This window comes from Roseinatronobacter thiooxidans, from assembly GCF_001870675.1.
In the GTDB taxonomy this organism is placed as follows: domain Bacteria; phylum Pseudomonadota; class Alphaproteobacteria; order Rhodobacterales; family Rhodobacteraceae; genus Roseinatronobacter; species Roseinatronobacter thiooxidans.
Genome location: NZ_MEHT01000017.1, coordinates 113150 through 170820, shown reverse-complemented (window position 1 = coordinate 170820; position 57671 = coordinate 113150). Strand labels below are relative to the sequence as shown.

Annotated in this window: 53 protein-coding genes, 1 tRNA gene and 1 CRISPR repeat array (2 of these 55 running past the window's edge); of the genes, 19 read left to right on the top strand and 35 right to left on the bottom strand. The window is 60.1% G+C overall.

Annotated features, from left to right (window positions below; all coding sequences use genetic code 11):
• Positions 1 to 307, bottom strand: the 5' end (the start) of a protein-coding gene (locus BG455_RS09465) for a hypothetical protein (protein ID WP_071469738.1). Its footprint begins 311 nt before the window's first position; 307 of the gene's 618 nt are visible here — the first part of the coding sequence; it begins with the start codon at positions 305 to 307; its stop codon lies off the left edge, out of view.
• Positions 308 to 386: 79 nt separating this feature from the next.
• Positions 387 to 2690, bottom strand: coding sequence for a DNA topoisomerase IV subunit A (gene parC / locus BG455_RS09460; protein WP_071469737.1), 2304 nt, complete (start codon positions 2688 to 2690; stop codon positions 387 to 389).
• A 145-nt stretch (positions 2691 to 2835) separates the two neighbouring features.
• Between parC and BG455_RS09455 the strand changes: the two genes are divergently transcribed.
• Positions 2836 to 4704, top strand: coding sequence for a hypothetical protein (locus BG455_RS09455; RefSeq protein ID WP_071469736.1), 1869 nt, complete (start codon positions 2836 to 2838; stop codon positions 4702 to 4704).
• A 270-nt stretch (positions 4705 to 4974) separates the two neighbouring features.
• Here the strand turns inward: BG455_RS09455 and BG455_RS09450 are convergent, their stop codons facing one another.
• Positions 4975 to 5229, bottom strand: a complete 255-nt coding sequence (locus tag BG455_RS09450; protein ID WP_071469735.1) for an accessory factor UbiK family protein — start codon at positions 5227 to 5229, stop codon at positions 4975 to 4977.
• A 119-nt stretch (positions 5230 to 5348) separates the two neighbouring features.
• Between BG455_RS09450 and lgt the strand changes: the two genes are divergently transcribed.
• From lgt to BG455_RS17320, 4 genes are all read left to right on the top strand, one after another.
• Positions 5349 to 6239 carry a prolipoprotein diacylglyceryl transferase gene (lgt, locus tag BG455_RS09445; RefSeq protein ID WP_071469734.1) on the top strand — a complete coding sequence of 297 codons (891 nt, stop codon included), beginning with the start codon at positions 5349 to 5351 and terminating at the stop codon, positions 6237 to 6239.
• A complete protein-coding gene (locus BG455_RS09440) occupies positions 6236 to 7300 on the top strand; it encodes a class I SAM-dependent methyltransferase (protein WP_071469733.1) in 1065 nt (354 codons plus the stop codon). Before lgt ends, BG455_RS09440 begins: the two co-directional genes overlap by 4 nt.
• The gene (gene pgeF, locus BG455_RS09435; protein ID WP_071469732.1) at positions 7297 to 8061 is read left to right on the top strand and encodes a peptidoglycan editing factor PgeF; all 765 of its coding nucleotides are present in this window, start codon (positions 7297 to 7299) and stop codon (positions 8059 to 8061) included. The genes BG455_RS09440 and pgeF overlap by 4 nt, the downstream gene beginning before the upstream one ends.
• 119 nt (positions 8062 to 8180) lie before the next feature.
• Entirely contained in the window at positions 8181 to 8327 is a 147-nt protein-coding gene (locus tag BG455_RS17320) for a hypothetical protein (protein WP_170124746.1), read from the top strand.
• Positions 8328 to 8437: 110 nt separating this feature from the next.
• Here the strand turns inward: BG455_RS17320 and BG455_RS09430 are convergent, their stop codons facing one another.
• The 25 genes from BG455_RS09430 to BG455_RS09315 form a co-directional block, all read right to left on the bottom strand.
• Positions 8438 to 8911, bottom strand: a complete 474-nt coding sequence (locus BG455_RS09430; RefSeq protein ID WP_071469731.1) for an Hsp20 family protein — start codon at positions 8909 to 8911, stop codon at positions 8438 to 8440.
• 193 nt (positions 8912 to 9104) lie between these two features.
• A complete protein-coding gene (locus tag BG455_RS09425; RefSeq protein ID WP_071469730.1) occupies positions 9105 to 9935 on the bottom strand; it encodes a trypsin-like serine peptidase in 831 nt (276 codons plus the stop codon).
• A 72-nt stretch (positions 9936 to 10007) separates the two neighbouring features.
• Positions 10008 to 11324: a glycolate oxidase subunit GlcF gene (gene glcF, locus BG455_RS09420; RefSeq protein ID WP_071469729.1), complete on the bottom strand. Its 1317-nt coding sequence runs from the start codon at positions 11322 to 11324 to the stop codon at positions 10008 to 10010.
• 6 nt (positions 11325 to 11330) lie between these two features.
• Positions 11331 to 12422, bottom strand: a complete 1092-nt coding sequence (locus BG455_RS09415) for an FAD-binding protein (RefSeq protein WP_071469759.1) — start codon at positions 12420 to 12422, stop codon at positions 11331 to 11333.
• Positions 12423 to 12523: 101 nt separating this feature from the next.
• Entirely contained in the window at positions 12524 to 13957 is a 1434-nt protein-coding gene (locus BG455_RS09410; RefSeq protein ID WP_071469728.1) for an FAD-linked oxidase C-terminal domain-containing protein, read from the bottom strand.
• Between the two features lie 65 nt (positions 13958 to 14022).
• Positions 14023 to 14637, bottom strand: a complete 615-nt coding sequence (locus tag BG455_RS09405; RefSeq protein WP_071469727.1) for a LysE/ArgO family amino acid transporter — start codon at positions 14635 to 14637, stop codon at positions 14023 to 14025.
• A 163-nt stretch (positions 14638 to 14800) separates the two neighbouring features.
• Positions 14801 to 16774, bottom strand: coding sequence for a protein meaA (locus BG455_RS09400; protein ID WP_071469758.1), 1974 nt, complete (start codon positions 16772 to 16774; stop codon positions 14801 to 14803).
• Between the two features lie 151 nt (positions 16775 to 16925).
• A complete protein-coding gene (locus BG455_RS09395; protein WP_071469726.1) occupies positions 16926 to 18137 on the bottom strand; it encodes a glycosyltransferase 61 family protein in 1212 nt (403 codons plus the stop codon).
• Between the two features lie 593 nt (positions 18138 to 18730).
• Positions 18731 to 21348: a CRISPR direct-repeat array (repeat unit 32 nt; unit sequence GTTTCAATCCACGCCCCCGTGTGGGGGGCGAC).
• A gap of 208 nt (positions 21349 to 21556) precedes the next feature.
• The gene (gene cas2 / locus BG455_RS09390; protein ID WP_071469725.1) at positions 21557 to 21847 is read right to left on the bottom strand and encodes a CRISPR-associated endonuclease Cas2; all 291 of its coding nucleotides are present in this window, start codon (positions 21845 to 21847) and stop codon (positions 21557 to 21559) included.
• Positions 21848 to 21849: 2 nt separating this feature from the next.
• Positions 21850 to 22863, bottom strand: coding sequence for a type I-C CRISPR-associated endonuclease Cas1c (gene cas1c, locus BG455_RS09385; RefSeq protein WP_071469724.1), 1014 nt, complete (start codon positions 22861 to 22863; stop codon positions 21850 to 21852).
• The gene (gene cas4, locus BG455_RS09380; RefSeq protein WP_245735510.1) at positions 22860 to 23498 is read right to left on the bottom strand and encodes a CRISPR-associated protein Cas4; all 639 of its coding nucleotides are present in this window, start codon (positions 23496 to 23498) and stop codon (positions 22860 to 22862) included. The genes cas1c and cas4 overlap by 4 nt, the downstream gene beginning before the upstream one ends.
• Positions 23476 to 23796 carry a GIY-YIG nuclease family protein gene (locus BG455_RS09375; RefSeq protein WP_071469722.1) on the bottom strand — a complete coding sequence of 107 codons (321 nt, stop codon included), beginning with the start codon at positions 23794 to 23796 and terminating at the stop codon, positions 23476 to 23478. Before BG455_RS09375 ends, cas4 begins: the two co-directional genes overlap by 23 nt.
• A gap of 29 nt (positions 23797 to 23825) precedes the next feature.
• Complete coding sequence (gene cas7c, locus BG455_RS09370) at positions 23826 to 24740, bottom strand: type I-C CRISPR-associated protein Cas7/Csd2 (protein ID WP_071469721.1); 915 nt, start codon at positions 24738 to 24740, stop codon at positions 23826 to 23828.
• On the bottom strand, positions 24737 to 26542 hold the full coding sequence (gene cas8c / locus BG455_RS09365) for a type I-C CRISPR-associated protein Cas8c/Csd1 (RefSeq protein ID WP_071469720.1): 1806 nt from the start codon (positions 26540 to 26542) through the stop codon (positions 24737 to 24739). Before cas8c ends, cas7c begins: the two co-directional genes overlap by 4 nt.
• Positions 26539 to 27195 (bottom strand): type I-C CRISPR-associated protein Cas5c, encoded by a 657-nt coding sequence (gene cas5c / locus BG455_RS09360; protein WP_071469719.1) that lies wholly within the window; start codon positions 27193 to 27195, stop codon positions 26539 to 26541. The genes cas8c and cas5c overlap by 4 nt, the downstream gene beginning before the upstream one ends.
• Before the next feature lie 10 nt (positions 27196 to 27205).
• On the bottom strand, positions 27206 to 29389 hold the full coding sequence (locus BG455_RS09355) for a CRISPR-associated helicase/endonuclease Cas3 (protein ID WP_071469718.1): 2184 nt from the start codon (positions 29387 to 29389) through the stop codon (positions 27206 to 27208).
• Between the two features lie 174 nt (positions 29390 to 29563).
• Positions 29564 to 30610 carry a tyrosine-type recombinase/integrase gene (locus BG455_RS09350; protein ID WP_071469717.1) on the bottom strand — a complete coding sequence of 349 codons (1047 nt, stop codon included), beginning with the start codon at positions 30608 to 30610 and terminating at the stop codon, positions 29564 to 29566.
• A gap of 49 nt (positions 30611 to 30659) precedes the next feature.
• Positions 30660 to 31085, bottom strand: a complete 426-nt coding sequence (locus tag BG455_RS09345) for a helix-turn-helix domain-containing protein (protein ID WP_170124743.1) — start codon at positions 31083 to 31085, stop codon at positions 30660 to 30662.
• Positions 31078 to 31290 (bottom strand): helix-turn-helix transcriptional regulator, encoded by a 213-nt coding sequence (locus BG455_RS16870; RefSeq protein ID WP_084386227.1) that lies wholly within the window; start codon positions 31288 to 31290, stop codon positions 31078 to 31080. Before BG455_RS16870 ends, BG455_RS09345 begins: the two co-directional genes overlap by 8 nt.
• A gap of 114 nt (positions 31291 to 31404) precedes the next feature.
• Entirely contained in the window at positions 31405 to 32355 is a 951-nt protein-coding gene (locus BG455_RS09340) for a hypothetical protein (protein WP_071469715.1), read from the bottom strand.
• Positions 32356 to 32373: 18 nt separating this feature from the next.
• The gene (locus BG455_RS09335; protein ID WP_071469714.1) at positions 32374 to 33570 is read right to left on the bottom strand and encodes a tyrosine-type recombinase/integrase; all 1197 of its coding nucleotides are present in this window, start codon (positions 33568 to 33570) and stop codon (positions 32374 to 32376) included.
• Positions 33571 to 33734: 164 nt separating this feature from the next.
• Positions 33735 to 33810 (bottom strand) — tRNA-Thr (locus BG455_RS09330).
• 47 nt (positions 33811 to 33857) lie between these two features.
• Positions 33858 to 35315, bottom strand: coding sequence for a heme biosynthesis protein HemY (locus BG455_RS09325; RefSeq protein ID WP_071469713.1), 1458 nt, complete (start codon positions 35313 to 35315; stop codon positions 33858 to 33860).
• A 10-nt stretch (positions 35316 to 35325) separates the two neighbouring features.
• Entirely contained in the window at positions 35326 to 36954 is a 1629-nt protein-coding gene (locus tag BG455_RS09320) for a hypothetical protein (RefSeq protein ID WP_071469712.1), read from the bottom strand.
• 71 nt (positions 36955 to 37025) lie between these two features.
• On the bottom strand, positions 37026 to 37754 hold the full coding sequence (locus BG455_RS09315; RefSeq protein WP_071469711.1) for a uroporphyrinogen-III synthase: 729 nt from the start codon (positions 37752 to 37754) through the stop codon (positions 37026 to 37028).
• Between the two features lie 99 nt (positions 37755 to 37853).
• Between BG455_RS09315 and tsaD the strand changes: the two genes are divergently transcribed.
• The 4 genes from tsaD to BG455_RS09295 are packed head-to-tail and all read left to right on the top strand — an operon-like array spanning position 37854 to position 40642.
• Complete coding sequence (gene tsaD / locus BG455_RS09310) at positions 37854 to 38987, top strand: tRNA (adenosine(37)-N6)-threonylcarbamoyltransferase complex transferase subunit TsaD (RefSeq protein ID WP_071469710.1); 1134 nt, start codon at positions 37854 to 37856, stop codon at positions 38985 to 38987.
• Positions 38984 to 39934: an NAD(P)H-dependent glycerol-3-phosphate dehydrogenase gene (locus tag BG455_RS09305; protein ID WP_071469709.1), complete on the top strand. Its 951-nt coding sequence runs from the start codon at positions 38984 to 38986 to the stop codon at positions 39932 to 39934. Before tsaD ends, BG455_RS09305 begins: the two co-directional genes overlap by 4 nt.
• Positions 39935 to 39947: 13 nt before the next feature.
• Positions 39948 to 40223, top strand: coding sequence for a YciI family protein (locus BG455_RS09300; RefSeq protein ID WP_071469708.1), 276 nt, complete (start codon positions 39948 to 39950; stop codon positions 40221 to 40223).
• Entirely contained in the window at positions 40223 to 40642 is a 420-nt protein-coding gene (locus BG455_RS09295; protein ID WP_071469707.1) for an EVE domain-containing protein, read from the top strand. Before BG455_RS09300 ends, BG455_RS09295 begins: the two co-directional genes overlap by 1 nt.
• Positions 40643 to 40758: 116 nt before the next feature.
• Here the strand turns inward: BG455_RS09295 and BG455_RS09290 are convergent, their stop codons facing one another.
• The 7 genes from BG455_RS09290 to ccmI form a co-directional block, all read right to left on the bottom strand.
• Positions 40759 to 42369 carry an ABC transporter ATP-binding protein gene (locus BG455_RS09290; protein ID WP_071469706.1) on the bottom strand — a complete coding sequence of 537 codons (1611 nt, stop codon included), beginning with the start codon at positions 42367 to 42369 and terminating at the stop codon, positions 40759 to 40761.
• 5 nt (positions 42370 to 42374) lie between these two features.
• Positions 42375 to 43289, bottom strand: coding sequence for an ABC transporter permease (locus tag BG455_RS09285; protein WP_084386223.1), 915 nt, complete (start codon positions 43287 to 43289; stop codon positions 42375 to 42377).
• A 2-nt stretch (positions 43290 to 43291) separates the two neighbouring features.
• Positions 43292 to 44245, bottom strand: coding sequence for an ABC transporter permease (locus BG455_RS09280; RefSeq protein ID WP_071469705.1), 954 nt, complete (start codon positions 44243 to 44245; stop codon positions 43292 to 43294).
• Positions 44246 to 44329: 84 nt separating this feature from the next.
• Positions 44330 to 45892, bottom strand: a complete 1563-nt coding sequence (locus BG455_RS09275; protein WP_071469704.1) for an ABC transporter substrate-binding protein — start codon at positions 45890 to 45892, stop codon at positions 44330 to 44332.
• 223 nt (positions 45893 to 46115) lie between these two features.
• Positions 46116 to 46349: a DUF1289 domain-containing protein gene (locus BG455_RS09270; protein ID WP_071469703.1), complete on the bottom strand. Its 234-nt coding sequence runs from the start codon at positions 46347 to 46349 to the stop codon at positions 46116 to 46118.
• A 70-nt stretch (positions 46350 to 46419) separates the two neighbouring features.
• On the bottom strand, positions 46420 to 46902 hold the full coding sequence (ruvX, locus tag BG455_RS09265; RefSeq protein WP_071469702.1) for a Holliday junction resolvase RuvX: 483 nt from the start codon (positions 46900 to 46902) through the stop codon (positions 46420 to 46422).
• Positions 46902 to 48167 (bottom strand): c-type cytochrome biogenesis protein CcmI, encoded by a 1266-nt coding sequence (ccmI, locus tag BG455_RS09260; RefSeq protein WP_071469701.1) that lies wholly within the window; start codon positions 48165 to 48167, stop codon positions 46902 to 46904. The genes ruvX and ccmI overlap by 1 nt, the downstream gene beginning before the upstream one ends.
• A gap of 217 nt (positions 48168 to 48384) precedes the next feature.
• Between ccmI and BG455_RS09255 the strand changes: the two genes are divergently transcribed.
• From BG455_RS09255 to ccrA, 10 genes are all read left to right on the top strand, one after another.
• Positions 48385 to 49632 (top strand): sarcosine oxidase subunit beta family protein, encoded by a 1248-nt coding sequence (locus BG455_RS09255; RefSeq protein WP_071469700.1) that lies wholly within the window; start codon positions 48385 to 48387, stop codon positions 49630 to 49632.
• Between the two features lie 124 nt (positions 49633 to 49756).
• Positions 49757 to 49942: a hypothetical protein gene (locus tag BG455_RS09250; protein WP_071469699.1), complete on the top strand. Its 186-nt coding sequence runs from the start codon at positions 49757 to 49759 to the stop codon at positions 49940 to 49942.
• Positions 49943 to 50104: 162 nt separating this feature from the next.
• On the top strand, positions 50105 to 50533 hold the full coding sequence (locus tag BG455_RS09245; RefSeq protein ID WP_071469698.1) for a hypothetical protein: 429 nt from the start codon (positions 50105 to 50107) through the stop codon (positions 50531 to 50533).
• A 105-nt stretch (positions 50534 to 50638) separates the two neighbouring features.
• Complete coding sequence (locus BG455_RS09240; protein ID WP_071469697.1) at positions 50639 to 50962, top strand: sarcosine oxidase subunit delta; 324 nt, start codon at positions 50639 to 50641, stop codon at positions 50960 to 50962.
• The gene (locus tag BG455_RS09235) at positions 50959 to 53973 is read left to right on the top strand and encodes a sarcosine oxidase subunit alpha family protein (RefSeq protein WP_071469696.1); all 3015 of its coding nucleotides are present in this window, start codon (positions 50959 to 50961) and stop codon (positions 53971 to 53973) included. Before BG455_RS09240 ends, BG455_RS09235 begins: the two co-directional genes overlap by 4 nt.
• Positions 53966 to 54550 (top strand): sarcosine oxidase subunit gamma, encoded by a 585-nt coding sequence (locus BG455_RS09230; RefSeq protein ID WP_071469695.1) that lies wholly within the window; start codon positions 53966 to 53968, stop codon positions 54548 to 54550. The genes BG455_RS09235 and BG455_RS09230 overlap by 8 nt, the downstream gene beginning before the upstream one ends.
• A gap of 81 nt (positions 54551 to 54631) precedes the next feature.
• Complete coding sequence (locus tag BG455_RS09225) at positions 54632 to 55231, top strand: superoxide dismutase (protein ID WP_071469694.1); 600 nt, start codon at positions 54632 to 54634, stop codon at positions 55229 to 55231.
• A 217-nt stretch (positions 55232 to 55448) separates the two neighbouring features.
• Positions 55449 to 55871, top strand: a complete 423-nt coding sequence (gene ndk, locus BG455_RS09220) for a nucleoside-diphosphate kinase (RefSeq protein WP_071469693.1) — start codon at positions 55449 to 55451, stop codon at positions 55869 to 55871.
• An 83-nt stretch (positions 55872 to 55954) separates the two neighbouring features.
• Entirely contained in the window at positions 55955 to 57436 is a 1482-nt protein-coding gene (locus BG455_RS09215; RefSeq protein ID WP_342742043.1) for a 1-acyl-sn-glycerol-3-phosphate acyltransferase, read from the top strand.
• Between the two features lie 143 nt (positions 57437 to 57579).
• Positions 57580 to 57671 carry the 5' end (the start) of a crotonyl-CoA carboxylase/reductase gene (gene ccrA, locus BG455_RS09210; RefSeq protein ID WP_071469755.1) on the top strand. It continues 1201 nt past the right edge of the window, so 92 of the gene's 1293 nt are visible here — the first part of the coding sequence; its start codon is at positions 57580 to 57582; its stop codon lies off the right edge, out of view.

The following is a 57671-nucleotide window of genomic DNA, read 5'->3' as shown; positions in this document are numbered from 1 at the left end:
GTGGAATACCCGGCGGGGCAATCATGTAAGCCTGAACATTGACACCGATATGATACAGCTTGTCGCCATCATATCGGCCCAAGCGGCGGCGCATCTCCGAGACGATAACCTCTTCCCACTCTTCCGCCTCGGCGGGGCGCGAGCCGGGAAGGGCTGTTGCATCTTCTGCTACAACAATCGCGTGGCTGAGGAAGAAATCCCCCAGCTCTGCGCGTTCATCCTTCAATTCGGCCCCGCTTGCGCAGGCCGACACCGCCAATGCCGCCCAAAACGCCAGACACCGGCGCGGAACAGATACAACACCCATCTGCAATCTCCGAGTTGATACGCCCCCTTGCTAGCCGATCATGGCGCGAGAGGCAAATCACACCGGCTGCGCTGGCGGGTTAATTGAACTGGTTGTCGCGTGGAAAGCCGCGCGGGGCCATGCGGCCCGCGCTGGCGCGCTTGCCCTGCCATTCAGTCAGATCGGTTTCAAGCCGCGTGCGCCCTGCCGGGTCTTTCCAAGAAAGCCCCTCGGCCAGCGTGATCGTGCGCAGGTCGGACAGACCACCATCTTTGTAAGATTGCAGCCGCACACCCTTGCCGCGCCCCATTTCGGGCAGTTCTTCCAGCGCAAAAATCAGCAGCTTGCGATTCTCGCCCACCACGGCCAGATGGTCCCCTTCAACGCGGCGGCAGACATGCGCGCGCACACCCTCTTTCAGGTTCAGCACCTGACGGCCAGAGCGGGTCTGGGCGATAATCTCATCCGCAGGCACGATAAACCCATCGCCACTGGAAGACGCGACCACCAGTTTCAGGTCTGGCTTATGGGTGAAAATATCCAGAATTTCAGCCTCATTGGGCAGGTCGATCATCAGGCGCACAGGCTCTCCCATGCCGCGCCCGCCGGGCAGATTGACGCCCATCAGCGTATAGAACCGCCCGTTCGAGCCGAAAATCACGATCTTATCCGTCGTCTCGGCATGGAAGGCAAAGCGCCCCTCATCGCCATCTTTGAACTTGAACGCCTGATCAAGGGCAAGATGCCCTTTCATGGCGCGTATCCAACCCATTTTGGAACAGACGACAGTGATCGGTTCACGCTCTATCATCGCTTCAAGCGGCACATCTTCAACTTCGCCTGCTTCGGCAAAATCGGTGCGGCGGCGGCCAAGGTCGGTGGCTTTGCCGAATTTGGCCTGCACTTCGCGCAATTCGGTGCCGATCTGCTTCCACTGCAACCTGTCAGAGGCCAGAAGATCCTCCAGCCCTGCGCGTTCCATCAGCAAGGCGTCACGCTCGCGTTTCAGCTCCAGCTCTTCCAGACGGCGCAAGCTGCGCAGGCGCATGTTCAGGATGGCTTCGGCCTGCACTTCGGTCAACTCGCCCTCGCTTGGGGCGGGTGAGATATAGTCGGCCTCGGACATGGCGCGGGGGAATTTGCGGCCCCAGATTTCGCGCATTAGTGCAGCGCGCGGCGCTTCGTCATAGCGGATAATGTCGATCACACGGTCAAGGTTCAGGAAGGCGATGATAAACCCTTCCAGCACTTCCAGCCGGTGGTCGATCTTGTCCAGACGGTGCTGGCTGCGCCGCGTCAACACCTCGCGCCGGTGGTCAAGAAAAGCGCGCAACACTTCACGCAGCCCGCACACACGCGGGGTCACGCCATCGACCAGCACATTCATGTTCAGGCTGAAGCGCGTTTCCAGATCGGAATTCTTGAACAACATGCCCATCAGCATTTCAGGGTCAACGCTGCGGCTTTTGGGTTCCAGAACGATGCGCACATCATCGGCAGATTCGTCGCGGATATCGGCCAGAAGCGGCACCTTGCGGGTCTGGATCACCTCGGCCAGCTTTTCGATCAGGCGCGATTTCGGCACCTGAAACGGAATTTCGGTTACGATAACCTGCCACTGGCCACGCCCCAGATCCTCGACCTGCCAGCGGGCGCGCAAGCGGAACGATCCGCGCCCGGTTTTATAGGCGTTCAAAATCTGCTCGCGCGGCTCTACCACCACGCCGCCTGTCGGGAAATCGGGGCCGGGAATCAGCTTGACCAGATCTTCATCCGGCAGATCGGGCGTTGTGATCAGGGCCAGACACCCTTCGATCAACTCATCCAGATTATGCGGCGGAATGTTGGTGGCCATGCCAACCGCGATCCCGCTGGCGCCATTGGCCAGCAGGTTCGGGAAAGCGGCGGGCAAAACAATAGGTTCTTCCAGCGTGCCATCATAGTTGGGCCGGAAATCGACCGCGTTTTCGGCCAGCCCTTCCAGCAGCGCCTCGGCGGCGGCGGTCATGCGGGCCTCGGTGTAGCGCGCGGCGGCAGGGTTGTCGCCATCGATATTGCCGAAATTGCCCTGCCCGTCGACAAGCGGATAGCGCACATTGAAATCCTGCGCCAAGCGCGCCATGGCGTCATAAATCGCGGCATCACCATGGGGGTGGTAATTGCCCATCACATCGCCGGTAATCTTGGCCGATTTGCGAAAGCCGCCATTGGATGCCAGCTTCAATTCGCGCATCGCAAACAAGATGCGCCGGTGCACAGGTTTTAACCCGTCGCGCGCATCGGGCAGCGCGCGGTGCATGATGGTAGACAGCGCATATTGCAGATAGCGCGACCCAAGCGCGCGGCGCAGGGGTTCAGCCACAGGGGCGGTCAGGTCGGGAAGCGCGTCATCATCTTGTGCCATGGCCCTCCAATAGCCCCAAGACGCGCCCCGCGTCCAGCCCCCTCAACACGGCAAATTTACGCATGCCCAAAACTTGGCGCTTGAACGCGTCATCCTGTCGCGCCTAGGCTTGGCGTGTATCTCAACCAGTTCGGAAGGTCTGCCAATGCGTGTTATGTCCATGGGTGTTGTGCTGGGGGCTATCGCCCTGCCCGCGCTTGCAGATCAGACCCCTGAGATCAGAGCCGTCACCCTGTCGCGCGCAGGCGTCGCCATGATCGAGGCGCAAGGCACGCTTGGCGCAGAGCCGTTGCGCCTGTCCATCCGCCGCGCCGATATTGACGATTTCCTGAAATCGGTGCGCCTGTCAGACCCGTCTGGCGCTGTGCCCATGCTGTCGATGACAGGGCCGAGCGGCGTTGCAGATGTGTTCGCCGCCCTGCCCTTCGAGCCGGATGCCTTGGGCGATCTGCGCGCCTTGCTGGAGGCCATGACCGGCGCGCACATCACCGCACAGCGGCGCGGGATCAGCGTCTCGGGCGATGTGATGGGCACGCGAGAGGTGCCTTGTGCCCAAGCCGACCAGCGGGGTTGTATTGCAATTTCAGTCTTGCATGAAGACGGCGCGATCCGCCAAATCCTGCTGGATGACGCCACGGAACTGCAATTCAGCGACACAGCCGACCAAAACGCCGTGGCGCGCGGACTGGCCGCCTTGCGGCAGGCAGGCCGCGCGCTGATGCTCGATGTGACGCTCAGCAGCACCGAAACAGATACGCGCGATATCAGCCTTGGCTGGCTGCAACCCGCACCCGTCTGGAAAACCGCGTGGCGGGCCGAAGATGGCGCAGATGGGCTGGTTCTGACCGGCTGGGCCGTGGTTGAAAACACCACCGGTCAAGATTGGGACAGTGTTGAACTGACACTTGCCACAGGCGCTGTGAATGCCCTTCAGGCGCAGCTTTATGACCGGATGGAGGCTGCGCGCAAACTGGCCGACCCCATGATGGACCAGGCCCTGATGGCCAGCGCGCCCATGGCACGCGGCATGGCCTTTGAGGCAGCCATGGAGGTAGCACCAGTTGCCATGGATGATGGCGAGAGTTTTTCGCGCTACACGCTCGCCACCCCTGTCACAGTGCAAGCGGGCGACATGATCTCGCTGCCCTTTTTGCGCGAGGCGCTGGAGGATGCGCGGCTGACGCTGCACAATGGCGGCACAGGGGCGGTGCACCCTTCTATCGCCATCGCGTTCGAGAACCCCCTGCCCTTGCGCCTGCCTGCCGGCATTGTGACGCTCTATGAAGACGGGCGCGGCCATGCCGGCGATGCAATGATCCCCGAACTGGCGCCCGGCGCGCAGGCCGTGATCGAATTTGCCCGCGACACAGCCATGCAGGTCAGTGAAACACTGACCGAGACGCAAAACCTGCAATCGGCGAGAGTGGTCGATGGCGTGCTGGTGGCCGAAGAGCGGCTGGAGCGACGCACCAGCTACCGGATCGAAGGCGCGCCAGATGCCGCGCGCGTCCTGACCATTTCCCACCCGCAGCGGCAAGGTTGGGACATGCAAAGCACAGGCGGCGAGAGCGGCTTTGATGACACGAAATTTCGTGTCGAAGTGCCCGCAGCCGAGATCGTGACCCAAGAGGTGGTCGAGCAGCGCGTCACCAGCACCCGCATCGCCCTGCTGGAACTGGATCAGGACGCGCTTGCCTTCTGGTCGTCGCGCCTGCCCGATGCGCAGTTGCGCGCAGTGCTGGAGCAGTTGCAGGATTTGCGCGCACAACAGGCGCAATTGCGCCGCGAAGCGGCCCGCCAACGCGAGCTGGAAGCGCAATTGATTGCCGATCAAGAGCGGCTGGTCGGACTGATCGTGCAATTGGGCGATGACAGCCCCGCCACGCGCGAGCGGCGCATGCGGGTGGACACGATCGAGGAGGAGATAACGCAATCGCGCGAAGCACGGCGCAACGCTGAAACCCGCCAGTCAGAGATTGAGGCAGAGTTGCGCGAGGTGCTGCGCGCTCAATAAGCTCTGCCAGTTCAGGGGCGCGTCACGCGCGGCCCTGAACTGGGGGTGTGCGGGCTTTGGTGGTCTGCACCTCGCGCAAAACTCCCGATGGCTGCAAGAAGGTCTTTGGCGCGATACCCTGCGCGGAACAAAGGCGCAAAGCGCCGCCGCTCCTCAAAGGGCCGCAGCCCGACGCTACGCGGCTTTACACCAGAAAACTCAGGCTACGCAAAGTCTCGCGTCGCCAACCTTCGTTCCCGATCGGCGGAACCTGATGTCAGACGCAGAAGATCAGCTTGCGCTGTCGCCGCGCGCCTCCAGGGCGGCCAGCCGCGCTTTGAGCGTTTCATTCTCTTCGCGGGCTTTCTGTGCCATTGCGCGCACAGCGTCGAATTCTTCGCGCGTGACGAAGTCGCGGTCGGCAAGCCAGCGGTCCATCAGGCTTTTCATCGCCGTCTCTGCCTCTGTCCGCGCGCCCTGCGCGACGCCCATGGCATTGGTCATCAGTTGCGAAACATCATCTAGCAAGCGGTTGCGGGTCTGCATCGGGCACCTCGGTGTTTGTGTTCACCTCTTATATGTGACCTTGGCGCGCGAAACTCAAGGTTGACTTCCACCAGCCCCTCGCGCCAGACAGTCGCAACCTTTCTCAGCCGCAGGCGCGCATGACCCCCTTTGCCATTCTTTTCCCCGATCTTAGCCCAGAAATCTTCTCAATCTCGCTGGGGAATTTCAATTTTGCACTGCGCTGGTATGCGCTGGCCTATATCGTGGGCTTTCTGGCAGGCTGGTGGATTATCCAGCGGCTGATGCAGCGCCCGACACTCTGGCCCGCCAACACAGCCCCGATGGAGGCCGCAAAGGTCGAAGCATTGCTGACCTATGTGATTTTCGGTGTGATTCTGGGCGGGCGGCTTGGGTTTGTGCTGTTTTATCAGCCCGGCTACTATATGGCCAACCCGACAGAGATTTTGCGCGTCTGGGAGGGGGGCATGTCCTTCCATGGCGGGTTTGCAGGAGTGATCGTCGCAGGGTTGGTGTTTTGCCAGCGCCACGCCGTGCCCCCTTTGCAAATTGCCGATGCGATGGCGCTGGTCGCACCAATCGGGATCGGGCTGGGGCGGGTGTCGAATTTCATCAATGCGGAACTGTGGGGGCGGCCCACCTTGCAGCCTTGGGGGGTTATCTTTCCCGGCGCACGGGCGGAAAGCTGCCCTTGGGACTGGCCTGTGGCCTATTGTGCACGCCACCCCACCCAACTTTATGAAGCCGCGCTGGAAGGGCTGGTTCTGTTCGCGCTTCTGGCCTTTGTTGTCTGGCGGCGAGGCTGGCTGAAACGGCCCGGACTGGTGACAGGGGCCTTTGTTGCAGGCTACGGGCTTGCGCGCTTCACGGTCGAGGTCTGGCGGCAGGCGGATGCGCAATTTATCACCCCTGACAACCCGCTGGGCCATGTCCTCAGCCTTGGGCCGCTGGGCGTGTCGATGGGGCAACTGCTATCCCTGCCGATGATCGCCATTGGCCTTGGGCTGCTTATGTGGCGCAGGCGCGCATGACAGCGCTGAAAGACATCCTCTTGCGCCAGATCAGGGCGCAGGGGCCTATCAGCATTGCCGAATACATGACGCTTTGCCTGCTGCACCCCAAGCACGGCTATTACACCACGCGCGACCCATTGGGCACAAAGGGCGATTTCACCACCGCGCCGGAAATCAGCCAGATGTTTGGCGAAATGCTGGGTTTACTGGTGGCGCAGGTCTGGGCGGATCAAGGGCGGCCCGCGCCATTCACCCTTGCCGAACTCGGGCCGGGGCGTGGCACACTGATGACGGATGCCCTGCGCGCAACAGCACGCGTGCCGGGGTTCCACGCAGCCCTGCGCCTGCATCTGGTCGAAGCAAGCCCCGTGCTGCGCGGCATTCAGGCAGACCGGCTGCACCAATATACGCCCCAGTTCCATGACAGCGCAGACAGCTTGCCAGACCAGCCCTTATTCCTGATCGCCAATGAATTTTTCGACGCATTGCCGATTCGGCAGTTTTTGCGCACAGACGCAGGATGGGCAGAGCGTATGGTGGGCTGCAACAAAGAGGGCCTGTCCTTCGGCCTGTCGCCGCCCTCGAATCTGTCGCTATTGGCGCATCGGCAGGATGACACCGTTGAGGGGCAGATGGTCGAGATTTGCCCCGCAATCGCGCCAATCCTGTCGGCTATCAGCGCGCGCATCATGGCCCATGGCGGGGTTGCGCTGATCATCGACTATGGCGATTGGCGCAGCCGTGGCGACACGCTGCAAGCCCTGCACAAGCAAAACTTTGATGATCCGCTTGCCCATCCCGGTGCTTCCGACCTGACCGCGCATGTCGATTTTGAAGCGCTGGCGCAGGCTGCGGCACCCTTGCGCGCCACGCCCATGACCCCGCAAGGTGTGCTGCTAGAGCGGTTGGGGATCACAGCACGCGCGCAAACGCTGGCAGGGTCGCTGGCGGGCGAGGCGCTGCAAACGCATATTGCCGCACATCGGCGCTTGACGCATCCGCAAGAAATGGGTCACCTGTTCAAGACCTTGGCACTGTATCCGCCGACTGCCCCTGCACCACCCGGATTTGACCAATGACACTCGAGATTTTAACAGCAGACAGCCTGACCCCCTTTCGCCACGGGTTTTTCACCCGTCGGGGGGGCGCGTCTTCGGGTATCTTTTCGGGGCTGAATTGCGGCCCCGGATCGTCTGACCAAAGTGACAGCGTGCGCCTGAACCGTGCGCGCGTGGCAGATGCGATGGGGGTCGCAACAGATGCGCTGGTGACAATCCACCAAACCCATTCCGCCGATGTGGTGACACTGGACGCGCCCCTTGCCCAAGACATGCCAAAACCTGCCGCAGATGCAATGGTCACTGCCACACCGGGACTGGCGCTTGGAATACTGACTGCCGATTGCCAGCCGGTTCTGTTCGCTGATACGGTTGCGCGGGTGGTTGGTGCCGCCCATGCAGGCTGGCGCGGTGCATTGTCGGGGGTGTTGGAAAACACGATTGATGCAATGATCGCGCTTGGCGCTGACAGAGCGGGCATTACTGCCGTGATCGGCCCCTGTATCAGCCAGCAAGCCTATGAGGTGGGCGAAGAGTTTTTGGAAAGCTTCCTTGCAGAAGACCCCGAATTTATGCGGTTTTTCGCTAATGGGGCGCAGGGGAAATACCAGTTCGACCTTGTCGGATTCGGCTTGTCGCGGCTACGGCAAGCGGGCGTGAAAGATGCCCGCTGGACCGGGCATTGCACCTATGGCGACCCTGCGCGCTTTTATTCCTACCGGCGGTCGGTGCATGAAGGGCATGCCGATTACGGGCGGCTGATCTCTGTTATCCGTGCATAGCGACGCTAATGCGCGGCCTTGCAATTTCCCTTGTCTGGCCCAATTCCTGCCTGTTTTGCACTGCATTCTGATCTCAGACAGAAAAACACGCAAACCGCATTGGCAAGGATGACACAGACATGACAGCCACAATCAAGCACCGCTGGATTAACGCAGCCCTGAGTGAAAGCGCGCTTCACATGCCTGTGCTGCCATGGGAGCGCGCTGCAAAACGCGCCCGCCGGATTGAAAGCGCGCAGAACATGCCAATGCGCGCCCTAGCTTGAACTTTCAGCCTCACTACACTGTAAACATGGTATATTTATACCAAGGCCGTTGGGTGAGAATGTGACGGGCGCTTGTGACAAGCGCCCGATTTTCACCTATCTGGCCGCGATCATCCGACAGTTTGCGATTGGCCTGACTTGTCCTCGACCAGCCGTTCATCAGCCCTGATGATTTCGATCTGGCGTGGCTTCAGCATTTCCGGCAATTCGCGCAGCAGATCGACATGCAGCATGCCGTCGCGGTGCATAGCCCCTTTGACGCGCACATGATCTGCCAGCTGAAAGCGGCGTTCAAAGGCACGTCGCGCGATTCCGCGATGCAGGTATTCGCGGGTATCGGTCTCTTCGCTGGAACGCCCTGTCACAACCAGCGCGTTTTCCCGCACCTCGACCAGCAAATCATCTGGGGAAAAGCCCGCCACGGCAATCGAAATGCGATAGGCATTTTCGGCGGTTTTCTCGATATTATAGGGTGGGTAACTGGGGGCTTGCAGGTCCGTGGCCATAGCACGGTCTAACATATCGGCCATACGGTCAAACCCGATTGAGGCACGATAAAGCGGAGCAGGATCAAATCGACGCATAAGCATCCTCCATTCAGAAGCGATACAAGATTACACACCCTCCGGTCTGGACAGGTGCACCGAATTGCCAACAGGCCCAAACATGGCACCTTGCGGCTATCGCAGAATTGGGAAGGGGCGCTGCGAATTTCAAGACCACCGATGGTGCAAAACTTGCAAATCAATCCGGTTTTCAGCCGCCCGCCACCGCAGCTTACGGGCGCATGAATCTGGCACCGCCGCCACTGCTCATGACGCGGGGTTGCGGGTTGTCGGCGGACGGGGCTTGAATGAAGCGGCGATCGCGCGATTCGAGTGCGGCACGCAAAATATCCAGCCGCGCACCCAGCGACACCCCAAGCGAGATATCAGAAATCTGGCCTTGCAGATGCGCCGACCCTTTCGCCGATACCACCGATACAATATGCGGCCGCCCATGTGACATGGCAAAAACGGGCGCCCCTGACGACCCGAAATCGACCGAACATGACATCATCAGCACCCCGGTTGTGTCACGGTCCAACACGCGGCATCGTTCTTGCAAGGCGGGTGCTTCCAGTCTTTCCCGCGCATAAGACACAACCCCGACCTGATCGCCCCTGCGAGGCTCGGAAAACACATCGAAGGGGACAACACCCATATTCCGGATCGGATGTATCAGTTCCAGCAATGCCAGATCATGCGATACATTTTCCATGCCCGAACCACCGCGCGGCGCGTAGCGCGGATGCACGACAGAGCGGTACACCCGCCCCTCTGCGGCGGCGCGGCCATTGCGAAACCCTGCGCGAAACAAAAGCTCTTCATCTGGAAACCGCATGCCGCTGTCACGGTCAAACAAGCAATGCGCGGCTGTCAGAACCAGCCGGTCTGAAATCAGCGCCCCGGTACAAAAGCCCGTGCCCCCGATATCGATACGGCCAACCGCTTGCCAGCCCTGCGCCTGCAGGTTTGTTTCCAGCATTTGCAAGGGTTTATCTTGCGCAACGCCGGGAACAGCAGCGCACAAGGCCACACCACATGCCAAAAGAAACTGCCTGATCATGCACCCCTCCGCAGAAAGCCCGATACTTTCATAGTACGCGACTATGGCAGCAACATGGCGCGGCAGGCAAGGCTAGCGCAACAAGGGAACCTGCATTTCGCCGTCCTTGGTTAAAGCGCGCGGCACAGGCCCGCCCGTCGCCCAGTCCAGCAATTCAACTGTATGCACCACCGGCAGTTGCGTGCCGCTGCCAATCTGCATCATACAGCCGATATTGCCTGCGGCGATCACATCAGGGGCTTTCGCTTCCAGTGTCTCGACCTTGCGCGCCTTGAGCTGCTTCGAGATTTCAGGCTGCATCAGATTATACGTCCCAGCAGAGCCGCAACACAGATGGCTGTCTTTCGGCTCGACCACCTCGAACCCCGCGCGGCGCAGCAGGTCTTTCGGATAGGTCTTGATCTGTTGGCCGTGTTGCAGCGAACAGGCGGCATGATAGGCCACTTTCAGCCCCTGTTTCTTGCCTTCGGGCAGGCCAAGCTTGACCAGCACTTCCGACACATCCATGGCAATGCCAGCAACCGCTGCCGCCTCTGCGGCCAAGGGTTCATTGCGGAACATATGGCCATAATCCTTGACCGTTGTGCCGCACCCGCTGGTATTGATCACGATCGCATCCAGCCCCGCGCCCTGCATCTCGCGGTGCCATGCGCGAATGTTCTTGGCAGCCGTGGCATGGCTTTCTTCGGTCTTGCCCATATGATGGGTCAACGCGCCACAACACCCCTGCCCTTCGGCAATCACCACCTCTGCGCCCAAGCGGCGCAGAAGGCGGATTGTCGCATCATTGATGTCGGTGTTCAGCGCGCGCTGCGCGCAGCCCGTCATCAGGGCCACGCGCATTCGTTTGTCACCTTGCGGCGCAAACACTTGCGGGTCGTCATTGCGGCTGACAGGCGGAATGGTTTTCGGTGCCATCTCCAGCATGGCGCGCAGCCGCGCATCAGGCATCAGCCCCGCAAAGGGCCGCCCGATCTTTGCGCCCAGCAGGGCCAGCCGGAACCGTGTCGGATAGGGCAGAATGCGCGCCAGCACCCAGCGCAAGGCGCGGTCGGACAGCGGGCGCTTATAGGTCTGTTCAATATATTCGCGCGCATGATCGACCAGATGCATATAATGCACCCCCGAGGGGCAGGTCGTCATGCAGGCCAGACAGGACAGGCACCGGTCAATATGCTTGACGGTCTTCTCATCGGCGGGCCGCCCCTTCTCCAGCATATCCTTGATCATGTAGATACGCCCGCGCGGGCTGTCCAATTCATCACCAAGAATGGCATAGGTCGGGCATGTGGCGGTGCAAAACCCGCAATGCACACATGTGCGCAACACTTCGTTGGACCGCTGGATGGCGGGGTCTTGCAACTGTTCAGGGGTAAAGGTGGTCTGCATGGTCGTTTATCCCATCAATCCGGGGTTCAACACGCCGCGCGGGTCGAATTTCGCGCGCAACCCTTGTGCAAGCGCGGCAACGGGTGCGGGTTCAGGGTGAAAGACAGGCAGCGCGGCATCGCTGCCGCGGATCAATGTCGCATGGCCTGAAAATGTGCCAAGACGGCTGCGCAAATCACACCCCTCTGGCACAAGGGCCCAGATCAGGCCGCCGCCCCAATCCATTGCCACTGGACAATCGGCGCGCGCAACCACCGCTGCCGCATCTGACGGCTTCACAGATACGCGCCAGACATCGCCCGGCTGGTCGGCAAAGGCCATGACATCGCGCAAGCTTTGCCACTGTGCCACACTCGCGGCATGCTCCAACACCTGCCACGCGCCGCCCAAAGCATCGGTCAAAGCCTGCCTGCGATAGGCCACCTGTTTCGCAAACCCCTCCATGCGCAGATACACGCGGCCATCGGCCCCGCGCGCGGCCCCGTTCACCTCGAACGGGGTGGTCAGCGCGCGCGACATGGTCGCAACAGCCCCCTCGGGTGTCATCTCGTCACTCACCAATGTCGCCTGCGTCTCGGGGATCGGCAACAGCTTGAAGGAACACTCTGTCAGCACACCCAAAGTGCCCCAACTTCCTGCCATCAGCTTGACCAGATCATAGCCGGTGACATTCTTCATCACCCGCCCCCCGTTCTTGATCACCTCGCCTTTGCCATCGACAAAGCGCACCCCGATCAGGCTGTCCCGGCACGCCCCCACCTGCACCCGCCGCGGGCCAGAGGCATTGGCCGCCACCATACCGCCCACAGTCGGCGTGCCCTCGCGGCCCAGAAGGGCGCGCATATCCATCGGCTCGAATGCCAGCCGCTGGCCCTCAGCGGCAAGTGCGGCCTCCACCTCGGCCAGCGGTGTGCCTGCCTGTGCCACCAGCGTTAGCGCCCCCGGCTCGTATAGCGTGATCCCCGTCAGCCCCGTGGTCGACAATACCTCGCCCAGAACAGGCCGGCCAATCGCGCGTGTGCCCCCGCCACAGATGCGCAATGCGCCCGTGGCCGCGCGCACCATCTCAGACAGCTCTCGCTCGCTTTCAGGCTGCATGGGCCTGTCCTCCATCCCTTGTGCCCGTCAGGGGCATTTTCTTGCTGCAAATACTCTGGGGGTGAATGGGCGCTTTCGCGCCCAGAGGGGGCAACGCCCCCTTACGCCGCCCGCCGCCCGGCGCTGGCACCCAACGGAAACACCTTGGCGGGGTTCAACAGCCATTTGGGGTCGAAGACATCCTTGACGCGCATCTGCGCTTCCAGATCCTCGGGCGCGAATTGCACGCTCATCAGATCGCGCTTTTCAATCCCCACCCCATGCTCGCCTGTCAGGCAACCGCCTGCCTCGACGCAGAGTTTCAGGATTTCCGCGCCGAATTCCTCGCACAGTTCCAGATCACCGGGTTTATTGGCATCGAACAGGATCAGCGGGTGCATATTGCCATCGCCCGCATGGAACACATTGGCCACATCAAGGCCGAATTCCTTCGACATCTCGCCAATCCGGCGCAACACAAAGGGCAGGCTGGACACAGGGATCGTGCCATCAAGGCACATATAGTCATTGATCTGCCCCATCGCCCCGAAGGCCGATTTGCGCCCCAGCCAGATTTTCTTGCTCTCCTCCTCGGACTGGCTTTCGCGCAGCTCGACAGGGTTATGGCGGCGCGCAATCTGCTTGATCACGCCAAGCTGCTCGTCAATCTCCGCAGCCGATCCCTCAACCTCGACAATCAGCAGCGCCTCGCAATCGGGGTAGCCTGCATGGGCGAAATCCTCGCAGGCGCGGATGCAGGGGCGGTCCATGAATTCGATCGCCACAGGCAGCACGCCCGCCTTGATGATGTCGGACACGCATTCCCCCGCAACCTCGTTGCTGTCAAAGCCCATCAGGACAGGGCGCGCGCCTTCGGGTTTGGGCAGAATGCGCAAGGTGGCTTCTGTGACCACGCCCAGCTGCCCTTCTGACCCGCAAATCACGCCCAGCAGGTCATAGCCCGCGGCATCCAGATGCGCGCCGCCAATTTCCAGCACAGTGCCATCCATCTGCACAATCGTGACCCCCAGCAGGTTATTGGTTGTCACCCCGTATTTCAGGCAATGCGCCCCGCCCGAATTCATGGCGATATTGCCCGCAATCGCGCAGGCCAACTGGCTGCTTGGGTCGGGCGCGTAAAAGAACCCGTCACTCTCGACCTCGCCGGTGACGGCCAGATTGGTCATGCCGGTCTGCACACGAACATAGCGGTCGGCATAATTCACCTCCAGCATGTCGCGCATGCGCGCCACACCCAGAATAACCGAATCCGCTGTCGGCAATGCACCCCCCGCCAGCGAAGTGCCAGACCCGCGCGGCACCACAGGCACATCTTCTTCATGGCAAATGCGCAATATGTCCGATACTTCTTGCGTGGTTGTTGGCAATGTCACCGCAAGAGGGATGCAGCGATAGGCCGTCAGCGCGTCGCATTCATAGGCGCGCCGCTCGGCCTCGTCAGTGATCAGCGCCTCGCTGGGCACCACCTGCGCCAGCCGCGCAAGCACCCTGTCGCGCTTTGACATGACAGCGGCATTCGGTATCGGCATTTCCATGATCAGACCCTCCCGTCGTGATTGGTAAAATAATATTACCAATTTCACAAAACGCAAGAAAAACTTCAGCCCCCAAGTGCGCGCAGCGCAAGCCCGGCGGCGATCGCCCACATGATTACCCCGATCGCACCCTCCAGCACCACCCAGGCCCTTGGGCGCGCAAGCACAGGGGCCAGCATCCGTGCCCCATATCCCAATGCGGTGAAGAAGGCGAAAGACGACAGGATCGCCCCTGCCCCAAAGCCCCAATGATACGGCGCATATTGCATCGACAACGCGCCCAACAGCGCGACTGTGTCCAGATAGACATGCGGATTAAGCCATGTGAAGGCCAGTGCTGTCGCCACAACCCTTCCCAAAGGCGCGCGCGCCGCCGCCATCGAGACCAGCGCGGCCCCGCCTTGCCAAGCCGCGCGAAAGCGCAAGGCACCATAGACCAGCAGAAATCCGACGCCGCCCCATAGCATGAACACCTGAAAACCCGGGAGTGTGGCTGTCAACACTTGCGCACCGGCCACGCCAAGCGCCACCAGAATCGCATCGGACAGCGCACAGATCAGCACCACAACGCCCACATGCTCGCGCCGCACCCCTTGGCGCAACACAAAGGCATTCTGCGCCCCGATGGCCGCAATCAGCCCCAGACCCGAGAAAAACCCAGCAAAAACACTTGCCACCATAACCGCGCCTGCCCGTCAAAAAGCAGAGTTTTCGGGCGGCACGCGGCCAAAGTCAACCTGCCCTACGGGTCGCAGCGCGGGCATTCTGGCGCAGCGCATCTGGCGCGCCATGGCAATGCCGCCCGCAGGGGGGTCAATCCCCCCAAGGGCGGCCCCCCCTTGCCTATTGTGCAGCAATCGCGTCGCGGTCCACCAATGCGACAATATCCATCATGATGGTGTTCAGCTGGAAATCTTTCGGCGTGTAGACTTGCGCCACGCCCATTGCGCGCAGCTTGGCGGCGTCATCCTCCGGGATAATCCCGCCCACAATCACCGGCACATGGCCCAAGCCCTCGGCCTGCATCAACTGCATCAGCTCTTCCATAAGCGGCATATGGCTGCCCGACAGGATCGACAGGCCCACCACATGCGCATCTTCGTCACGCACCGCCGTGACGATTTCGGCAGGGGTCAGGCGGATGCCTTCATAGTGAATATCCATCCCGCAATCGCGGGCACGCGCGGCAATCTGCTCGGCCCCGTTGGAATGCCCGTCCAGCCCCGGCTTGCCGACGACGAATTTCAGTTTGCGTCCCAGTTTGGCGCTGACAGCATCGACAGCCTCGCGCACAGGCTCCAGCCCCTCTGTCCGGTTTGACGGCGCGCGGCTGACACCTGTGGGCGCGCGGTACTGGCCAAAGGCGGCGCGCACTGTCTCGCCCCACTCGCCTGTCGTGGCCCCTGCCTTTGCCGCCGCGATTGACGCTGGCATGACATTCACGCCCGTGCGCGCGGCGTCGCGTAAATCGGCCAATGCAGCGCGCACCGCCCCTTCGTCACGCGCGGCGCGCCATGCATCCAGACGCGCAATCTGGTCAGCCTCGGCCTTGGGGTCCGCAACCATGATCGCCCCCTCGCCTGTGGTCAGGGGTGAGGGTTCGGTCGTGGTAAATTTGTTCACCCCAACCACCACAGTTGCGCCCGATTCGATGCCGCTGATGCGTTCGGCATTCGCCTCGACCAGCCGTGATTTCATGTATTCGATGGATTTGACCGCGCCGCCCATCTCGTCAATGCGGGCCAGTTCCTCGCGCGCACCCTCCATCAGGGCGGCGACTTTACGTTCAATTGCTGGGTTATTGTCGAACAGGTCATCGAATTCCAGCAAATCGGTTTCATAGGCCAGCACCTGTTGCAGGCGCAGCGACCATTGCTGGTCCCATGGACGCGGCAGGCCAAGCGCTTCATTCCATGCAGGCAGTTGCAGCGCGCGGCAGCGGGCTTTCTTGGACAGCGTCACCGCCAGCGCCTCGATCAGGATACGGTAGACATTGTTCTCCGGCTGCTGCTCGGTCAGGCCAAGCGAGTTGACCTGCACGCCATAGCGAAACCGGCGATATTTCGCGTCCTCGATCCCATAGCGGTCGCGGCAAATCTCGTCCCACAGATCGACAAAGGCGCGCATCTTGCACAGTTCAGTCACAAAGCGGATGCCTGCATTCACAAAGAACGAGATCCGCCCCACCATCTGGGGGAAATGCTGCGCAGGCACCTTGGTTTTCAAGTCATCCAGCACCGCGCAAGCGGTGGCCAGCGCGAATGCCAGTTCCTGCTGCGGCGTGGCGCCCGCTTCCTGCAAATGGTACGAGCAGACATTCATCGGGTTCCACTTGGGCAGGTGTTCGCGGGTATAGGCCGCGACATCGGTGATCATGCGCAAGGACGGCTCTGGCGGGCAGATATAGGTGCCGCGCGACAGATATTCCTTGATCAGGTCGTTCTGCACTGTGCCATTGAGTTGCGAGATATCCGCGCCCTGCTCTTGCGCCACAGCAATATACAGCGCCAGCAACCACGGCGCTGTCGCGTTGATCGTCATTGAGGTGTTCATCTGTTCCAGCGGGATATTGTCGAACAGCATCCGCATATCGCCCAGATGCGCGACGGGAACCCCCACTTTGCCAACCTCGCCACGCGCCAGCTTGTGGTCGCTGTCATAGCCCGTCTGGGTGGGCAGATCGAAGGCCACTGACAGGCCGGTTTGGCCCTTGGACAGGTTGTTGCGATACAACGCGTTTGACGCCTTGGCGGTGGAATGCCCAGCATAGGTGCGGAACAGCCAGGGCTTGTCTTTCAAGGGCGTGGCGTCGGACATGATCGGCTCCTGTATCATCACAACCCGCAGAAGGGTCTGGTAATTTTCTTGCAGTTTTGGATGCGTTACGCGCAAGATAATGTCAAGGCGAAATCGCTGCATCGCGGCGAAGCTTGCGCGCCACAAGCCTGAGACGCCATAGCAAGCGGCCTTAGCGCAACGCCACTTTGCGCGCTTTTATAAGGGCTGCGGCCTGATCCTGAAGATGGCCCAGATGCAGCGCGGGAAACTGGTCCAGCAGATAGTCATCGCTATTGGCAGGCCGCAACCACGGCTCGTTGCGCGGGTCATACATCGCAAAGACCCAGCCAAGCACATCTTGATCGCGGATGTCACGGTATTTGCTTTGCGACCAGACCTGCGCCAGCGGAAGCCCCAAATCTGCAAAGAAGCCATGCAACGCGTCGATATTGTAAAAGCTTTTCATCGCCCAATGCAGGCTGGCCCCGCCCCGATTGGTCAGATGCAATGCGCCACCGAAACAGGGGACATAATTCAGGCTGGAACAGCGCGGCGCCATCTGGCCGCGTGCCATATTGCTGCCCCGCCGCCGCCGAAGAATGGAAATGCTCTGGTCTACCCGCCCGATAAGCTGGCGTCCGTGAATGGCCGACCCTTCGGAAAAGACCAGATGCTTCGCGCGGGCGTAAAGCCGCATCTGTTCACGCAGCAGCAAGGCTTCAGGATAGATGATCCGCACCCCAAGATCGCGCAGGCATGAGACCAGATACCGCTCTGCCGCATGGGCCCCCATCTTGTGGTCCAGCCCTGCACGGGTGACGAATGCCACCCCCTTGGGGGGGCGCACGGGCAATTTCCGCGCGACCCGCTGTTCCAGCAGGTCAAGGTATTCCGAAGGTGTTCTTGGCCCATCCAGATGTTCGCCCTGTGCCGCGATATGCACCTGTCGAAACAGCGTCGGGCGCTCGACAAAGTGGATCTGGCTCTGGGGGATATCCAGCCAGTCCATAACCGCATTGAACATGACAGACCGCCCCGTGGATTGATCTGCTCGCATCCGCGTAAAGACCAACGGCAGATCACCACATTCTGCAAGCGCTTGGGGCAATCGCGGCACAGTTTCCGCTGTCAGATGCCCAAAATGGTTTTCATAGACCGACGCGAAAATCACCGGGTTTTCCTGCGTCTCGGCAGCGGCTGCGTCGATTTTGGGGGCTGTGCACACCACCCGCCCCCGCCGCAGCAATCGCGCATGAAACTGTGTGTCAAAATCAGGCCATGCAGCACCGGGCACCTGCCGGTTCGCGGCCCGGTCTATCAGCACATCGTGAAACTGCATCATGGGGGGCAGGCGGTCGCCTGTGGCTGACGCGTCTTTCGCCCGTTTCAAATCTGTCTTCATGTCAAAATATCATTCATACAAATATCGTCGCTGAACCGACACCAATACACACCCCTGATGTACCATGCAAAAGACCAGCGCATTGCCCCAGTCTACCCCAGACTGCGCCAAAGCCTAGCAAAAATCTATGTCAGAATGACCTAGCAGACGGCATGCCCAAAACCTCAGCCCGATCTTATCAGACAGATCAGGGAAATGCCGTGTCAATCCAGTTTCAGCTTAAACTGGTGCGCTGAAGGGACTCAACTTCAAAAACCAACGTACTGTTAATCATATTAAATTTAAGATATAAAGTTCATCATGCCCCCAATAATGCCCCCACACGCTTTCGCACTCACAACTATCAGGCTTGGCGTTGGTCCGGTTCTGGCAAAGGAAATTGACTTTTTGATGGTACGTTAACAAGCCCACTACAGGATACAAACCCTCTCAGTCACATCTTTTACAGCATTCGTGTTGAAGAAAAGCTCACGCGCGCTTGTCGGGCGGAGGCTGTCAGGGCGATAAAAATTGCCACCGACACGCGTGTTTCAAGCCACGCCCCGCCTGGGGGACGACGGGCAATCCAAGCGACATCATTTATTTGACGGGCAGTTTCAATCCACGCCCCCGTATGGGGGGCGACGGCTTGCTCGATGTGGGCAAGACCGCGCTGCACAGTTTCAATCCACGCCCCCGTATGGGGGGCGACGCGGGAAGGCGATTACGTCAGTTGCCATCAGCGGTTTCAATCCACGCCCCCGTATGGGGGGCGACACACGCTCAAGCACACGGCTATCACATGGGCGATAGTTTCAATCCACGCCCCCGTATGGGGGGCGACCCATTCTGGCAATCCGGCCCCGCGTGACGGAGTTGTTTCAATCCACGCCCCCGTGTGGGGGGCGACGTCTGCGCCAAGATCGTCAGACCAAGCGCGCCAGTTTCAATCCACGCCCCCGTGTGGGGGGCGACCGATCCGCCAAACGCTGCCAAGCATTGCGCCCGCCGTTTCAATCCACGCCCCCGTGTGGGGGGCGACTCGATGAAATTTGCCGCGCCCTGTCGTCTATGCAGGTTTCAATCCACGCCCCCGTGTGGGGGGCGACGTCCAGTGATCTGCATTCGGGATGGGCGGGCATACGTTTCAATCCACGCCCCCGTGTGGGGGGCGACTGGCGCACAACCCTTATTGATTGGAGATTAAAATGTTTCAATCCACGCCCCCGTGTGGGGGGCGACACAGACAGCCTTGCCAAACAACAATGGCTTGCATGTTTCAATCCACGCCCCCGTGTGGGGGGCGACGCCAGCCGTGCCAGCCGGGTTCTATGCAGGTGTTGTTTCAATCCACGCCCCCGTGTGGGGGGCGACCCGCTCTTGCGCGGCGCATGTCCGAAAATGACTTGTTTCAATCCACGCCCCCGTGTGGGGGGCGACGCTGGGGTGAATTGCGCTTGCTTGAGAAGGCTGGGGTTTCAATCCACGCCCCCGTGTGGGGGGCGACAGCCATTGGTTAAATCCTTGTCGCTATCTGGTCATGTTTCAATCCACGCCCCCGTGTGGGGGGCGACCGGTCCTTTCGGGCGCGCCCTGGACAGATAAGCAGTTTCAATCCACGCCCCCGTGTGGGGGGCGACACGCGCGGGGGCATAACCGCGCATCCTCCCTGAGGTTTCAATCCACGCCCCCGTGTGGGGGGCGACAAGTGAACCTCGAAAGATCGATCTCGTCTCATCATGTTTCAATCCACGCCCCCGTGTGGGGGGCGACCACCGTCCGGCGCACGCGCCACAGATTGCGTCATGTTTCAATCCACGCCCCCGTGTGGGGGGCGACGCAGAACATCAACATCCGCCGTCAATGTGCTGTTTGTTTCAATCCACGCCCCCGTGTGGGGGGCGACGCCCGCAGCGGGGAAGCTTTAGGCCAATGGCGCGGTTTCAATCCACGCCCCCGTGTGGGGGGCGACCTGATTGGGGATCGGTAATACCGATAGTCATTCTGTTTCAATCCACGCCCCCGTGTGGGGGGCGACCAACACGCGACCAACACAGCAGCAACACACAAAAGTTTCAATCCACGCCCCCGTGTGGGGGGCGACCTGATCCGGTGGGTGTTGTGGACTGGACAATCACGTTTCAATCCACGCCCCCGTGTGGGGGGCGACAAGGTCGAAATGCGCGGCATTGGCGCACTGCCTATGTTTCAATCCACGCCCCCGTGTGGGGGGCGACCTGGCAGGCGGTCAGCACGATTTTGCGCCGGGCCGAAGTTTCAATCCACGCCCCCGTGTGGGGGGCGACTATGCAGACAGACCCAAGCGCCCGCGTTGATCTGCGTTTCAATCCACGCCCCCGTGTGGGGGGCGACACAGACAGCAACCGGCCCCGCTGATTTCGGCTTTGTTTCAATCCACGCCCCCGTGTGGGGGGCGACGCGAGGCAACCGCAAGGTCTGGCGCGCCTCTTGTTTCAATCCACGCCCCCGTGTGGGGGGCGACAACGGTGTTTTGCCTGCCTTTGGGGATAAGCGCATGTTTCAATCCACGCCCCCGTGTGGGGGGCGACGCGCCAGTGTTGCCCTGATTGCGCAGATAGTCATGTTTCAATCCACGCCCCCGTGTGGGGGGCGACGGCAATATGGCTTCGGTGGTGCTGGTCGAGCGGGCGTTTCAATCCACGCCCCCGTGTGGGGGGCGACTTCTCTTCCACCCAGAGACGGGAGAGATGATATGGTTTCAATCCACGCCCCCGTGTGGGGGGCGACGTCGGTCATGTTTTCGCCGCTGCGGACTTGGCCTAGTTTCAATCCACGCCCCCGTGTGGGGGGCGACCAATGCGCCCCTTGATGATGGCCTAGATGAGGTGTTTCAATCCACGCCCCCGTGTGGGGGGCGACGCCTGCTCCAAATGCGCGCGGGCGCTGGTGCTGGTGTTTCAATCCACGCCCCCGTGTGGGGGGCGACCGGGGAATTCTTCATGCTGCACCAGATTTTGTGGGTTTCAATCCACGCCCCCGTGTGGGGGGCGACGTTTTACGATGGCCGGATATTGCAGGCAGCGCATGTTTCAATCCACGCCCCCGTGTGGGGGGCGACGCCCGCACAGCCGCACAGAAGCGCAGAGACAAGCGTTTCAATCCACGCCCCCGTGTGGGGGGCGACCGGAGCGAAAAAGGCGTGGGGCGAGTTTGCGAAGGTTTCAATCCACGCCCCCGTGTGGGGGGCGACCCTTATGGCTTAACAGAATGCTTTCATTGAGCAAAACCCTGTTTCTTTGCGAACATCTGTCAAAGCCAAGTCATCGCGTGCCCAATGTGGCAAACGGTATGAAAAAATTATGAACAATTTCAAAGAGCAGGGCGAAATGCGAACCTACCGGGGTTTTGGTGTCCGCTTGGGGTGCGCGGGACCCGCTTCCGGCCTGCGTCGAAACCGGTTAGATAATAAGGACACCGTCGAAATCTGTGGCGGGGTTTGCACCGTGATGCTCTACACGTCGCTTCCAGTTTGATCCAAGGTGGTAAAATCTGAGGCTGTCTTCCTTCTCGTTATATTCTGACAGCAGCCGCGCGCGCAATGCTGTAAAGGTTGCGGGGTCGACATCGCATTCGAAGACCGAATACTGCACGCGCTGCCCGAAATCGAGACAGGCTTGGGCTATCCGACGCAACCGGCGACGCCCAGCGGCGGTATCGGTTTTGACATCATAAGTGATCAGAACCAGCATTCCTATCTCCAGATGAATGCGGGGTATCCATCCAGATCGCCGCGCAGGTGCCGTGCCAGAAGTTGCGCCTGAACATAGGGAAACAACCCGAAGGGTAGTTTTTCTTTCAGGAAAACATGCTCGATCGGGCTGCGCTTGCGTTCCTGCCAGGCGGTCAGGACGGTTTTGCGCGCCTCATCAGACAGGACAACGCCGCCGGTTTCCTGATACTCGAAACTGCGCGGGCCAAGCTGACGGCGATTGATCAGCGACAGGCACAAGCGGTCAGCAAGTGGCGCGCGAAATTCTTCCATAAGATCAAGCGCAAGGCTGGCACGACCGGGACGGTCGCGATGCAGAAATCCCATCTGCGGATCAAGGCCCACGGCTTCCAGCGCAGCACGGCAATCCGCGGCCAGCAGCACATACAGGAACGACAACAGCGCATTTGCCGCATCGCGCGGCGGTCGGCGGGAGCGGCCGTTGAACGCCATGTCCTTCGCCCGGATCAGATTGGCAAAAACCGAGAAATAGGCGTTGGCTGCCTCGCCTTCCTGACCGCGCAGGTTGTCACCATCCGGTGCATCCAGCGCACGGCGCGCGACATCTGACAACCGACGTTCTGCAGCGTCCAGACGGCCATCGGGATCACCGTAATCGCGTATCGCCCGACGCAGCACACCGCGTTGATTGGCGGCCTTTGCCGCGACCATCGCGCGGGCCACAGGCAGTGGGTCATTCAGGGTGCGGTCATGCTGTACCCGACGCAACAGGACATTGCCGCTGACCGGCCCTTCGACACGGGCCAGAAACCGGCCCGACCACCCCAGATATGTGATACAGATACCAGCCTCAGCGCAGGCGTGCATCAGTTGCGGCGAAACGCCCACCTGCCCGAAACAGATGATTGCCCCAAGCAGATGCAACGGCGCGCGCCCGCGCTCCTTGCCTTCAAGCTGGACAACGACATTGGCGCCATCCTTATGCGCCCATGCCCCTTCGGACGTGATGTAAAGGGTATTTAGTAGCTTTTTCATTCCGGCACCCCCTGCGTCGCAATCGCGCGTTCCAGCCAGCGTGCGACAGTCTGGCTGCGCGCGGCGATTTGCGGAAGACAATCCTGCAGCAAAGAGCAGCGATCACAGCGCTCTGCCTTGTAGCCGGGCGTGGGCAATGTGCCAGCGTCACGGCAGGCGCGCACTGCATCCGCGACCGAAAGCGTCAATGCGCGCAACTCGGCGTCAAAGGGAACAAGGCTGCGTCGCCGGGTCTGGCCGTAGAAAAGCGCGCCTTCGGGTATGTTGCAGGCAAAGATTTCTTCAAGGCAAAGGGCTTGCGCGCAAAGCTGCACTTCATCGGCACGATGTGTTTTCGGTTTCCCGCGCTTGTATTCTACAGGATAGGGGCGCCCGCCGCGCAATTCCACGACATCGGCAACTCCATGCAGCCCAAATCGGTCTGACCGGATTTCGACCCCGCGCAGCATGCGGATGCCGGGGCGGCTTTCGGGACGGCCTAAATCGGCGCGTTCATGCAGCAGCCGCCCTTCTGCGGTAAAGGTGTTTTCGGCCCAGATCCGTTCGATATGGATCAGTGCATACTGGCGCGGGCAATAGAGCCAGTGCTGCAAGGCCGAAAGCGGGATGTCGTCAGATGCCGATGTCATCTTCATTCTTTCTGCAGACAGAACTGTGCAGATATCGCGGCCACCGATTATACCCGACAGAAGGGTTGTTCGCCCCAAGAATCAAGATAAGCTCTTGTTCCTTTTGTGTGATTTCCTTTCTGCTTGTTTCTTTCCGATACCAGAGAATTTGTTTTCTGATGGTAAAGTCAGACTGTTCGTCCAGGTTGAAATCAGCCGCAACCAACTCGGAGTTCACACTACCGAAATAGGTGAGCGTATCGGTCCGGTCCTGACCCACATATATCTTACCGTTCGGATAAGTAATCTTGTAGATCGCAGGCAATTGCAGGTCTCCCCTTGTCAGGTCACACTTCAGAAGGGTTCAATGATCTCTATGCCCTGTGGAAGGTGGTCGCTGTCCAGCGTGATCTGGTAGTCTGTGAACGCGCGTGCAGGGGGCAGATTATGGGTGCGCGGGTCACCGACCGGGATTGTGTCATCGCCAGAGCGGCGATGGACAGTAACGCGCTCGAACAACCTATGCGCCTGTGCATTGCCAAGCGCACTGTCATGACGAAATGCGATCAGGCGGCGCGCGGCCATTTCACCGCGCGCGGCGGAACGGTCAAGGTCAAGCATGTCGCGCAATGCGGTCCACAGGGTTTGCAGGTCATCCTCAGAGAAGCCGGTTTTCTCTGCCAATTTGGCATTGATGAACCCATGCGCACGATACAGGCCATAGGGCACGATGTGCTTGCGGCCCATGGTCCGTTCCTTGTCGCGGTCCTTTTCATTGGTAACCGATGATCGCGTGATCGAAATCTCCAGCGGCAGGATGGGTTCTTCCGATCGCGCGAAGGTAATCTGCACAGGGCCGCGCACCTGCCCGCAATTCACGCCTGTTGTCATCACGGCCCCGAAACTGCGGATGTCGAAGAAATTGGCGCACATCCAATCAGTCAAGGATCTCGCTTCAGCCTGATCCTTTGGCAAGTTGGAATAATCATTGCCCTTTGCCGGGGCGACACCTGTGGCGGTCCATGCTTCTTGATGGGCCTCGTTCAGGACGGCGCGTTCGCTCATGTAGATGCGATGCCCCGCATCGCCGCCATGCGAAGCCTCGACATAATTTCTGATCTTGCGCTTGATCGCTACATCCGACACCAGCCCCTGATTGGTTTCAGGGTCCATGCGCGGCAGGTTGCCTGCATCAGGGTCGCCATTCGGGTTGCCATTGGCCACATCGAAGAACAGCACAAAGTCATAACGGTTTTGTAGAGAAGTCATTCAAAATTCTCCAAGATTGGGTCGGCAGCGGCATCGGCGGCCTCTTCTGGTTTTTGAAAAAAGGCATTCCATTGGTGATAGAAGCCGACAAAGAATTTTCCTTGGTCATCCATGTTCAGGGACGTGGGCAAATCCTGCGCGCCATCAAGTAATTCAAGAATTGCCGAGACCGCGCGATCCGCCTTAACTCCGCTTCCGCGCCTCTGATCCGTAACCTTCATCAAGCCCGATCTGTTGTGCTCATAGCCACGCATCAACAAGGGGAAAACGCGCGCCGGATTGGCAGAAGCGCCAGCCAGATATTTGTCGCGGATCGTTGCGTTACGTTTTGCATAGCTTTGCTCGGCATAAGCATAGGCGGCGAACAATCGCCCAAGGCAATAGGCCGGGTTGGTATTGTCTGGATCGAGGCTCACGGGGATTCCCTCCTGTTTGGATGCTCGGTTGATGACGGCTTTGCAGATGGCGGCGCGGCGGCCATTGATGTCTCCATCCGCGCGGATGCGCCCGATCACGGCGGACAGAAGCATGCGCGGCAGAGGCTGTCCGGTCAGGACTGCACGCATCACCTGCCCGCCCAGAAGCGGAGAGATCGTCTCTGGCTTGGGCCTGCCGCCTACCCTGAGTGCGGTTTCATACAGCAGCGACCATACGGCAGGCGGGCCTTTCCATGGCGCGGGCAGAATGCTCAGGTCGTCCCAGAACTGCGTCACATTGCGCGCGAAATCCCCGAAGGTGCCGGGATACCAGAAGCGTACCGACAACCGCGCCGCATTGGGGGCAAGCCCCAGCATATAGACGCGCGCCTGCGGGTCCAGCCGTGGGTCGCCCCCTGCCCGCCCTTCGGCCACATTCTGCAGCGCCGCGCGCAATTCATTCCGGGCATCCATCTCGTCACGCGGATTAAGGGCATCACCCATCATGATGTCGCACATATTCGCAACTTCCGGGTCGGGCGCTTCGGCCCAGAACGCGACAGTCGTATCTGCAATGCGGATGTTGCGCGTGGACCCGCGCGCCAAAAGCGCGTTCAGCGCCGTGCCATAGGCGAAGGCCGCGGCTTCGGATACCGGCGCATTGTCGCCCTGAGTCTTTCCGTAACTGCTCGCCGCGCCTCTTTCATCCTTAGAACCGATATTGAATGAAACGATAGCGGCTTGCTTGTCCGATATGCTGCCAAACATTGGGTGCAACCGTGTAATCGGCGCAATTTCTCCATAAACCAAGCAAGTGGCAGTATGGGCATCCGACACGGCGATGGGAAGTTTCCTGATCGCGGCTCGTTCGTGTGCAAATCCTCTCTCACCGCCTGCATCTATCTCAAAAACGATATTTGTTTTCAGAAGTTCGGGCGAGAAGCCTGGCAGGCGTTCGATCTCTGCTGGTTTCCAATTTTCAAGGAACTTCGCTACTGATAGAAGCACCAAGTCATCTGTATCCTTCAAAAGATCGAGGTGCTTCTCCCTGAAGGCAGAAAACTTTTCGTGGGCATTGTCGGAAGTCAGAGAGAGCTTCTTCTCTGAATTAGCAGAAACCCCCAATGAATATGGGCTGGGATCCCAAAGAAATCCGGGAACGATCTTTAAACCTCGACGGTCTTTTGGTGGCTCAGGCACCGCCATGGGCACCGGCGCGGGTTTCTTGCCTGCAAGGCTGCGCTTGTCAGCCAACCGTAGCGGTGTGCCATCCGTATCCAGCACCACAGCGAAGGAAATATTCTCGGTCGAGAAACCGGGGCGCGGGGCTTCGCCCTTCTCTGCCATGCGGTCATACAACCGCGCGAGGGATGCCAGAATAGTCATCGCACCATTCCCCCGTCGCGCGCGGCGGCCACATCAATCACCCCGTCCACCAGTTCGGCGCGGAAAAACTGCGGCGTCCGGTCATTTGCGAAATCTATGTCATAAAGCATCCAGCCCAGATCCTGCTGACCCCTGAGCGCAGATTGCGGCGCATCCTCCACCCAGTCGAAACTGGCCGCAAATTCGCGCAGGCCAAGCGCGGGTCGGTGAAAACACTGCCCCTTCTGCGCGCGACGGCGAAAAATGTCGAAATGCTTGGCCGGGGTGTCATCACCGGCCTTGTCCGTCATCTCGAAATGCGCCTCGATCACATAGGCCACATTACGCAATGCAAGCGTAGCACGTTGCTGACGATGGTCATCCACCGCCATATGCAGCCCTGACAGATCGCCCGAGACCATCGCGGATTTTGCATTGCGCGCCGAGATTTTCGCGCCGACCTCGTTCTTACGGATATTTTCAAACCGGATGGGGTTGAGGACATGAATGCGGTCAACCACCCATGAAATTGCCGGTTTCCAATGCACCGCTTCCAGAATGCCGCGCGCAGCTGATGGGGTGATCACATCGTAAGAGACGCGCTCGACCTTCATTTCCGGGCGGGTGAAACAGGCATACTCGCCCCAGATATGCAGTTTGATGCCGTAGCTCACGCAGCCCTCCCTAAATAATTACATTCCCCAGATCTTCTGGATCTTCCGGCGAAAACCCCGCCTCCTCATCATACAGACGAATATTATCCAGAACGACAAACTGATCCCCGAACTCATCCGGCCGCACCATATGGGCCGCGCCGAGGCGCACCAGTTCATTGCGGATGCGGGGTGCCACCGAAACAGTGAAGCGCTGCATAGCCCGCGCAATGGCGCCGGGATATTTACCATGCTCCAGCAAATTTACGCCCGCACGGTCCAGACCATAAGGACCGACCCCGATGATCAACGGGCGGGTCACTTCCTCGATCAAGCGGAAATCGGCGGCAATATCGGCAAAGGGAAATTCGAATTTTGCCTCGGCAATCCGTCGCATGATCTGCCGACTGTCCAGATCGGCACTGCGGTCCCAGTACAGCCGCTTGAAATATGCGCATACGGCATCGGGGTGCAGCGGGTCGGGATAGTCGCGCATAACATCGCGGGCAATAGTGGCATTCAGTGCAAGTTCGGGCGGCGGCGGAAACCCGTCTTCGGGTTCAAAGACAAACACCTGCCCCTTGTCCAGAAGCCCGTTGCGATTGCAGCGCCCTGCGGCCTGAACAATGGAATCCAGCCCCGCGACAGCACGCCAGACTTCAGGGAAATCCAGATCCACGCCAGCCTCTACCAGAGCTGTCGAAATTACGGGGCCATCATAGCCATCCTTGATCCGGGCCAAAACCTGCTGGCGGTGCCGTGCGGTCATATTGGTGCTCAGATGAAGGGCAGTTCCCTTTCCGAGCAGGCCGAACAAAGCGCGTGCTTGGCGCTTGTTGTTGACAATCACCAGCGCCTTGCGCCCGGCGACACGCTGCGCAAGCGCGTCATTGCTCAATGTGCCCACTTTCTGCACATTCACCCGAGTCAGCTGGGCATACAGGCGGTCCGGGTCGGGGGCGATTTCGCGGGTTTCGGCTTTTACAATCGCCTCTGGCACGTTCAGCCCGTCATCATCACTGATCGCTGGTTGCGTCGCGGTGCATAGCACCACCGAACAGCCATAGCCACGTGTCAACTCCTTCAACGCGGCCAGACAGGGGCGCAAAAAATTCACCGGTAGCGATTGAGCTTCGTCAAGGATAATCACTGAACGCGCCATATTGTGCAGCTTGCGGCATTTTTGCGTGCGGTTGGCGAACAGGCTCTCGTAAAGTTGCACCGCTGTCGTTACGATGATTGGGCGGTCCCAGTTCTGCGCAGCCAGTTTCATGCGTTCGGCAGCATCTTCATCGTCTTTATTGTCGATGTCCTGCAGATCAAAGGCGGAATGATGCTCCAGCACGGCATCCTTGTCGCCAAGGGCTTTGCGAAACACATCTGCTGTCTGTTCGATGATCGCCGTAAACGGCGCTACATAGATCACGCGGCGCAACCCATGCGCCACGGCATGATCCAGCGCAAACCGCAGCGAAGCGTAGGTCTTGCCCCCGCCCGTCGGCACTGTCAGCGAAAAGAACCCCGGTTCCAGTGCCGCGCTATTTGCGGCTGCCGCAAGAACCTCTGCGCGAAGCCGGTTCAACAGCGTCTTGGGCGGTGGGAACGCGCCAAGCGTCAGTGACAGTGCATCGCGCAACCCCCGCAAGTCCGCCTGTGTGCCGCGTGGTGCGCCGGGGGTATAGAAGCGTTCGGTTTCAATGAAATCCGCGTCTACAAGGGTTGAAAACAGCATCCGGGTGAAGAACTGCACTTCAAAATACGGATCCTTGGGAAGGCCAGTCAAAGGTGTGGATAGTGTCTGCTCCGGCAGGCACACCCCATCCGGCAGCGCGACATCCTCGCTTTGCTCCAACCGCTCGCGCAGGGCAGTCGACGGCTTCCCATACGAGCGCGCCAGACCATTGGGCAAGCCCGAATGGTGGCCCGCAATACAAAACGCAACCAGCTTGCCATTCACACCCCTTATATGCGCATCCGCATATCGCGCACCTTCGCCGCTATGCGAGGTGTTGTTAGGGTGGCCATGCAATTTGTCCTGAAATCTCGGCTTTACCTTGCCAAGATCATGTAACCAACCTGCGGCCTCTGCCAAAGGTTGTGCGCCGATTACAGCTGCGTTCTCACCAGCCGTGCGTGCCACGGCTGCAAGATGATCTTCCAGCGTTTCCCAACAATCTTTTGGCTGACCACTTACAGAGTGAGCATAATTAATCAAAGTCTATCCTAGGCGGTACTACTGAAAGTATTGCAAGTTGATTGTGTTGTCGACGACTAACAGCAACTTGCCCCATTGCGCTGGAATGAAGCAAGTCATTTATTCCCCCCTCAATTCTTTTGAACAGCTCGGTCCGGCATCGTCAAATCATGTTCAATTTCAATTTTTTAGCACTTAGTCATCGCGGGTGGCGCATATGGCAATACTTAACCCTCGAATCAATTCTGCTTGGCGTTCGTTGGACACTGGACAATAGGCGCTAATCGTTGTGACAACAGAGTCGTGTCCGAGATTCTGCGACCACGCCTTGAACTGCTCTCGCGTAGCGCACTTTTGATCACCGTATTTCACCAGCATCTTACGGAAGCTGTGCGGCCCAAACGGCGGAAGGCCAGCGTTGATGAAGGCATCCTTGATTACTTCGCGGATCTTTCCAGCGTTTCCATAAATGGTACGCGAGAGGCCAATCGTGGCGAAACAGCCGTCAATCAGGCCCTGTTCAGGTTTGGGGAACAAGGCATCTTCATGCCCGAACAAACGATCCTGACGCAAGTGGGTAATCCAGTCGATGAGGCTTTCGAGATAGACAGCATCGACAGGGAAAAACCAGGTTGTGAAGGTCTTGGCGAACTTGGTCTTCACATCGCGCGCATCCTGATAGAAACAGCCTTCGTCCAGATTAATGTGCTTGAGGCGAACCGAAGCAATGGCACCGTCACGCGCGCCCGTGAGCATCAGAAAGGCAAAGATCGCCCGATTGCGTTTCTCTACCGCGGTCCCACTTGGCATCAGCGAGAACGCGTGACGGCACTGCTCCATCGTCGGATAAGGTGTGTCGCGGTCGGTATGGGCGATGCGGGCATCCTTACGGTTCAGATTGAAGTATTCCGCATCGGCATAGCTGATGCGAGACTTGTAGCCCGGCTGACCCGAGAGCCACTGGAAGAAAACCTTTACCAGACGCAGGGTTCCGTCAATCGTTGCCTTAGACAACGGCTTGCCTGTGCGGCTATTGGCATCGCCTTCAAGCTGACGTTTGAAACTGGTCGCCTGATCGATATGAAACCGCTTGAACGGCTTGCAGCCAGTGCTCCGTTCGAACTTGAGGATCGCGTCTGCCGCCTTGTCAACGGTCGCATGATCGGCCCGCTTCGCCTCGCGCAGGAAGGTGAGGTAACGGCGCTTAATACGCTCGTTTTCTTCGTGAATTTTGCGTGTCATTGGATGCTCCTGTTCAAGTGACAACTGCAGTTAGGTTTCGATGTATCCTTTAGGCTGTGAGTGTCTGCTTGCTGGCGATGTCAAAGATGCGCGCGAACTCAGGCAGCGCGCGGGCGCTGATCATCCGGTTGCAGGTGCCACCGCAGACCTCGCAAAGGCCGACAAGGCGCGAGATTGTAGCAGTCTGACGGATTTCGTCGGCCATCAAACCCAGCGGCTGACGCGGTGCTTTGCAGGACAGGCAATACAGCTCGTTCGGGGCAAGTTTGACCTTCTTGCTGGCGCTCTGATCTGCGAGGAATTTTTTCAGGTCATCGCCAACAATCAGATAGGGGCGATTTCCGGTCAGCACGCGCAGGCCCATCCCTGCCCAGTTGCGCACGGTGCGGGTCGAACATCCCAGCACCTCCGCAACTTCGGGGATCGTGTAGCTGCGTGCGGCTTTGATCTTCTTGGACTTCGGATACTTATACATCCCCAGCATCCTCGGACTCGAACAAGGACCGAATGTCCTCTGCCTTCCAGACAGTGGTGCGAGGACCCAGCTTATGAGGCTTCGGGAAGCGGCCATCCTTCACACCCTGCCACCAAGTCGATTTGGAAACGGGGATCGGCCCTGCGGGAGCAAGGATGGACGACAAGCGGACATAGCCTGTCCGAGGAAAAGGATGGTTGGGCATTTTGGTGCACCTCATAGCGATTGCGTCTGAGGTGATGTTGCCAAGTCCGACTAAGTCGGAGGACGATCAGCGCTCTCGCTAACCAAATAGAGATGTGGTCCGACTTATTCCGCCTTAACGGGGGTTCTTATCCTTCTTAATCCGCCCAGAGGCCCCGGTATCCTCCAGCACCTCAGTATCAAGTAGCACTGAACCGCTTCTGAGGTGCTTTCTGATCGTTTCGAGATTGATCCCTACGCCGAGAAGATTCATGTCTGATTCGATTTCAGAAGGTATTGTGCTGCGTTCTGCCCTGGGATCGTAGCCATACCCATTCACGGCTAGGGCGATGATCAACTTCAGCATAGTAGACCTTTCCCTTGGGTCTAGCGGCTTGTCATCGGCAGCATTGGAACGGCCCAGCTTTGATTTCTTTCCAATGCCGAGAGCATGGTATTTGTCAGCCGCTGCCAAAAGCTGTTCCGGCACGTCCAGTTCAACCTTATCAAACCATCGCACCAAGTCTGGGACGCTGTTCCGGCATGGCGCAGCGACACTGCTCCAATCGAAGTTGTCTTCAATCAAGGCGCGCCTTTTGAAGTAGAAGGCAAGAACATCACTTTGAACCGGCATCCCATCGGTCCCCTCCAGCAAATCGCCACATGGTTCAAATCCAATGGAAAGAGCGGCGGCTTCGTCTAGGGACCATCTTTGCATTCTTGCCCAGTGCTGCACATCTGCTTCACGGCCTTCAACGCCGAAACCGCCCGCAAACCAGACTGGTTCCTGCCTGAACACCGCTCTCAGCTCAGAGAGCGTGAGGCGTTCTGCCATGGTATGCGCTGGGTTGCTGACCTCTCCTCTGAGGTCGAATCGCTCGAAAAACTCCGCGTCCGTCATGTCCTGCAAGGTTTCCTTGCAGACCTTGATTGAAAGAGCCAAATCAAAAGCAAAGCCATCAAAGACGTCCGGATGGTACGGACCCCTGATGTTGTGGATGACAGGTTTTCTCCATTTCAATAGCCTGCCATAGCGACGTTGCAATATCTTCGTCGTGATGTAAGCCCGCGACGGTTCGTTTGACACATGACCACCCTTCTACCGTTAGTTGGGCGATCCTGCCTCCACCTCATCCAAATATCCAGCCCACCAATCGGCAAGTCGTACACGTTCTTCCCAAAACTCGCCACGGGCATAGATCCGGCGGATCTTGTTACCATCAACATGGGCTAAGGCACGCTCTATTGCGTCTGGGTTCCACAGCCCGCTTTCATTGGCCAAGGTCGAGAATGTTGCGCGGAACCCATGCGCTGTCATTTCATCCCCATCATAGCCCAAGCGACGAAGCGCGCCGTTCAGAGTATTCTCACTCATTGGACGCAACATCGACCTCAACGAGGGGAACAGGAAGACGCCATTGCCGGTGATGCGCTTCAAGTCTTTCAGCAAACCTAAAGCCTGCGCAGGCAGCGGCACAGAATGCGGCATGCGCATCTTCATCCTCTCGGCAGGGATCAACCAGATCGCCTTTTCAAGATCAAACTCTGCCCACGTCGCCTGCCGCAACTCACCTGGTCGCTGGGCGAGAATGGCGAGTAACCGCAACGCGATCCGTGTCGTTACCTGCCCCTGAAACCTGTCTATCGAACGCAACAAGCCACCAAATTCTTTTGGATCCGTGATGGCAGAGCGCGATTTGACCTTGGGTCGAATAAGGGCATCCCGCAACGCAAAGGTGGGGTCGTGTTCGACAACACCGGATGCAATGGCATAGCGGAAGACCGCACCGATCTTGGCGCGAAGTCGCTTGGCGGTCTCGTGGTTTCCCTTTGCCTCGACCATGCGGAGGCAGGCTAGAACCATGGGCGACGTCACTTCTGCGATGGGCTTATTTCCGAACGCATCAATTGCCATGCCCAGAAGCCATTCCGTCTTGATCTTGGTGGCGTCCGCGCGCCCTTCCTTTTCGGCCTTGGATTTGTAGGCTTCCGCGAGCTTCGCAAAAATCGACTCCTGCACAAGCAGTTTCTGGCGCTTCTCTTCCTTCTTGACCTCGCCCGGATCTTCACCAGCGGCAAGTCGTGCTCTGGCATCGTCGCGCAACTTGCGTGCCTGTGCGAGAGAGATCGCCGGATAGGCGCCAAAGGACAACCGCTTCTCGCGGCCATCGATCCGGTACTTCATATGCCACAGACGCGAACCAGACGGAGCGATCGTCACGTAGAGCCCTTGGAAGTCCGAAACCTTGTAGGGTTTGTCCTTTGGTTTCAGGTTTCGAATCTGAGTATCGGTCAATGGCATCTGGGGGCATCACTTTTCTGCATCACTCGCGATGCCCCCGCAGATGCCCCCAAACCGGGGGCATCCTATCGGACTAGGCTGAACGCGATCGGACAACAAGCATCACAAAAACCTTTATAAACTAAGGATTTCCGGATGTCATTGGATGATTTTGGATGAGAAAGTGGTGCCGCTGAAGGGACTCGAACCCCCGACCCCATCATTACGAATGACGTGCTCTACCAACTGAGCTACAGCGGCACCTTGAGTTGCGCTTTAGCATCGGTTTTCTGCGGCGACCAGACCCTTTAAGCGGTTTTATTCACCGGGTCCGCGCTTTCGACAACATCGCCCTCGACAACCGCATCAGCCGTTTCGACAGGTTTCGGCAGGCTGCCCACGATCAGCGGCAACAGCTCTGTCTGAGTGGCAGATGGGCCAGTGCTGTCTGGCGCTTCGCGCCATTCCAGCGTATCGAACGCACCGCAATTGTCGCAGATCGCCTGCCAGGTTGCATGCACATGCTGACATTTTGTGCATACCCATTGCGGGCCACGCTTGGCAGTCAAGGCGCGCGCCAGCCAGCCGCGCACAACCGCATCATCCGCGCCTTCTCCCCGCTCGATTGCGGCCATAATGGTCAGGGCGCGCACAGTTGGGGCGCTTTCATACACGGTGCCCAAGGCGCGGCGCGCGCCGGGGAAATCCTCGGTCATGATCAGCAACTCGGCGCGCAGCAGCTTGGTTTCGGCGGCGTCAGGATGCATGCGCAGCAGCTTTTCAAAACGGGCCTTGCGCTGTAGCGGTGTCTCGTCTTTTTCAATGGCGGCAAAGGCTGCGGCCAGTTCGGGGTGCGGCTGCACCTTCCAAGCCCGTTTGATGGCCTTGGCGGCATAATTGCTTTTGCCCTGTGCGCTCAAAGCCTGCGCTGCGGCAACTGCGGCGGGAATCAGATCGGGCGAAAGACGGTTTGCCTCGATCGCGGCTTCGCGCGCACGCGGCAGATCGCCTTGGGCAGCAAGTTTGTCCGCTTCCTGAAGTGCAAGGATCGCATCGCGCCTGCGCCAGACATCACGCGGCAGGCTGCCAGAGGTTTTCTTCAACAAAAGCGTCTTGCGCGCCCCGCCCCAATCTTCAGCCTCTGTCTGCAATTGCAGCAATGTGTTCTGCGTGGCCTCATGGGCGGGCTGCATTTCCAGCGCCTTGGCCGCAAGAGCGCGCGCCTTGTCTTTGTCGCCCTGATCCAATTTCGACCGGATCAACCCCTGCACAGCCACAAACCGGCTGCGATTGTCATCGAGAAGCGCCTTATAGCGTTCTTCTGCCAAGGCACGGTTGCCCTTTGTCTCGGCGGCCTGTGCGACCAGAAGATTGGTCATAACCGGACGGTTCAGCAGCTTATGGGCTTTCTCGGCTTTGGCGATCGCGGTTTTTCCGTCGCCTTCGGCCTGTGCCACCATTGCCAGCAACAGTGCATCCAGCCCGCGCTTTTCGCGGTTGCGCATGAAGAAGCGCCGCACGGCTGTTTCGTCGCCATTCATGAAACGCAACACCGCAAAGGCCAGCCCGATCAGTTTCAGCACCAGCCACAGGCCCACCAGAAACACACCCAGCGCAATCAGCGCCTGAATGGGGCCAAGTACAAACTCCATATCAAAAATACGCAAGCCGACGGTCTGGTTGCTGTCCATCAACTGGCCCGCGCCATAGGCAAGCGCAACAACCAGCACAACAAAGAGCAGGATCTTGAATAATGTCCAGAACATAGAGACTTCCTTACTCTGTCGTGACGGTGTTGATCAGTTCGGGCAAAGCATCGCGTGCGGCAAGGCGCGCGCGCGCGGCGCCCAGCCAGTCGCCCATCGCGGCCTGTGCGGGCGCAGGCAATGCGTCAATCTCGGACAAGGTGGTGTCAAGATCGCCTGCCTCTATCGCGGCCCCTGCGCGCGACAGCACTGCATCGGGGTCATCGCCCGCGCGCGGCGCGGTCGAGCGTGCACCGGTCTGCGCACGCAGGAAATTGCCCAGCCTGTCAGCAGTGCTTTCTGTCGGTGCCCCCTGCAAGGCTTCGCGCAAGGCCGCACGCGCGGCCTGCGGGAAGCTGTCTTGCAGCATCTCGATGGTTGGCACACCTGTTGATGCAGGCGCCGCCAACGCTTCGGGGACACTGACACCCGCCTGTTCCAAGCGCGCAACGGCATCTGCATAGGCAACGCCCGTTTCAAGTGCGGCGCGCAGGCTGTCCAGTCCAGATTGCGCCAATGCGGCGTCGACAGCGGCTTCTGCCGCGATCACACGCCGCTCGCCCAAGTCACGCAAATCGGCCACATCCACCCCAAGGGCGGAAATTCCGCTTTGGGCATCTGCAACTGCTGCGCGCAGGCTGTCGAGTTCCTGTGTCATATTGTCGGCTTGCTGCGACAGGCGCGCATCCAGATCATCCAGCCGTGCCTGAAGCGCGCCCGTATCATTGCCCCCGCCCGCAGCGATCAGCGCGCGCAATTCCGAAACCTCGGCGCTAAGGTCAACGGGTTCGCCCGTCTCCGACATCTGAGGCAGCTCTGCGATCTGGTCACGCAGGGTGGCGATTTCCGCTTCCAATGCGCCCAGTTCCACTGGTGCGCGCGCGGCTTCAAGGTCCGACCGCAGGCTTGCCACGTCGCTGCGCAGCTGCTCAAGCGCGCCGTTGTCGCCCGCTTGTGGCGCGCCGAAATAGGCAGCGCCATAGCCGATACCGCCTGCCAGCACACCCCCAAGCAGTAAGGGAAACAGCCCCCCCTTACGCTCTGGCGCAGCCGCAGGGGGTGCGACATTTTTTCCGCTGTCCGTATCGGTGCTATCCGTGGTGCGCGCTTCTTCTTGCCCTTCAAGTTCGGGTGCCGCAGCGATGGGTGCACCCTCTGGCGCTCTGTCCGTTTCTGAAATTTCGGGGTTGCGCGTTTCTTCAGGGGCGGATTGCAGCGAATTATCGTCTGCTGGGGCAGGAGTATCTGTCATGTCTGCCCGCGCTTCCTCAGGGGTGGTTGCGGACAGGCCCATGGGCGCGTCGCTTTCCTCATCCGGCTTTTCACCCGCAGCCGTCGCCGCAGGCACTGGCGCGTCAGGTTCGGCAGGATCGGCTTCGGGCATGATTGTGGATGGCGAAATATCTTTGGCCAGTTGCGATTCGTCTGCGGTCGCTATCGCGGCTTCCTGCACCACCTCGCGCGCTTGCCGGTCTTCGGTGGGCCTTGGCGTGGTGGTGCCCGCAGCACTGTCAGGGGGGCTGGTTTCCGCATCACTGGACGTGTCTACAGTGTCGGAAACGGCTGTCTCATCTGGGTCAGGGGTGCGTGAGGGGTCGGAACCTGTGGTATCCTGGCCGGTATTTGACGGGCCTTTTTTTCTGGTCGTTCTTCGCGCCAAATTCTTACCCTCGCTCCCCAGTGCTGCGGTGCAGCTGCATATCTATACCGATTACCTTATCGCGGCTTTCGCTAAGGCTCAAGCGTCTGCTGCACCGACATAAGTGCCGCACAGACAGAAGCCGCATCCGGACTGGCTGCGACATGGCGACTGGCGGTTGGCATCTGCCCCACTGCGTCAATCGCTGCCGCACTGATGCCTACCAGATGCAGCCGCGTGGCACCCGCCCCGCAATCCTGAACGGCCTGCGCCAACAAACGGGCAGAGCGTGGCGAGAAAACAGGCACCACAACATCGCCCCCCGCGCGCAGCCACGCGCAAGCGGCCACGCTCGGGCGGCATGACACCTGTTCATAGCCCACCACAGACCTTGCCTCTTGCCCCTGCGCTTGCAACGCCGCGGCGATATCTGCTGCGACATGATGACCCCTGACATGCACAACCGGCGCGGGCGGAGGGGATTGGGCCAGATCGGCCAGCAAGGCCTTTGCATCGCCCCCCGACTGGTGAACATGCAAGAACCCCGCATCGCGCGCCACCTCTGCCGTGCGTGGCCCCACAGCCCAGATCACCCAGTCGCGCCTGTCTGTTGCCTGAACCAGCGCGCTGACAGCATGCTGCGATGTGACAACCAATGTGCGCGCATCGGCAAAATCGCCCTCTTGCAGCGGGTGCAAGACGATTTCCAGCAAAGGCGCGATGATAATTTCGCCCCGCCAGCCTGCCTGCCGCGCTTGGTCAGCGAAGCGGGCCGACTCGGGGCGTGGTCGTGTCAGCACAAGGCATGGGCGCTGGGGCATGTTTGATCCAGAGTTTGCACAGGCTTGGGCCGCACGGGATTGTGCGCCCCCCGCGCCAGTGGTAGCTGGAAACAGTCTGCATTGGCAACCGGAGGCGGCATGACATCTGCACCCCAGTCCCACCTGCCCGCCCCTGCCCCCACGGCCCTGACCGTGCTGGGGATCGAGAGCAGTTGCGACGACACCGCCGCCGCTGTGATCCGTCACGCCCCCCCCGAGTCACCACAGATTTTGTCCAGCATCGTTTGGGGGCAGACCGAATTGCATGCGGGCTTTGGCGGCGTGGTGCCTGAAATCGCCGCACGCGCCCATGCCGAAAAGCTGGATATCGCAGTCGAAGAGGCGCTGGCGAAAGCGGGTGTCACACTGGCAGATCTGGATGCTGTGGCAGTGACCGCAGGGCCGGGCCTGATTGGTGGCGTGTTGTCGGGGGTGGTGCTGGCGCGCGGGATCGCGGCGGCCACGGGCCTGCCGCTGTTTGGTGTGAACCATCTGGCAGGCCATGCGCTGACCCCGCGCCTGACAGATGGCATTTCCTTTCCCTATCTGATGCTGCTTGTCTCGGGCGGGCATTGCCAGTTTTTGCTGGTCGCGGGCGCGGACAGGTTCACGCGCCTTGGCGGCACGATCGACGACGCCCCGGGAGAGGCGTTTGACAAGGTTGCAAAACTCCTTGCCCTGCCCCAACCCGGCGGCCCCAGCGTGGAAGCCGCCGCGCGCGAGGGCAACCCCAAGCGCTTTGCCCTGCCCCGCCCGCTGCTGGACAGGCCGGGGTGCGATATGTCCTTCTCGGGGCTGAAAACAGCCGTGCTGCGCACGCGCGATGCGCTGGTGACCGAACATGGCGGCTTGCGCGCGCATGATCGCGCCGATCTATGCGCCAGTTTTCAGGCCGCTGTGGCGGACCTGCTGGCGGAGAAAGCGCGGCGCGCGCTGGCACTCTATATGGCCGATGCACCTGCCCAGCCTGTCTTTGCAGTGGCGGGCGGGGTTGCGGCCAACCAGAGCTTGCGCGGCGCACTGGAAGCCGTCGCGCAGCAAGCAGGCGCAGCTTTCCTTGCCCCACCGCTGGCGCTGTGTACCGACAATGCCGCCATGATCGCTTGGGCGGGCATCGAGCAGATGCGCGCGGGCACGCCCATACCGCCCGATTTCGCAGCCCGCCCGCGCTGGCCACTGGACACAGATGCAGCGCCCCTGCTTGGGTCCGGCAAGAAAGGAGCGAAAGCATGAGTGTGGCAATTCTGGGCGCGGGTGCCTTTGGCACCGCACTGGCCTGCGCCTTGGGCGATGCAACGCTGTGGTGCCGCGACCCTGCACAGGCGGATGCGCTGAACCAGATGCGCGAGAACAGCGTAAAACTGCCCGGCGTGCCGCTACCAGAGGGCGTGATCGTCACCAGCGATATGGCGCAAGTCACAGCGGCGATAGTGCTGATTGCCATCCCCATGCAGCAGACCCGCCCGTTTCTGGCAGAACATGGCGGAGCGTTGCGCGACACAACCCTTGTCGCCTGCTCGAAAGGGATTGATCTGGAATTGATGATCGGGCCTGTCGGCGTGATCCGATCCGTCCTGCGCGATGCGCGGGTGGCGTTGCTGACTGGCCCCAGCTTCGCAGATGATATTGCACGCGGGCTGCCCACAGCGCTGACCCTTGCCTGCGCGGACAAGGCCCTTGGTATGGCCTTGCAAGAACAGCTTTCGACACCCAACCTGCGCCTTTATCGCAATTCAGATGTGGTGGGCGCGGAACTGGGGGGGGCGTTGAAAAACGTGATTGCGATTGCGGCAGGCGTCACAGTCGGCGCGGGCTTGGGCGAGTCGGCGCGCGCGGCGCTGATGGCGCGCGGCTATGCCGAAATGCAGCGCCTTGCCCTGACCCTTGGTGCGCAGCCCGACACTTTGGCGGGCCTGTCAGGTCTGGGCGACCTGATCCTGACCTGCGGTTCCGAGAAATCGCGCAATTTCCGCTACGGGGTTGCGTTGGGGTCCGGCGCCGCGTTTGACAGCGCCACAACAGTCGAGGGTGCGGCCACCGCGCGCGCTGTCGCAAAGCTGGCAAAGGCACGCGGCCTTGATATGCCCATCACACGCATGGTCGCAGCCCTTGTCGAAGGCCTGATCACCCTGCCCGAAGCGCTGGCGGCATTGCTGGCGCGCCCCCTGACCGATGAATGAAAGGACCACACCGATGCCCCTTTACATGATGCTGTGCACAGACAAACCCGGCGCGCTGGAGTTGCGCAAAGCCACGCGCGAGGCCCATCTTGCCTATGTGGCCGAAACTGGCTGCGTGGTACAGGCAGGCCCGCTGCTGGATGATGCCGGAGAGATGGCAGGCTCGCTGATCGTGCTGGACCTGCCCGATCGTGACGCGGCCACACACTGGGGCGCAAATGACCCTTACGCAAAGGCGGGATTGTTCGAAGCTGTGCGCGTGCAGGAATGGAAAAAGGTTATCGGCTGATGCGCTATTGGCTGATGAAATCCGAACCTGATGCTTTCGGCTGGGATGATCTGGTCGCCAAGGGCGATACAGGCGAGGAATGGGACGGCGTGCGCAACTATCAGGCCCGCAACACCATGCGCGAAATGGCACTTGGGGACCGCGCGTTTTTCTACCACAGCCAGAAGGACAAGGCCGTTGTGGGGGTGTGCGAAGTGATCGCTTTGGCCCATCCCGACAGCACCAGCGACGACCCGCGCTGGGAATGCGTGGATGTGAAAGCCCTGCACCCCTTCGTCCGCCCTGTAACACTGGAGATGTGCAAGACCGACCCGCGCCTGAGCGCTATGGTGCTGCTCAAGTCCCCGCGCCTGTCAGTGCAGCCGGTCACGCAAGAAGAATGGGCGATTATCTGCGAAATGGGCGGTGTCGCTCTGTGAGGGCAGATTGGGGGACTGCCGTCCCCCTCCCCCCCTGCCTCAAGGGGGGCGCGCCCCCCTTGAGAAACCCTGCGGATATTTGACCAAGGATGAAAGTGCAAAGCGGCCACTCATGCCTACACGCTGCGCGCCTTGAGTAGATTGCTTAACCAGTCAGGGTCCATTTCCGGCACGGAAGACAGCAACAGGTCGGTATAGGGTGCATGCGGTGGCGCAAAGACCTGCGCTTTTGTGCCTTGCTCGACGATGCGGCCTTGTTTCATGACCACCACGTCATCTGCAATCGCGCGCACTGTTGCCAGATCATGGGTGATGAACATATAGGCCAGCCCCAATTCCGATTGCAGCTTGTCCAGCAGGCGCAAAATCCCCTCCTGTACGATCTGGTCAAGTGCCGATGTCACCTCGTCACAAATGATCAGGCGGGGATCGGCGGCCAGCGCGCGGGCAATGCCGATGCGTTGCTTCTGGCCGCCGGACAGTTCCGAGGGCAGCCGGTCGATATAGCTGTCAGGTTCCAGCTCGATCATCTCCAGCAACGCACGCACCCTGTCGCGCAAGGCGCGCCCATGCAGGCCCAGATACATTTCGGCAGGCCGTCCGATAATCTCGCGCAGGGTCAGTTTGGGGTTCAGGGCTGTGTCGGCCATCTGATAGATCATCTGGCACTGGCGCAACTGGTCGCGCGTGCGCGCGCGGTAATCGGGGGGCAAGGCCGTGCCATCCAGCAGGATTTCACCCGCCACAGGGGGCAAAAGCCCTGTGATAACCCGCGCGGCGGTCGATTTGCCCGACCCGCTTTCGCCCACCACAGCCACGGTGCGGCCCGCGTGAATGTCGAAACTCACATCCTGCAACACCGTCGTCTTGCCGTAAGCGGCTGTCACCCCCCTGACCGAGATGATGGGATCATCCGTGGCGGCAGGCTGTTCGGCGCGCGCGAAACTGCGCACAGCCCAGAGGCTTTTGGTATAATCCTCGCGCGGGGCGGCCAGCATGGTGCGGGTGTCGGCCTCCTCGACCTGTTCGCCACGCAAGAGAATCTTGATGCGATCCGCCATCTGCGCCACCACGGCCAGATCATGGGTGATATAAATCGCAGCCGTGCCGAACTGGCGCACAATGTCGCGGATGGCTGCCAGAACCTCGATCTGGGTGGTGACATCCAGCGCGGTAGTCGGTTCGTCAAAGATGATCAGATCGGGGCGGCAGGCCATGGCCATGGCCGTCATCGCGCGCTGCAACTGCCCGCCGGACACCTGATGGGGGTAGCGAAAGCCGATCTCTTGCGGGTTGGGCAGGCGCATCTTGTCATATAACTCGATTGCATCATGACGGGCCTGTTCGCGCGCCATCACGCCATGCAGCAGCGGCGCTTCGGCATATTGGTCGATCAGCTTGTGGGCAGGGTTGAAACTGGCCGCTGCCGATTGCGCGACATAGGCAATACGCCGCCCGCGCAATTTGCGCTTCGCGCGCTCGGACGTGGTGCGCAGGTCGATCCCGTCAAAGCGGATTTCCCCGCGAGAGATGCGGCAGCCATCGCGCGCAAACCCCATTGCGGCCAGCCCCAGCGTGGATTTGCCTGCACCGGATTCGCCGATCAGCCCCAACACTTCGCCCCTATGCAGGGTCAGGTCGATGCCCTTGATGATGGGCAACCAATCCTCGCCCGCGCGCCCTTCAACATATAGATCGCGTATGGTCAGAAGCGGGCTGTCGGTCATGGCGCTTACTCCTTCAGGCCGGATGCGCGATGCAACTGCCAATCGACCACGAAATTCACCGCAACAGTCAGCAGCGCAATCGCGCCCGCAGGCAACAGCGGTGTAATATCGCCAAAGGTGATCAGCGTGGCATTGTCGCGCACCATCGAGCCCCAATCGGCCATGGGCGGCTTGATCCCCAGACCCAGAAAGGACAGTGACGAAATGGTCAGGAACACGAAGCAAAACCGCAGCCCGAATTCCGCAACCAGCGGGGCCAGCGCATTGGGCAAAATCTCGCGCCGGATCAGATACCACGTCCCCTCGCCCCGCAGGCGCGCGGCCTCGATATAATCCATCACGACAATGCCCTGCGCGACCGAGCGCGAAATGCGGTAGACGCGCGTTGCATCCACCGCCGCAATCACCAAGATCAGCGTCAGCACAGAGGTGCCGAAGATCGTCAGCAGCAGCAGCGAGAAGATCAGCGAGGGGATTGCCATCAGCGCATCGACAAAGCGCGAGAGCACCTGATCCAGCCAGCCCCCGCGCAAGGCGGCCCAGATGCCCAGAATGGCCCCCACGACAAAGGCCAGCACAGTTGTGGCAAAGGCAATGCCCACAGTGTTGCGCGCGCCGTAAATCAGCCGCGACAACATATCGCGGCCCAAACGGTCAGTGCCCAGCGGATGCGCCCCGCCCCATGGCTGGAACTGCGCGCCCACCACTTCGCGTTCGGCAAACGGGGCCAGAACAGGGGCCATGAGTGCCACGAAGACATAAGCGATAATCACCATGATCCCGAAAGCCGCCGTCAGCGGCATGTCGCGCGCAACAATCGCGTGCCTGTGCGGCAAGATCCGTGACAGCCCCGCCCTAAACACGAAGGCCAGCGCGAAGCTGCCAATCAGGAACAGGATCAGGAATATCGGCAATGACATGCTTAACCCCGCTTCATAAGGCGGGGATTGGTCAGCGTGGACAGCACATCGGCTGTCAGGTTCAGCAGCACATAGGCTGAAGCGAAGATCAGCGCGATGGCCTGCACCACCGCAATGTCGCGCTTGGCCACCGAATCGACCATCAACTGCCCCAGGCCGGGATAGACAAACACCACCTCGACCACCACGACGCCGGTGATCAGATAGGCCAGATTAAGGGCGATGACATTGATGATGGGCGCAAGCGCATTGGGCAGCGCATGGCGCAACACGATCCGCAGGGGAGAGGCACCCTTCAGTCGCGCCATCTCGATATAGGGTTGCGCCATAAGGTTGATGATCGCCGCGCGCGTCATGCGCATCATATGCGCGGTGACCACAAGGGTCAGGGTCAGCGCGGGCAGAAAACTCATATACAGCTTGTCTGGAAAGCTGGTGACAGGTGTAAGCCGCACCATGGACGGGAAATAGCCGGTCTGCGCCAGCCAAAGCACCAGAATATAGGCGATGAAGAATTCCGGAAACGAAATTGCGCTGAGTGCGCCTGCATTGGCGACACGGTCAAAGATCGAGTTGCGCCACAGCGCCGCCAGAATACCCAGCACCAAGGCCAGCGGCACAGCAAGGGCCGCAGCATACAGCGCAAGAAACAGTGTGTTGCCAAGGCGTTGCTCGATCATGTCGGCGATGGGGCGGCGGGTGGCAAGGGACACGCCGAAATCGCCTTGCAAGGCGCCTGTCAGCCATGCCCAATAGCGCACGGGTGCGGGGTCATTCAGGCCAAGCTGCGCGCGCAGGGCCGCCAGTGTTTCCGGCGTGGCCGATTGCCCAAGGATCGCCGAGGCAAGATCGCCCGGCAATAACTCGGTTGCGCTGAAGATGACGATGGACACCACGATCAGTGTCAGCGCCCCCAGCGCCAGACGCTGCGCAATCATAATGAGGACAGCGTGCATTGTCCCCCCCTTTGAATGTTATTCTTGCGCCCCCAAACAGGGCGAAACCCCGGCCCGAGTAACGGGCCGGGGCAAAGGCTTAGATCAGGCGAACCACCACCGTTCGACGCAGCGGAACCCGTCAAGGTTCCAGTTGGCCGAAACGCGCTCTGGTGTGGCGACATTCAATGCGGTGGCCATGACGTAATTGTTGTTCATCGGAATGATGACAGAGCCTTCGAACGACACGATCTGCTGCATTTCCTGATACATCTCGCGGCGCAGGTCTTCGTCAATTTCCGAGCGCGCCTTGACCAGCAATTCGTTAAAGCGCTCATGTTCCCAGAAACTGTCATTCCAGCTAGAGCCAGAAGCATAGCCGGTGGTGAACATCTGGTCTTCGACAGCACGACCGCCCCAATAGCTGGCGACAAAGGGTTTTTGCATCCAGACATTGTCCCAATAGCCATCATTGGGTTCACGCACGAGGTCGATATTGATGCCGCATTGCCGCGCCGTTTCGGCAAACAGCGCGCCCGCATCGACCGCCCCCGAGAAGGCCGCATCCGCGACATGCAGGGTGACATTCAGGCTGTCCATGCCCGCCTCGCGCAGGTGGAAGCGTGCGCGGTCTGGGTCGAATGTCTTGGCCTCCATCTCGGCATGGAAATAGCGGTTGGCAGGGCCAATGGGGTTGTCATTGGACACAGCCCCATGACCACCAAGGATTTTCTCGACCATATCTTCGCGGTCGATCGCGTATTTCAGCGCCAGCCGCACATTGTTGTCGGAAAACGGCGCTTCGCGGCTGTCCATCGGAAAGACGTAATGCGCATTGCCGGGGATCGAGAGAATCTTTGCTGTGCCGCGTGCTTCCAGCATGCCGATGGTGGCAGGGTCTACCTGATCGATCGTATCCACCCCGCCTGTCATCAGCGCGTTCAGGCGTGCTGTGGAATCGACGATAGACAGGATTTCCACGCGGTCAAAATGCGCGCGATCGGATTTCCAGTAATTGGGGTTGCGGTTCAGGCTGGCCTGAACGCCCGGCTCATAGCTTTCCACGACATAGGGGCCACACCCATCGAAAGAAGTGGGATCAATCTTGCCATCTGTGCCGGGCATGATGGCCAGATGATAATCCGACATCAGATAGGGGAAATCGCCATTTGGCGCGTCCAGCGTGACAACAACATTCTGTCCGTCCACGCGAATATCAGTGACCGGCGCGAAGAAGGTCTTGATGGCCGAGGTCGCATCCTCGCCACGGTGGTGGTTGAGCGAGGCCAGAACATCTTCGGGCGTCACCGTCTTGCCAGAATGAAAGCTCACCCCTTCGCGGATTTTAAACACCCATGTCGCGCCATCGCTGCTGTCCCAGCTTTCGGCGATTTCGGGCACAAGCTGGCCCTCGTTATTCACCTCGATCAGCTGGTTATGGCGGGATGCTGCGAAAACCTGCACATACAGGTTATCCCACAGGCCCGGATCAAGCGAGTCGGTGCTGGAGCCGTGCCCGATGCCCACGCGGAATGTGCCGCCGCGCTGCGGTTCTGCATGGGCCTTGCGCATACCGGCGGGCAGAATCAGGCCCGCAGCCCCCAAGGCTGCGGCCCCTTGCATAAGGCCGCGACGCGTCACGCCCTGACGATTGGTCGTGTTTTTCATTGTGTTCTCCCTGTTGTCATACTTGCAGCAGGCCAAGCGGCCTGCCCAAAGCCATGCCCGGCCAACAAGCCGTGGCGGTGCACTCTTCCCCAGATTATCATGAGGGGTTGTAACAGAATTACAACTTAATTGATGCCTATGGATACAGGTTTACCCGCTGACTTGTGGTAGTCAACCCTTTGCCTTGATTGATTGGTCAATCAAGGCGCACCGATGCGCCTGTTCAGTCGCGCGCAAGGCGCGCTGCGCGCCCGCCCCGACGCTTGGCGATCAGCCCCTTGCGCTGGGGCAATTCCGCCATGATGTGCTGGCGCTGCCCCACGCTCATGCGGGACCATTGCGTAATCTCGTCGATCGAGCGTAAACAGCCGGTGCATAACCGCGCCTCGGGGTGAATGACGCAGGTTTTCACACAGGGGCTTTCGATTTCGGTGCGTTTCCAGATATGGTCCGTCATGTGCCCTGCCCGATGTCATTGCGGCACAGATAAACGCCTGCGCTGCGCTGACCAGTGGAAAACGCACCACTCATGAATTTTGCCGCCGCATAAAGGCCAGCCGGTCCAGCGCGCCTTGCAAAATCACGCCTGCGGCCACATGGTCGATGACCGCGGCGCGCTTGCGGCGCGAAGTGTCCGCCTCTAGCAGCGCACGCTCGGCGGCGACAGTGGACAAGCGTTCATCCCAGAAACTTATGGGCAGATCGGTCATATTCGACAGGTTGCGCGCGAAGGCGCGGGTCGACTGGCAGCGCGGCCCTTCAGAGCCATCCATATTGCGCGGCAATCCCAACACCAGCCCGCATATTTCGCGCGCCGCCACCACATCCAGCAGCGCTGTCGCATCGGGCTGGAACTTGCTGCGCCGGATCGTCTGCAACGGAGAGGCCACTGACAGCATGCGGTCAGACACCGCAATCCCGATGGTTTTCTCGCCCAGATCAAGCCCCGCCAGCGCCTGCCCGCGTGGCAAAACAGCGGCAAATTCCTCGAAATTGTCAATCACTGGCATCAGGGTGCGGGCGTGCTTAGGCCTGCCGCTTCGGCAGTGGCGTTGATAAGCGCCAGATCTTCGGCCCGTGCGGCAAAAACCGTGCGCGCTTCTTGCAAGACTGCGACTGCCTGTTCGTCTCGGCCCAGCACACCAAGCGCGCGGATCAGCTGCGCCCATTCCTCTGCGCTGCCCCCCTCATTGGCCAGACGCGCGGACAGGCCACCAACCATATCCTCGATCATCTGCGCGCGGTCTTCGGGCGGCATGTCTTGTACAGCGTCCAGATCCATCTCGCTTGGGCCACGCGCGCCTGCAGGTGCAGGGCGTGGGGGCAACTGATAGCGCGGCTCGCCCGAGATGCGCGCCAGTTCCGGCAAGGCTGCGCGAATTTCAGGCATCCAGGGCGCATCACCAGGGCTTAGGTCATGCAACCTACGCCAGACGCGAAAGGTCATGTCAGGGCGGCCCGTTTGTGCATACATCCGGCCCGAATAATACAGCGCGACCGTGTTTGACGTGTCACGGCGCAAGATTTGCTCGATGATGGTCTCGGCCTCGGGCGATACAAAACCGCCCGTCGCAATGACCATCAAATCCAGCAGATAGGCGTAATCCTCGACGCCGGCCTCATCCTCTTTCAATTCGATCACGCGCACCTGCGCTTCAATCGCGGCGCGGAAATTGCCAAGTCGTGCCTCGTTTTGCGCCAGCAGGCCAAAGCCCGTTACATCCAATGGCCGCGAGTCGAGCGCGGCACGCAGTTGCGCGACCATCGGCTCCAGCTCTGCGCGGCCGGGAAAATCCTCTGGCTCGGGGAAGGCGGCGGCAAACTCTGCCTCCATTTCAGCTTGGCGTGGGCGGTTCTGGCGTGCCTCGGCGGCATCGGCATGGCGCTGTAGCAGCGGCATGTCGGAATAGCCCGGCGCCCCAATCCCAAGATACAGCAAACCGCTGCCTGCAACCGCCACAACAATCAGCGCGAAGGCGACCGCGCGCATGGTCCGTGGTGCAGGCCCGCCGACCGGACGGCCACGATCGCTTTTGTCCAGTTCCAGAATACGCCGCGAAACTTCCAGGCGCAGACGCTCTGCCTCGGTCTCGTTAATGGTGCCGCGGGCAAGATCGCGGTCAATCTCGGTGATCTGGTCACGATAGACGCGCATGGCGCGTTCCGTCCCATCGGCGGCAACAGCTTGCCCCGCCCGTGACATGGCCCGCAACAAGATGGCACCGACCAGCAGCGCGATAATAAAGAAACCAGCGGTCTGCACAGTAAAGCTCATTCTTCCTCCTGACGGCTGAAGGTTCTTTACCCTGTCTTGGCCGCACGCAAAAGCCGAAACGGCACGCGCCCCCCTCACAAACCGGCCAGCCGCGACGGCAGGTCGCAGGGATGCGCGATTTCGGTTTTCGTCGCCCAAGTGACGCTTCTGGAAAACCACCCTGCCCTGCTGTAAGCCACATAGCACACATCCGCCCCGACGCAGGAGTTGCCCGCCCATGACACGCTATTCCGCCTTTGCCATCGCCAGAGAGGCGTTTCGCCAACACAGCGGCTGGAAACAGGCATGGTCCAGCCCAGAGCCGAAGCGCGAATATGATGTCATCATCGTGGGCGCGGGCGGGCATGGGCTGGCGACAGCCTATTATCTGGGGCACCGTTACGGCATCAAGAATGTCGCAGTCATTGAAAAAGGCTGGCTGGGCGGCGGCAATACAGGGCGCAACACCACGATCATCCGGTCCAATTACCTGCAAGACCCCTCTGCCGCGTTATACGAGAAATCGCGCAGCCTGTTCGAGACGCTGTCGCAGCAGTTGAACTATAACATCATGTTCAGCCCGCGCGGTGTGATGATGCTGGCCCAGACCGAACACGAGAAACGCGGCTATCTGCGCACCGAGCGCGCGAATGCCCTGCAAGGGGTTAAAACCCGCTTCATCCAACCCGCCGAGGTGAAGAAACTGGTGCCGATCATCAATCTGGACGGGCCGCGCTACCCTGTATTGGGTGCGCTGTGGCAGGCGCGCGGCGGCACCGCGCGCCATGATGCTGTCGCTTGGGGCTTTGCGCGGGCCTGCTCGGATATGGGGATGCATATTATCGAGCAATGCGCGGTCACAGGGGTGGAGTCTGAAAACGGTGTGGTCAGCGCGGTGAACACCACCAAGGGCCGCATAGGCTGCAAGAAACTGGGCATCGTGGTTGCGGGCCATTCGGGCGCGCTGGCCGATATGGCGGGCTTCCGCCTGCCCGTGGAATCGGTGGCACTTCAGGCGCTGGTGTCAGAGCCGATCAAGCCCTGCATGGATGTGGTGGTGATGGCCAACACTGTGCATGGCTATATGTCGCAATCTGACAAGGGCGAGATGGTCATCGGCGGCGGGGCGGACGGGTTCAACAACTACACCCAGCGCGGATCATGGCACCATATTGAAGAAACCGTGCGCGCGCTGGTCGAGACATTCCCCATGATCTCGCGTCTGAAGATGCTGCGCCAATGGGGCGGCATTGTAGACATGACAGGCGACCGCTCGCCCATCATCTCGACAACGCCGCTGGGCAATTGTTTTATCAATTGCGGCTGGGGCACAGGCGGGTTCAAGGCCACGCCCGGGTCAGGCTATGCCATGGCCGAACTGATCGCCAAGGGCGAACCGGGACCACTGGCCGAAGCCTTTTCCATGACCCGGTTCCGCGAAGGGCGCTTCATTGACGAGAGTGTGGCGGCAGGGGTGGCGCATTGATGCGCGGCGCCCTGACACGCCCCTTGCAGGAAAATGGCGAAATTCCACCAAAAGGACAATATGACCAGATGACATCCGCCGCTCTGCGTCCTAAATCTCTGGGGAATCAACCTGAGGAGATAACATGCTCAAGGCAGTACAACGGGTTATTGACGACACACAGGCCAACCCCCACAAGGCCATCGGCTTTGCTTTGGGCGCGGGCGTCCCGCTTGTTGTTGTTGCGCTTATGTGGGCGCAGACATCGGGCGGATTGGCTGGCCCGTTGGTCGATACGCGGCCACCAGCATTCTCTGTCCAGACCGACTAACGGCGCGCATCGCGCACAAATCGCGCCGCTGGCCCCCACGGCCAGCGGCAACGAACCGTGTGCGCGCGTGGCAAGATCCTGCCTGACCACGGCCCCCTGCAGGAACGGAACAGGGTATAGCTGCGTTTTCCCTCCAAGTAGCCCTTATTTGGAGACGCAGACATGGCCGACTATAACACACCCCGCACGCCACCGCGTGACTACACCAAAGACCCCCAAGCGCCCGGCGGCCCCGGCGCGCCCAGTGCGCGCTCTGACACACATATTCACACCTCGCCCCGCCCGGAAAAGCGCAGCTCCAACAACACGGCCTATATCATTGGCGGCGTTGTCGTGGCGCTTGTGCTGGCATTCTTCCTGTTCGGTGGCTTTAGCCGCGACACGACGGCCCCCACAGGTACAGCGCCAACAGGGCAAACAGGAACGCTTGACAGTGAACCCGGCGCAGCCCCAACCGGCACTGCGCCTGCAAGCGATCCTGTCCTTGACCCAGCGCCCACAGCCCCTGCGGACGCGCCACCAGCAACCGGCGGCGAAGCTGACACAGCCCCTGCACCAGAACCTGCACCGGCCCCCGCACCGGCTGACTGACACAGGCAGACGCCGATACACTATTGAACCCACCCAAGCCGGGCGTCCCCTGACGCCCGGCCTTTCCATGTCCGGACATGCTGCCGGACCAAGAAAGGCTTGCCCATGCTAATGCTCACCTGCCCCTGCTGCGGCATCACCGCCGAAGAAACCGAATTCGCACCGGGCGGCGAGGCGCATCTCAAGCGCTTTGGGCCAGGCTCGTCCGATGGCGATTACGAGTCCTATATGTTCCAGCGCAAGAACCCGCGCGGGGTGCATTTTGAACGCTGGCGGCATGCCTATGGCTGCGGCAAATGGTTTCTGGCCGCACGCGACACCATGACACTGGAAGTCTTTGGCACCTACCCTGCCCAGACAACCCAGCCCCCGCCCGAGATTATCGCCAAGATCAAGCAAAAACGCCCGGAATGGGAGGGCAGCCAATGAGCCATCGTCTTGCCAAAGGGGGCCGGTTGATCAACCGCGCCCATGAGCAGAAATTCACCTTCAACGGCAAGCCCATGCGCGGGCTGAAAGGCGACACACTTGCCGCAAGCCTGCTGGCAAATGGGCAGATGCTTTTGGGCCGGTCGTTCAAGTATCACCGCCCGCGCGGGGTTGTCGCCTCGGGTGCGGAGGAACCCAACGCGCTGGTCGGGCTAGGGCGCGGCGACAGCTATGAGCCGAACCAGCGCACCACCACGACAGACCTGTTTGACGGGCTGGTTGCGGAAAGCCAGAACCATTGGCCAAGCCTGAATTTCGATCTGCTGGCGCTGAACAATCTGGTTCCGCAATTCCTGACAGCAGGGTTTTATTACAAAACCTTTATCCAGCCGCGCGCCTTCTGGAAGCATGTGTATGAACCCATCATCCGCCACTCTGCCGGGCTGGGCAAAGCGCCCAAGCAAGACGCGCGCGACCCTGACCGCTATGAACAGATTTATGCGTTCTGCGATGTGCTGGTCATTGGCGGCGGGATTGCAGGGCTACAGGCCGCACTAACCGCCGCGCAGGCCGGTGCCAAGGTCGCACTTTGGGAACAGACCGCCCATTGGGGCGGGCGCGCGCCGGTGGATATGGTGGAAATCGACGGTCAGCCTGCAGATATCTGGATCAAGACCACCGTCAAAACCCTTGAAAGCATGGACAATGTCCAGCTTCGCCTGCGCTGCATGGGGGCTGGCGTGCATGATCACGGCTATGTGCTGGGCTATGAACGGATCACCGACCACGCCCCCGATCCCGCTTCCCCCCGCCACCGTTTGTGGCGGATGCGCGCGGGCCAGATCATCACTGCCACGGGGGCTATTGAGCGGCCCTTGTCATTCGCAGGCAATGATGTGCCCGGCGTCATGCTGGCCAGTGCAATGCGGGATTATGTGGTGAATTACGCCGTGGCACCTGGGCATGAGGTGGTTGTGGTCACCAATAATGACGACGCTTACCGCACCGCCATCACGCTGCGCAAGGCAGGCGTGGGTGTCGCCGCTGTGGTTGATGCCCGCGCACAGGCAACAGGTGCGCTGCCCGAACAGGCGCGCGCAATGGGTATTCGCGTGCTGACAGGCAAGGGCATTCGCAAGGTCAAGGGGCGCGGCCATGTCAACGGGGTAGAGATTTGCCGGATCGACAGCAAAGGCACGGCTTACACCGAAAAGCTGGATTGCGATGCCATTGCCATGTCGGGGGGCTGGTCGCCGGTTGTGCATCTGTGGTCGCATTGCGGGGGCAAACTGCTTTGGGACGAGGTGGGCAATTTCTTCCGCCCCGACCCCGACCGCCCGCCTTTGGGCGCAGATGGTGCGGGCTTTGTGCATGCCTGCGGGTCTGCGGCGGGTGCGATGGGCGCGGTGCTGGCCGAGGCCCATGCAACTGCCCTGAAGGCCGCGCAAGCGCTGCGCGCAGCCTCAACCCCGCCTGCACCCGCCGATGACCGCGTGGCCGATGCCGCCCCGATGGAAGCGGTCTGGATGATGCCGCGCAACGCTGAATATGACCTGCGCATGAAAATGTGGCTGGATTTCCAGAATGATGTAAAAGTCGCAGATGTGCAGCTTGCCGCGCGCGAGGGTTTCCAATCGGTCGAGCATGCCAAGCGCTACACCACGTTGGGCATGGCAACCGACCAAGGAAAACTAAGTAATATAAATGGCTTGGCGATCCTTTCTGATGCATTGGGTCAACCTATTCCGGCCACTGGTACCACCACATTCCGCCCCCCCTATACGCCAATCTCGCTGGGCGCGATTGCGGGCGAGGCACGTGGCGCGGTGTTCCAACCCCTGCGCCGCACCCCCTTGCATGACTGGCACGAGGGCAATGGCGCCGATTGGGAACCTGTGGGGCATTGGCGCAGGCCCTACACCTACCGGCGCTCAGGCGAAAGCCGCCACGATGCCGTGAACCGCGAAGTCATAAATACCCGCCAGAACATAGGCTTGCTGGACGCATCTACACTTGGAAAAATCCTTGTCAGCGGGCCGGATGCGGGCCGGTTCCTTGACATGCTCTATACGAACATGATGAGCACGCTGAAGCCCGGCAAATGCCGCTACGGGCTGATGTGCAATGAGAACGGCTTTCTGATGGATGACGGGGTCGTGGCGCGGATTGATGAGCAGTCTTTCCTTGTGCACACCACGTCAGGCGGGGCAGATCACATCCATGCATGGATGGAAGACTGGCTGCAATGCGAATGGTGGGACTGGAAGGTTCACACCCTCAACCTGACCGAGCAATTCGCCCAGATCGCAGTTGTCGGGCCAAAAGCGCGCCAGCTTCTGGAGCGTCTTGGCGGCATGGATCTCAGCCGCGAGGGGCTGCCCTTCATGGATTGGCGCGAAGGCACGCTTGGCGGGTTCAGTGCGCGCGTGTTCCGCATCAGCTTCTCGGGGGAATTGAGTTTCGAGGTGGCTGTCCCTGCCAGCCAAGGCCGCGCATTCTGGGACAGGCTTTTGGCCGAGGGGCAGGATTTGGGCATCATGCCCTATGGCACCGAGGCCCTGCATATCCTGCGCGCCGAAAAAGGGTTCATCATGATCGGCGATGAAACTGACGGCACCGTAATCCCGCAAGACCTCTGCCTGAATTGGGCGATCAGCAAGAAGAAAGCCGATTTCCTTGGCAAACGCGGCATGGAACGCGCGGCCATGACCGACCCCAACCGCTGGACGCTTGTGGGGCTCGAAACGCTGGACGGGTCTGTTCTGCCGCATGGTGCGCTGGCGGTGCGTGCGGGCAAGAACGCCAATAAACAGGCCATCACCGAAGGGCGCGTTACCTCGACCTATTTTTCCGCAACATTCGGGCGCGGTATTGCAATGGGGCTGGTGGAACGCGGGCCAGAGCGGATGGGAGAGGTGATTTCCTTCGCAGGCGCAGGCAACACACGCATTGCAGCCCGGATCGTTGATCCGGTCCTGTATGACAAGGAAGGCGAGAAACAGAATGTCTGATCTGGCACAAAGCGCGCTGCAAAGCGCCGAATTTGAAGGCTTTGTCACAATCCGCGAGGCTGGCTTGCAGGGCATGATCACCCTGCGCGGCGATCTTGGCGCAGAAGGGCTGGCAAAGGCGGTAACAAAGGCAACCGGCTGCGCCATGCCCGCGCCGCGCCGCGTCACATCGGCGGGCACCTGCGGCGTGGCATGGATGAGTCCCGACGAGGTGATGATCCTGTGTTCGCATGACAAGGCCCCCGATATTGCCCAAACTCTCTCCAAGGCGCTGGAAGGTCAGTTTGCAACAGTCGCTGTCGTCTCGGATGCCCGCGCGGTGTTCAAGTTGCAGGGCGCGGGCTGGCGCGATGCGCTGGCCAAGATCTGCCCTGTCGATTTCGCCACCCTGACCGAAGGCGACATTCGCCGCACCCGCGCAGCACAGGTTGCCGCCGCGATCTGGGTGTCGGGCAAGGATGAAGCAACACTTGTCTGTTTCCGGTCGGTTGCGGGCTATATGTTCGATCTGCTCTCGACTGTTGCGGCCAAGGGAACCGAACCTTATCTGTATAGCTTACCCACAGAAACTTCATAGTAATTTGCCCCTGCCCCTTGACCTGCGGCAGGCAAAGCCCCTTATTCAGGGCAGAGAAACCACATAACAGACGAGGAAACCATGGCTTTTGAACTTCCTGATCTTCCCTATGCGCATGACGCACTTTCCAATCTGGGCATGAGCGCCGAGACGCTGGAATTCCACCACGACATTCACCACAAAGCGTATGTCGACAACGGCAACAAGCTGATTGCGGGCACAGAATGGGAAGGCAAATCGGTCGAAGACATCATCACCGGAACCTACCAGTCAGGTGCCGTGGCGCAATCGGGCATCTTCAACAATGCAAGCCAGCACTGGAACCACGTCCAGTTCTGGGAAATAATGGGTCCGGGCACAGGCGGCATGCCAGGCGAGTTGGAAAAGGCGCTTGTTGAAAGCTTCGGCTCTGTCGACAAGTTCAAGGAAGAATTTTCCGCCGCAGGGGCTGGTCAGTTCGGCTCTGGCTGGTGCTGGCTGGTCAAGGACCAAGACGGCTCGCTGAAAGTCACCAAGACCGAAAATGGCGTGAACCCGCTATGCTTTGGCCAAACCGCGCTGCTGGGCTGCGATGTGTGGGAACACAGCTATTACATCGACTTCCGCAACAAGCGCCCTGCTTACCTGTCCAATTTCCTGGAAAAATTGGTAGACTGGGAAAATGTCGCATCGCGCATGTGACATTGCCGTACGGACTGAAACACAGGGGCGCAACTGCGCCCCTGTTTGCGTTGAAGCTCATCCGCAAAGACCCTGGCCGCCCCACCCTGTTGCGCTGGTTTTTTCGGACACTCCGCCCCTTTTGCCATGCTCTGAAGGCTTCCCTCTTCCGTCACAGCGTGATACTGCCCACCCCGACTGGGCGTCCTGCCCGGATAGATATTTTCTGGAGAACACCATGGCCATTGAACGTACGTTGTCGATCATCAAACCCGACGCGACAAACCGCAACCTGACTGGCAAAATCAATGCCAAATTCGAAGAAGCGGGCCTTCGCATTGTGGCGCAGAAGCGCATTCACCTGACCAAAGCACAGGCAGGCAAATTCTACGAAGTGCATGCAGAGCGCCCATTCTACGACGAATTGTGCGAATTCATGGCATCGGCCCCTGTTGTTGTGCAGGTTCTTGAAGGCGAAAGCGCCATTGCGAAAAACCGCGAAGTCATGGGCGCCACCAACCCTGCCGATGCGGCTGCCGGTACTGTGCGCGCCGAATTCGCGCAATCGGTTGGCGAAAACTCGGTACACGGGTCCGACGCGCCAGAGACAGCGGCCCAAGAGATTGCCTATTTCTTCGCCGGCCTTGAACTGGTTGGCTAAGGCCCCGATACCAAACGCCAGTTCAGGCGGTTGACACTGCAATAGGCCCCGGAGAGAATCCGGGGCCTTTGCTTATTTTTGGCATGCTGCAGGCCGCAAGTGGCATTTACCAATCTGTGCTTTCCTGCAAGATTGCGGACATGTTCCAGACCGTCACCCTGCCCCTTTGGGCGCTGATTCTGATCCTTGGTTTTGCTGCGGTGACTTTCGCATCGCATTTTCTGTTCCCGTCGGTGCGCTGGTTTTTCCGCCGCCGGATGGAACGCGCCATTGCCAAGCTGAACAACCGTTTGCAGCGCCCGATCGAGCCGTTCAAGATTATGCGCAGGCAAGATCAGGTGACGCGCCTGATTTATGACCCGCAAGTTATGGAAGCCGTGCGCGATTACGCCCGCGACGAAGGCGTGCCCCCCAATGTCGCATTCGAGAAGGCACGCTCTTATGCGCGCGAAATCGTGCCGGGGTTTTCAACCGCCACGTATTTCGGCTTTGCGATCAAACTGGCACAACGGCTAAGTCAGGGGCTGTATCATGTCCGCATCGGGGGGGCCGATACACCGGGCCTGAAGCAAATCGATTCGCGCGCGGCGGTCGTGTTTGTGATGAACCACCGCTCGAACATGGATTATGTGCTGATCACATGGCTGGCCTCCAAACATTCCGCCCTAAGCTATGCTGTCGGCGAATGGGCGCGGGTCTGGCCGCTGAAGGCACTGATCCGTGCGATGGGCGCGTATTTCATCCGCCGGCGGTATTCCAACCCGCTCTATCGGGCGATTCTGGCGCGCTATGTGCAAATGTCGGTCCAGCAAGGCACGACACAGGCGATTTTCCCCGAAGGGGGGCTTAGCCTGACCGGCACAGTTGGCACCGCCAAGAAAGGCCTGCTGCATTACATCGTGCGCGGGTTCAACCTGCATGAAGGGCAAGATGTTGTTTTTGTGCCGGTCGCGCTGAATTATGACCGCATTCTGGAAGACAGGGTGCTTATCTCTGCCGGGCAGCAAGGGATACGGCGCTTTCCTGTGCGGATGAAAGTTGTGCTTGGCTTCACTCTGCGGATCTTGTTGCAAAAGCTGCGGGGGAAATTTACCCCTTTCGGCTATGCAGCCGTGTGCTATGGCGCGCCGCTGTCCCTGCGGGACTTCATGACTCATGACCCCGATGCCAGCACCGAAACACTGGCCGAAAACCTGATGCAGCGCATCCGCTCGGCGGTTCCGGTGCTGCCGGTGACCTTTGTGGCGGCGGCGATTGTGCGATGTGGCGGCGCATGCGCGCGCGCGCAACTGGAAGCAGAATGCGACCGGCTGCGCGCCGATCTGCATGCGCGCAAAGCATGGATGCACCTGCCCGGTGACAGCGACAAGGACTTCATATCGGCAGGGCTGGGCGCGCTGGAATTGCGCGGCATCATCGCCATGCGCGACGACCAGATCACCACCTCTGCCGGTCAGGACAGTGTTCTTGGCTTTTATGCAGCCCCGACCTTGCAAAGATGCGATGCCCCCATTGGTATTGCGACCGACCAACACCAGATTCTGCAAAACCCCGACACACACTAAGACATAAAATTACAAAATAAGACTAATTAGGGTTGCATTGTTGCGCGCTCTTTTTTATCCATGCTGCAAGCGCCGCATAAGATTCTGCGGCGCAGCAAACACCCCGGGCCATGGCCCATCAGATATCACAATTGGAGGCACAAATGGCTCTGGATACTCAGGATGGCATCGCGCATTACGACGCCCCAGAAAAAGACCTGTACGAGATTGGCGAAATGCCGCCCTTGGGCTTTGT

Coding starts and splice junctions, on each gene's coding strand:
- parC (WP_071469737.1), bottom strand. CDS start 2,690: ATGGCACAAGATGATGACGCGCTTCCCGACCTGACCGCCCCTGTGGCT.
- BG455_RS09455 (WP_071469736.1), top strand. CDS start 2,836: ATGCGTGTTATGTCCATGGGTGTTGTGCTGGGGGCTATCGCCCTGCCC.
- BG455_RS09450 (WP_071469735.1), bottom strand. CDS start 5,229: ATGCAGACCCGCAACCGCTTGCTAGATGATGTTTCGCAACTGATGACC.
- lgt (WP_071469734.1), top strand. CDS start 5,349: ATGACCCCCTTTGCCATTCTTTTCCCCGATCTTAGCCCAGAAATCTTC.
- BG455_RS09440 (WP_071469733.1), top strand. CDS start 6,236: ATGACAGCGCTGAAAGACATCCTCTTGCGCCAGATCAGGGCGCAGGGG.
- pgeF (WP_071469732.1), top strand. CDS start 7,297: ATGACACTCGAGATTTTAACAGCAGACAGCCTGACCCCCTTTCGCCAC.
- BG455_RS17320 (WP_170124746.1), top strand. CDS start 8,181: ATGACAGCCACAATCAAGCACCGCTGGATTAACGCAGCCCTGAGTGAA.
- BG455_RS09430 (WP_071469731.1), bottom strand. CDS start 8,911: ATGCGTCGATTTGATCCTGCTCCGCTTTATCGTGCCTCAATCGGGTTT.
- BG455_RS09425 (WP_071469730.1), bottom strand. CDS start 9,935: ATGATCAGGCAGTTTCTTTTGGCATGTGGTGTGGCCTTGTGCGCTGCT.
- glcF (WP_071469729.1), bottom strand. CDS start 11,324: ATGCAGACCACCTTTACCCCTGAACAGTTGCAAGACCCCGCCATCCAG.
- BG455_RS09415 (WP_071469759.1), bottom strand. CDS start 12,422: ATGCAGCCTGAAAGCGAGCGAGAGCTGTCTGAGATGGTGCGCGCGGCC.
- BG455_RS09410 (WP_071469728.1), bottom strand. CDS start 13,957: ATGGAAATGCCGATACCGAATGCCGCTGTCATGTCAAAGCGCGACAGG.
- BG455_RS09405 (WP_071469727.1), bottom strand. CDS start 14,637: ATGGTGGCAAGTGTTTTTGCTGGGTTTTTCTCGGGTCTGGGGCTGATT.
- BG455_RS09400 (WP_071469758.1), bottom strand. CDS start 16,774: ATGTCCGACGCCACGCCCTTGAAAGACAAGCCCTGGCTGTTCCGCACC.
- BG455_RS09395 (WP_071469726.1), bottom strand. CDS start 18,137: ATGAAGACAGATTTGAAACGGGCGAAAGACGCGTCAGCCACAGGCGAC.
- cas2 (WP_071469725.1), bottom strand. CDS start 21,847: ATGCTGGTTCTGATCACTTATGATGTCAAAACCGATACCGCCGCTGGG.
- cas1c (WP_071469724.1), bottom strand. CDS start 22,863: ATGAAAAAGCTACTAAATACCCTTTACATCACGTCCGAAGGGGCATGG.
- cas4 (WP_245735510.1), bottom strand. CDS start 23,498: ATGAAGATGACATCGGCATCTGACGACATCCCGCTTTCGGCCTTGCAG.
- cas7c (WP_071469721.1), bottom strand. CDS start 24,740: ATGACTTCTCTACAAAACCGTTATGACTTTGTGCTGTTCTTCGATGTG.
- cas8c (WP_071469720.1), bottom strand. CDS start 26,542: ATGACTATTCTGGCATCCCTCGCGCGGTTGTATGACCGCATGGCAGAG.
- BG455_RS09350 (WP_071469717.1), bottom strand. CDS start 30,610: ATGACACGCAAAATTCACGAAGAAAACGAGCGTATTAAGCGCCGTTAC.
- BG455_RS09345 (WP_170124743.1), bottom strand. CDS start 31,085: ATGTATAAGTATCCGAAGTCCAAGAAGATCAAAGCCGCACGCAGCTAC.
- BG455_RS16870 (WP_084386227.1), bottom strand. CDS start 31,290: ATGCCCAACCATCCTTTTCCTCGGACAGGCTATGTCCGCTTGTCGTCC.
- BG455_RS09335 (WP_071469714.1), bottom strand. CDS start 33,570: ATGCCATTGACCGATACTCAGATTCGAAACCTGAAACCAAAGGACAAA.
- BG455_RS09325 (WP_071469713.1), bottom strand. CDS start 35,315: ATGTTCTGGACATTATTCAAGATCCTGCTCTTTGTTGTGCTGGTTGTT.
- BG455_RS09315 (WP_071469711.1), bottom strand. CDS start 37,754: ATGCCCCAGCGCCCATGCCTTGTGCTGACACGACCACGCCCCGAGTCG.
- tsaD (WP_071469710.1), top strand. CDS start 37,854: ATGACATCTGCACCCCAGTCCCACCTGCCCGCCCCTGCCCCCACGGCC.
- BG455_RS09305 (WP_071469709.1), top strand. CDS start 38,984: ATGAGTGTGGCAATTCTGGGCGCGGGTGCCTTTGGCACCGCACTGGCC.
- BG455_RS09300 (WP_071469708.1), top strand. CDS start 39,948: ATGCCCCTTTACATGATGCTGTGCACAGACAAACCCGGCGCGCTGGAG.
- BG455_RS09295 (WP_071469707.1), top strand. CDS start 40,223: ATGCGCTATTGGCTGATGAAATCCGAACCTGATGCTTTCGGCTGGGAT.
- BG455_RS09290 (WP_071469706.1), bottom strand. CDS start 42,369: ATGACCGACAGCCCGCTTCTGACCATACGCGATCTATATGTTGAAGGG.
- BG455_RS09285 (WP_084386223.1), bottom strand. CDS start 43,289: ATGTCATTGCCGATATTCCTGATCCTGTTCCTGATTGGCAGCTTCGCG.
- BG455_RS09280 (WP_071469705.1), bottom strand. CDS start 44,245: ATGCACGCTGTCCTCATTATGATTGCGCAGCGTCTGGCGCTGGGGGCG.
- BG455_RS09275 (WP_071469704.1), bottom strand. CDS start 45,892: ATGAAAAACACGACCAATCGTCAGGGCGTGACGCGTCGCGGCCTTATG.
- BG455_RS09270 (WP_071469703.1), bottom strand. CDS start 46,349: ATGACGGACCATATCTGGAAACGCACCGAAATCGAAAGCCCCTGTGTG.
- ruvX (WP_071469702.1), bottom strand. CDS start 46,902: ATGCCAGTGATTGACAATTTCGAGGAATTTGCCGCTGTTTTGCCACGC.
- ccmI (WP_071469701.1), bottom strand. CDS start 48,167: ATGAGCTTTACTGTGCAGACCGCTGGTTTCTTTATTATCGCGCTGCTG.
- BG455_RS09255 (WP_071469700.1), top strand. CDS start 48,385: ATGACACGCTATTCCGCCTTTGCCATCGCCAGAGAGGCGTTTCGCCAA.
- BG455_RS09250 (WP_071469699.1), top strand. CDS start 49,757: ATGCTCAAGGCAGTACAACGGGTTATTGACGACACACAGGCCAACCCC.
- BG455_RS09245 (WP_071469698.1), top strand. CDS start 50,105: ATGGCCGACTATAACACACCCCGCACGCCACCGCGTGACTACACCAAA.
- BG455_RS09240 (WP_071469697.1), top strand. CDS start 50,639: ATGCTAATGCTCACCTGCCCCTGCTGCGGCATCACCGCCGAAGAAACC.
- BG455_RS09235 (WP_071469696.1), top strand. CDS start 50,959: ATGAGCCATCGTCTTGCCAAAGGGGGCCGGTTGATCAACCGCGCCCAT.
- BG455_RS09230 (WP_071469695.1), top strand. CDS start 53,966: ATGTCTGATCTGGCACAAAGCGCGCTGCAAAGCGCCGAATTTGAAGGC.
- BG455_RS09225 (WP_071469694.1), top strand. CDS start 54,632: ATGGCTTTTGAACTTCCTGATCTTCCCTATGCGCATGACGCACTTTCC.
- ndk (WP_071469693.1), top strand. CDS start 55,449: ATGGCCATTGAACGTACGTTGTCGATCATCAAACCCGACGCGACAAAC.
- BG455_RS09215 (WP_342742043.1), top strand. CDS start 55,955: ATGCTGCAGGCCGCAAGTGGCATTTACCAATCTGTGCTTTCCTGCAAG.